Origin of the sequence: Sulfuricurvum sp., assembly GCF_028681615.1 — a bacterium.
Classification (GTDB): Bacteria; Campylobacterota; Campylobacteria; order Campylobacterales; family Sulfurimonadaceae; genus Sulfuricurvum.
The window spans coordinates 401198-455814 of sequence record NZ_JAQUHV010000001.1; the positions used below are offsets into that span (position 1 = coordinate 401198).

The following is a 54617-nucleotide window of genomic DNA, read 5'->3' on the forward strand; positions in this document are numbered from 1 at the left end:
CTCCGACCTCTTCTCCGATCCGGTTGGCTGCGATTACTGGGATGATATTTGCCGCAGAGTGCCCCATCTGTACCCGCTGCCAGTGTGATGCCGAATCCACACCGATCTCAGGCTCGCTTCCGATCGCCGTAGGGTAGAAAATCATATCGGCACCCATCAGGGTAAGACAACGCGCCGTTTCAGGGAACCACTGATCCCAGCAGATGCCGACACCGACGTTGCCGTAGCGGGTTTGCCATACTTTAAATCCGGTATCTCCCGGCTCGAAATAAAATTTCTCTTCGTATCCGGGACCGTCAGGGATATGGGTTTTACGGTAGTTTTCCATCACGGTACCGTCCGCATCGATCATGACAAGAGAGTTAAAATAGCGTTCACCGTCTCGCTCGAAATAGCTGATCGGCAGCACGACACCGAGTTCTTGCGCCAAAGTGCTAAAGTGTCCGACGAGTGGATTATTGAGAAGCGGTTGAGCCCATTCAAAATATTTTTTATCCATATCTTTGCAAAAATAGTACCCTTCGAACAGTTCGGGGATCAATATAATATTGGCTCCCTTTCCTGCCGCTTCACGCACCATTGTTTCCGCTTTGAGGATATTGGAAGCTTTATCCCCGCTCATTTGCATCTGTATCGCCGCAACTTTAACCATTCCCTACTCCTGTAGCATTTCACATTTCGCAATTATAGCATTGCTGCGTTACGCCTCGTGCACTATCTACTCATGAGATGTTATTCTGTTTTAATCTATTCAGTGATATTCTAATAAAATTAGAGATGAAAAAGGAGGAAACTATGAAATTAGAACCCCAATTCAATCCGTTACCGCAGATTAATTCTGAAGTAAGCAAACGTGATAAAACGCTTGAAAAAGTGGCTGCTGCCCAGCAATTGAGCATGGAAGACAGTGCTTCGCGCTTGCTTGCGTCCATGCTGCAAAGTGACATGTCCGGCATGTCCGAAGGGCTTTCAAATGCGACGAGCGGAATTGCGATGTTGCAAATAGCCGACGGTACTCTCAGCTCTCTCAGCGATCAAACACAAACACTGAATGACCTCAGTGTCCGTTACAACAGTGCTGCTTTGAACGACTCTCAAAAGCAGGCTCTTCAAAGCGAATTTAGCCGTACTGTCGCATCTATGCAGCAAAGTATCGACAGCACCAGTTTTAACGGGAAAGCGTTGTTTGGCAGCAACTCAACTTTTTCGTTGGGCAATTCAACTGTGTCGGCTTCTATTCCGAATCTATCACCGTCATCTCTTTCTATCGATAATCAGGACTCTATTCAGGCATATCGGGATTCTTTGGCTCAAGCCGGATCGGATATCGGTTCGACTACCAATACTTTCATCAGTGCATCCAATAATCTTTTAGATCAAATCGGTGCAACCTCGGCGGCTAAAAGTCAAATTTCCGATACCGATATCGCTAAAGCGATCAGTGATTTTCAAGAAAGCAATGCCAAACTCACCATTGCACAAATTGCAATCGTCCATCAAAACGATACGCTGCGTCAAACAATAGGCAGATTGTTAGGATAAGAGAGAGTGGAGCCTAAAACCGGATTTTTTACATCCGGTCTTTGGCTTGGATTCCGAGCAGTGAGAGTCCGGTTTTAATAGAGAGTGCCACAACAAGAAGAAGTTTAAGCAATTTCGCTTCGTCTTCCGTACCGATAATACGGGTGTCGTAATAAAATTTATGCAGTCTTCCAGCCAATACTTTCAAATAATCCGGTACTTTTTGCGCTTGACGTGATTCGAATGCATCTTCGATAATTTCCGGCAATAACAATGCTTCAAACAATAATCCGTCCGCATCCGCACTCAAATCGTGTAAATGAGAGAGCATAATCTCATCCATACTCTTTTCACTTTTAGAAATCAGTGTTTGAATACGGGCATGAGCATACTGGATGTAATAGATCGGATTCGAGCTGTCTTGACGCTTTAGTTCTTCGATATCAAATTCCAATGCTGTATCGCATTTTTTACTTGCAAACATAAAGCGCAATGCTTCCGCACCGATCTCTTCGACGACATCACTCATCAAAATAACCGTTCCGGCACGTTTGGACATTTTAAACGGTTCACCGTCTTTGAGAAGACTCACCATCTGAGAAAGGAGAACTTCCAGCTTGGATGAATCGTAGCCCAAAAAGCTAATTGCCGCTTTCACACGGGCAATATAACCGTGGTGATCCGCACCCCAGATATTGATGTAATCATCATATCCTCGTTCAAACTTTTGGTTATGATAGATAATATCACCTGCTAGGTAAGTCGGACGGCCGTCTTCACGAACTACGACGCGGTCATGATCATCGCCGAGATCGGATGAACGGATAAAGGTTTTACCTTCATTCACATAGACACCCTCACCCATTTTTGCCATGACGCGATCCCACTCGCTGTACAGCGATGCTTCACCCACAAAAGTATCGAAATGGACATTGATCGCAGCCAGATCATCCACGATAAGGGCTAAAATTTTGTCTTTTGCCCACAATGCAAGCTCTTTTTGACGGCTCTCGTCACGAAGTGCTTCTTCACCGAAAAGCTCTACGACTTCTTTGGCCAAATCACTGAGGTATTCGCCGCGGTAGTATTTTTCAGGCCATTCAACACTCTCGCCCAATAGCGAACTGCGCCCTTCTAGCTGCAACGAAACTCCGAGCAAATCGATTTGATTTCCCGCATCATTGACATAATATTCTGCCGTAATATCGTAGCCCAAATGGCGTCCGAGACGCAGCATCGTATCCCCATACACCGCACCGCGTGCATGTCCGATATGCAAAGGTCCTGTTGGATTGGCACTGACGAATTCGAGAAGGATAGAGCCTTTTTTATCACTGCTGCCGAATTGCTCACCGTGGCTCAATGCCCAAGAAGCATACTCATCCAAAAATGATTCGGAAAGACGGAAATTGATATACCCTTTGACCGATTCGACGGCAGAGAACATTTCACTCTCATTGAACGATGTTGCAATCTCTTCGGCAATTGCCATTGGAGACTTACGGAGTTCTTTAGCTAATGAAAAAGCGATGGGAGTAGCAAAGTGTCCGAAAGAACGATCTTTCGGCTTTTCGAGGATAACATCACAATTAAATTTATCGCGCAACAGCGCATTGACTCGCTGTTTCAATGGTTACGCTTGTTTTACGTGATCGTGAGGGGTTTCTACGATAGTTGCCGTAGAAGAAGACTCTACCTGTTTTGGTGCATCGACCGTTTCAGTAGTTTTTGCCTGTGTCGGCGGCGGTGCTTCATCGTCTTTCATCTCTTTTTTAAAACTGCGGATCCCTTGACCCAAACCTTTTGCGAGATCAGGAATTTTTTTCGCACCGAAAAGTAATACGACTATCCCGAAAATTAATAATAATTCAGATCCACTTGGCATTGCCATTGAGGTAGTTCCTTTACTGGAAGATTAAGCAAACATTATAACGCCGCTTTGCTGTAACCGTCCTTATGAGATTTGTGTGGATTTCTACGCGTTAGCTTCCCACAATTGAACGAATTCATTGATCTGCAGAGTCGGGATTTTCATCCGTGCCGCTTTGGCAATCGAAATCAGAACATCCGCAGCTTCATCCAGATTATCATTCACAACTAAAAAATCGTATTCGCTGATACGCTGAACTTCCCGTTTTGCCATCTCAATACGCTTGTTTATCACCTCTTCGCTGTCGGTTGAACGGCTATGTAAACGGCGCTTTAGCTCTTCGAGGGTTGGGGTTGTAATAAATACCGATGTCGTGATATCGCTCAGACGGTTTTGAACCGCATCGTGTCCTTGGACATCAATATCAAAAATCACCAGTTTTCCCTCTTTAAGAGCATTTTTTACCGCCCCTAACGAGGTCCCGTAATAATTCCCGTGAACAACTGCATATTCTAGGAACATCTCTTCTTCAATCTCTCGCTTAAATTCCTCAACACTGACAAAGTGATAGTGCACACCGTCTATCTCACCCTCTCGCATAGGACGAGTCGTTGTCGATATTGAAAAATAGGTAGGGCCGATATGGTCGATGATTTTTGCTACCAACGAACTTTTACCTGCACCGCTTGGACCGGATAATACCAATATAGCTCCGCTTTGCTGATTCACTTTTCATTCCCGAAATTGATGTTGATACTGATATTAAGCCCTTTAAGCGACTTTGCGACCTCTTCATTGGAAAGGGCTTTTAAAAGTGCCTGTAATGCTTCGACCCCTTCGGCATGGGTCACTTCACCGCTATCCATCACTTCATCGGATACCGCTTCTAAAGCCTCAGCAGTTGTTTCTTCTTCGGAACTTGTCTCTTCAGGTACAAATAGCTCCTCATCTGTATCTTCCTCGGCTTCGGGTAAATCTTCTACCTCTTCACCGATAGCCAGTTTAAGTTCGCGTTCATCGAGCATATCCAACTCATCCAATCCGCCCAACTTATCATCCTCGTCAAGATCCGGAAGTTTCAACTCCTCAAGGATGCTCTCATCCAGCGACATATCAAAATCTTCAGCATCCACTTCTTCATCCAATGCATCACTTTCCATGCTATCCACTGCACTTTGAATCTGTGCTTCCAGATCATCCAATCCATCATCGTCCAACAGCATAAGATCCTCTTCATCCATCTGTGGAACATCGACCTCTTCTTCAGCCGCAACTGCCGATTCAGGAGTAGGAACCAGTTCATCTGCAAAATCAAAATCTTCATCATCCGCAAGAGACTCTATGTCACCGAATCCATCGTTTAACCCAAGATCATCTTCTGACAAACTCATCTCATCAAGCTCATCCATCGCGTCATCGGCAGGCACTAACGTACCTAAGTCATCCATACTTTCAAGATCATCTTCTTCGAAATTCATCTCATCGAGTTCATCCATCGTGCTCTTAACCGGCTCTAATTCACCTAATTCGTCTGCAATACTAAGATTATCTCCTGTCAGATTAATCTCATTCGATTCATCTATCCCGCTTAGGGTTATCTCATCCTCTAAATCCCAATTATCGCTTTCAGTATCTTCCAATAAGCCCTGAACTTCTTGAACCTCTTCTTTGTCTAAAATTGCTGTTCCCAAATTGTCTTCGTCTAACGTATCCAACTCAATTCCGTCATTGAACTCCAACTCTTCTCCAAGATCATCCAGTTCATTTAAATCAAAAGAGTCAAAAGTATCTTCTTCCTCGGCCAAATCAGGGAGGGTTTCTTCTAGATTGATCGCATGTACAGGAGATTGTTCTTCGATCGGAGTTTCTGCAAAAACAACTTCCGGTCTCTTCGCTGAACTTTCCGAAAACTTCTTCTCAATTTGAATGAACATATCGACCAAATCCGTTGGAAGAAACGGTTTGTTGATCACGTTGTCAAATCCGGCCGGAATCGCTTTCCCGCGTGTTGCCATAAGCAAAGCACTTCTAAAAGTAATATGCTCTTTCAACGATTCAAACATCTCATCGCTGTAGAGTGCATCATCAATAATGACTAAATCATATCCGCTCTCTTCGACTTCATCCACCGACCAAATAACACTCAAATCATCTTTCGTTTTTTGTGCACTGAGAGCCACCAGCTTTCGGACAACCGGATTATCGTTAAAAAGCAAAATTTTCATGATCGTTTCGACCCCTTTTAACCCGCTCTTGTTCTGTCAAAAGCTTCATGGTATCATTGTAACTAAAAAAAAATTAAATGATAAAACTTCTTGGGCTTCTTTTTACTATCACTCTCCTTTATAGCAAGGAGAGTGTTTATCTTTTCCCTGACCAACACAGCTATTGTGTCTATCAGTTGAATAAAGCAATGAAAAATGCTTCGGAACGCATTATTGTGATTTCGCACTCATTTAATCACCCTGAACTGAAAAAAGGAATTTTGCAAGCAGCCAAACACGGGAAAAACGTCACGTTAGTCCTAAACGATCTCCATAGAGACCCTCTTTCCATGGTACAGTATGATCATATCGAACTCTACAGCACACCGCATCCTTTTGATACGAGTACCTTAATCATCGATCATTCGCTCGTCTGCACGTTTCCAGGTGCGATTGAAGAAGAAGATTTTTCTTTTATCCGCTCCAGTATTCGATGCAGCGATAATCCCAAGACAATTAAACAGATCCGACGCTCTCTCAATCCGCTCATCAGCAGTGCAAAACTCTATTTAGAATAGCTTTTCCAGGAAATTGTATGCATCCTGAGTTTGTGAAGTTACAATCATAAGGGTAGCCCCCAGCGTCGCCATCAGTACAAGAAATGAAATCGCTATTTTGATCGGCATCCCAATGACGAGAAGATTAAATTGCGGCATTGTTTTCATCAACATTCCGAAAATAACATCGGCAAGCATTGAAAGTGCGGTAATCGGAAATGCAATCATAAATCCCACGACAAACATATTTGCCGCTGCATGTATGATGTATTTAAATAATGAGGGAGTGACCATAAATCCTCCCAAAGGGACAGCACTGATCGATGCGGATGCATATAAAAGTATCCAGTGATGCAAATCAAAAACCAACAGAATCATCAAAGCCATCAAAGACAGAAACTGATTAATGATCGGCATCGAAACCCCAGATTGCGGGTCAATGGCTGATGCCAGAGAGAATCCCATCATAAACGATATCTGCCCACCGGCAAACGTAATGACGTTATATGCCAACTGTAATACCGTACCGATGGCAAGGCCAAAGAGCATCTCTCCTAAAATAGCGACAGTCAAGCTCAAAGCATCGGTAGGTATGTTTAGCGGAGGGACGGCACCGAAAAAAACGATAGTAAAGAAAAACGCCATAGCCGCTTTGATTGTAATAGGAATATTGGCATGCGAAAATATCGGTACGGCCATAAATAAAGAGCTAAAACGGGTAAACAATAATATAAAAGCGATGGTTCGGCCTTCGCTAAATATTTGTGCCCATTCCATCCGATCAAACCTCTTTCAAGTGTCCGTTTTGCATACGGAAAATATGAGTACATCGTGCAGCCAAAGCTTCATCATGGGTTACCAAAACCATTCCTGCTTGATGCTCTTTGAGATAATCTTCAAAAATTTCCATGACTTCCACTGCCGTAGCATGATCAAGATTTCCGGTAGGCTCATCCGCAAAAATCAAACGGGGCTTTTTTGACATAACGCGTGCTATCGATACACGCTGCTGTTGACCACCGGAGAGCTCCGTCACTTTCTGGTTAATCACTTGATCGATACCAAGACGCTTTAACAATGCGGGGTCGATTGTCTCACCGGAGAGAAGTGCGGCGACTTCGAGGTTTTCATATGCACTGAACCCTTTAAAGAGATAATGGCTTTGGTAGATCATCCCTAGATCATTTCTGCGTAACTTTACCAATGATTTATCATCCAAACGATAAATATCATGTCCAAAAAGCTCCACATTGCCTTTTAAAGGGTGCAAAAGTGAAGAGAGAATATGCATCAATGTCGATTTTCCGCTTCCGCTGACACCGACAATTGCAATCGATTCTCCCGCATCCAAATGCAACGAAATGTCATCAAAAAGCGGATAATCAAAGGCATGCGTTAATGAGGTTGCTTTTAAAAGTGTCATAGAGGAATTATAAAGGAAATTAGATTAATAAAGAGGAAGAAAAAAAGGTTCCCGCCGAAGCGGGAATGAATAGTGAAATTCTCTCTGGCTTACGCCATTTGAGCAGCGACTTCTTCTGCGAAGTTATCGACTTTTTTCTCCAAACCTTCACCGACTTCGTATTTAACGAATTCGACGATTTCAGCAGTTCCACCGTGTTTGGCTGCTTCTTTTGTGATCGCTTCAGCTACGGTCATAGAATCATCCATTACATAGTTTTGATCCAAAAGTGCAAGCTCTTTATCCAAAGTAGTATTGTCCGCTACGAAACGAGCCAATTTACCAGGGATGATGTTAGCCCAAATTTTTTCCGGTTTACCTTCTGCTGCCAATTCCGCTTTGATCGCTTCTTCAGCCGCAGCCATAACTTCCGGAGTCAATTGTGAAGCTGAAATATATTGAGGAACGTTTTTCAACGGTTTTTTCAAACGTGCCAATTCTTCGTTCTCAGTTTTGATCGCTTCGATACGACCGATAGTTTCCGCTTCTACGAATGCAGGATCGAAATCTTTAGAGGTCAAAGTTGTCGGTTTCATTGCTGCAGCGTGCATTGCAACGTTTTTAAGCATTGGTGCAAGTGCTTCAGCTACTTTTGCATCTGAACATTTTGCCGCGACCAAAACACCGACACGTCCGTTTGAGTGAACGTAACCGTTTACACATCCGTTTTCACCCGCATTGAGGGTTACGAAACGGCGAGTTACGATTTTTTCACCGATACGAGCGACTTGAGCCGTGAAATACTCAGAAAAAGTCCCTGTTTCATACGATGTTTCGTTCAATTCTTCAACCGTACTGACACCCGTAGTAAATACGTGCGCCGCAGTGTTTCCGACAAGAGCGATGAAGCCGTCATTTTTTGCAACGAAGTCCGTTTCAGAGTTAACTTCAACAAGTGAAGCAGATGCAAATGTTTCAGATACTTTAAGACCCAAAAGTCCCTCAGCCGCTACACGATCCGCTTTTTTAGCCGTTTGAGCCATACCGCGGTCACGTAACCAATCTTTTGCTTTTTCCATGTCGCCATCACATTCAGTGAGGGCTTTTTTACAATCCATCATAGGCGCATCAGTCGCCGTACGAAGGTCTTTTACCATCGCTGCTGTAACTTCTGCCATGATTATGCTTCCTCTGCTACTACTGCTGCTTCTTCGCTAGCCGCTTCAACTGCAGCTTCTTCAGATGCAACTTCTTCTTCCGCTACCGCTTCGTCGTTTCCGCCGTTGCGAAGTGCTTTACCTTCATTGATCGCTTCAGCCATTTCTTTACAGAAAAGTTGAATAGAACGAATTGCATCGTCATTTCCAGGGATTGGAATATCGATAACGTCAGGATCACAGTTGGTATCAAGTGGAGCAACAACTTGGATTCCAAGGTTACGCGCTTCTTGAACCGCGATGTGTTCTTTTACCGCATCGATTACGAACATCAAATCAGGCAATGTTTTCATATGACGGATACCGCCGAGGTATGCAATCAATTTTTCTTTTTGACGATCCATCATCAACGCTTCTTTTTTAGTCAAAAGGTTGATTTGTCCGTTTGCTTGCATCTCTTCGATGATATCAAGTTTACGAATTGATTTTTGGATTGTAGGGAAGTTTGTCAACATTCCACCCAACCAACGGTTGTCAACGTATGGCATACCGCATTTTTCAGCTGCATCGCGGATCGCAACACGTGCTTGTTTTTTAGTTCCGACGAAAAGAACTGTTTTGCCTTCAGCTGCAGCATCAACTACTTGTTGATACGCATTGCGGAAATAACGCAATGTTTTTTGAAGATCGATGATATAAATGTTTTTACGAACACCGAAAATGTATTTTTTCATTTTCGGATTCCAACGACGTGTTTGGTGACCGAAGTGTACACCACATTCGAGAAGGTCTTTCATTGTGACCATAAGGGACTCCTGATAGAGAAATATTGTGTTCTTCGTTTACTTGGGCGAGCGCAAACAGAGCCGATGAGACATCGGGTGCACGAGAACTGCGACAAACGCTTGCGATTTTTTTCTCACGTCAAAACGTTTAGAAGAGAGAAAATCGGGCGGATTATACTGAAATGGCACTTAATTTTAGCTGTGTTTAATATTGGCATCTTCGTCACGTTTTTATCACACAAAAATTCCCTATTCAAATTACTTTTATATAATTTTTGTTAATATCAGTACCAGCAATGCATGGGCATTTAAATAAGGAGAAATAATGACACAACGAATCCTAGGTTCTGTTGTCGCTGCCGCGCTGCTTACTACGAGCGCATTTGCAGACGACACACTAATGCAACGGTTTGAAAAAATGGAAAAAGAGATGGCGGCACTCAAAGCTGAACTCAATGCCATTAAAACAGAAAAAGCGCAATCAGCGGCGAGTACTCCGACAGTTGAAAAAAGCGGTGCAAAAATAGAAACTGCTTCTGCCGATGAGCCGAAAGATCTTGCCAAAACCGTTGAAGATCTCCAAGATGAAATCAGTGAAATCAACAAAAAAACAAACGGTAATAATTTGAAATTCGGAGTTGACTTCCGAACCAGTATCGATAATCTCAACTACAAAATGGCCGATGGAAGCACAGAAAAAAACAATGCGGTTCTCAGCAACCGTTTGTGGCTTAATATGAGTTATGCCGCGACCAAGAATCTCAGTTTTGTCGGCCAGCTCGCCTACAACAAAATTTTTGGACAGCGTTCATTGAGTCCGGATAACACACATAATACCGACGGTTTCGACTGGGTAAGCGGAGAAAGCGCTTATGATGATACTCTACGCGTCCGTTCCGCTTACTTTTTCTACACAGATGATGAACTCGCAGGACTCGATATCCCATGGACATTCAGTATCGGACGTCGCCCATCTACTGAGGGGCACCTCATCAATTTCCGTGATGATATGAAAGCATCCTCTCCCCTTGCCCATACAATCAATGTCGAATTTGACGGTGCAAGCGCAAAATTCGGAACCGAAGAGCTTACCGGTCTCTCCGGATCGTACTTTAAACTTTGTGCCGGACGAGGTATGAGCAATGCAGAACCGCGCTTCAACCCAGCTCCTTATGCAACAAGCAAAGATGCTACAAACACTATCGATATGGGCGGAATTATCGTCGTCCCTTATGATGACAAACAATACAGCACCGGTTTTCAATATTCCTATGCCAACAATCTCATCGACATAAAAGACTCAGGCTTTAATACGAACAATGTTCCTGCTACATCTACTGGATATGACCCTACTATGGAAGCAGTAGGAGGACTCCACACAGCGACTGCATTTGCTATGGTAAACGGTATCGGAGACGGATGGAGCGAGTTTTTGGATGATTCCATCATCTTTGTAAGTGGTGCAATGTCCAAAACCGATCCGTATGGCGCTAAAACAATGCTCGGCTCAACCGAGAGTAAAACCGGATACAGCTACTGGATTGGTACACAATTTCCGTCTCTTATCAGCGACGAGGGACGATGGGGAGTCGAATTTAATCACGGCAGCCAATACTGGCGTCCGATCACCTATGGTGAAGACACTCTGATCGGTTCTAAAATCGCCGCTCGCGGTGATGCGTATGAAGTCTATTTTACGGAACCTCTGGTCAATGATATCCTCACTTTCCAGCTTCGCTATACCTATATCAACTATGACTATAGCGGCAGCAACGGTTTCTTCGGAAGTACGAGCGGTACTCCTATGGCTATTGGCGACGTACCTGCGCCGATGCAAAGCAGTATTGTCGACAAAGCCCAAGACATTCGTGCCTATATCCGCTATAAATTCTAACCCACAATTATCTTCCCGCTTTTGCGGGAAAATTATGCTTGTAACTTCGCAAGTTCTTCTTTTACTTTTGCCACATGGTCTTTTACTTTTACATTCGCCCATGCCGCTTTTACGATCCCTTTCGGATCGATGATATAGGTTGTGCGGACGATCCCCATGTACTCTTTGCCGTAATTTTTCTTCATTGCCCATACGCTGTAATCTTGCATCATCTGCGTGGTCGGGTCGCTGAGCAATGTAATTCCAAGTGATTTTTTCTCGATAAAGTTACGATGTGATTTGGTACTGTCGGCACTCACACCCAAAATGATCGCACCCATATCATCATACTCATCCATTGCATCGCTGAACTCGCACGCTTCGGTCGTACATCCGGGTGTCGAATCTTTCGGATAAAAATAGAGGACGATCCATTTTCCGCGCAAATCGCGTGAACAGATCTCTACATCGTCTTGGTTGCTTAGACAAAAATCGGGGGCTGTGGTTCCTACTTCTAACATTGTTTATTCCTTCTTTTAATTTTATGTACTTTTCTTTTTAGTAAGAAAAGTACCAAAAGAACATACCATGATCCAAGAACGCTCGCTCCTCTCGGCACTACTGCCTTCGGAGCGGCTCTTGGTGTTGGATCATGGAATTTTTATAGAATGACGATCGATTTTATCTCCGTAAACTCTTCGATAGCGAATCGCGGTCCCTCACGTCCGACACCGCTGAGCTTGACACCGCCGTAGGGCTGAATGTCAAACCGGAGCGTCGGCATATCGTTAATCACTACGCCGCCCGCATCGAGCTCATCAATCGCCTTCGTTGCATGGGCGAGATTATTGGTAAAGATCGAAAACTGCAATCCGTACGGCGAATTGTTCATCCGCTCTATTGCATCATCGATTCCATTTACCCGTACCAGACTCACGATCGGGGCAAATACCTCTTCACATACAATTTTCATCGACTCAGTTACATCCGCCATGACGCACGGATAAAAGATTCGTCCTTCCCGATGCGGAGGTGTCAATGCACGAGCACCCTCTTCGATAGCACTTTCGATCCAATTCATCGCACGTTCTGCGGCTTCATCATTGATCAACGGTCCTAAAAAAGTGTTCTCCTCGTACGGCGAACCGACCACAAGTCTAGACGTTGCTTCCGCCATTTTAAGAGCAAATTCGTCGTATATGGAGCTGTCTACATAGATACGCTGTAACGAAATACACACTTGCCCGGAGTTGACAAATGCACCGATGGCACAACGCCCTGCGGCATATTCCAAATCGGCACTTGTATCGATGTACGTTGCCGCATTACCGCCGAGTTCCAAGGAGATCTTTTTAATCCCCGCACTTTTTGTAATGATATTTCCGACCCCAACCGATCCCGTAAAACTGATGACTCTCGGGATATCACTGCCGACTAAAGCACTTCCAACCTCCGCATCGCCGTAGACGACGCTCAATGCGTCAGGTGTAGCGTACGGACTTTCAATAAAAAGTTGTGCCAGTTTATACGCACAAAGCGGCGCTTCCGGAGTCGGTTTCAAGACTACCGTATTTCCGGCTACAAGTGCGGGGGCAAGTTTATGAGCAACGAGATTAAGCGGAAAGTTAAACGGGGTAATCGCCACGACTACCCCTACAGGCTCACGCCGCCAATACGCATGTGCTTTACGACCGCTCTCCATCGCATCGGTATTGATCGTCTCACCGTGCATCGTACGCATTGTTTCCGCTGAGAGGGTCATCGTCTCGACACACCGATCCACTTCGATCCGTGCATAGGTGATCGGCTTACCTACCTCATCACACAACACCTTTGCAAACTCTTCGCGCTGTTCTTTGAGTTTTGCCGCAACATCCAAAAGCCATGTACATCGCTGATGCAAAGGGACTTTTTTAGCGATTTTGGAAGCGTTTTGCGCAGTAACAAGTGCCTGACGAGCATCTTCGGCACTGCATTCTGCCGCACGGGAAACAACTCTTCCATCATACGGGCTGATGCGTTCACTGTACTCTTGTGCAACAACTTGTCGTGATCCCATCCAAATATGTGCATCCATACCATCAACTCCGTTGTTAATTATGTTTCAATTATACAAATCATCACCTAAAAAGAGGAAGAAGAGGATCTTTTAAGGAGTTTCTTTTCATCTTCCTTTTAGAATGTGTCTCAAAAATACGCAGAGGATATACTTATGAATTTTACGATCACCGATGGAGTTCTCGGAGTTAGACCTCCCGTTACCAAACCGCATCCAGGATTTTTCTTTCAAGTGGGAGAAGAACGTTTTCGAAAATTGGTGGACGACCATTATGAGATGATCCGAAACAGTGACATCGCATTTTTGTTCCCTGTCAATGACGAAGATGATTTCAGTGCCGCTAAAAAGCATGCCGCCGATTTTTTTATCCAAATCTGCGGAGGGCCGGACTATTTTGCCCAAACACGAGGTGAGCCGCGAATGGTAGGACGACATGCACCGTTTCGTATCGATGAAGCTGCACGCCGCCGTTGGTTGGAATTTTATGCTGAACTGCTCCCTCCACTCGAAGCAGAAGGAATTAATCCAGAATACATTCAATCGTTTTGGAACTACATCGATATTTTTTCGATTTGGATGATCAATACACCTTCACATTAATGTTCCCGCGCAGCGGGAATTTTCTCTTAATAAACCTTAAATCGCAACTGCGCTAAAATCTCCCAATTTTTCTTTTGGAGATCTTCCCTATGAATGAAGCCAAATATATTTGGATGAATGGCAAACTGCTCCCGTGGAGTGAAGCAAAAATTCACGTCCTTTCCCACACACTGCACTACGGAAACGGTGCTATCGAAGGGACTAAAGCGTATAAAACCCCTAAAGGGTATGCAATTTTTCGCTTGAACGATCACACAAAGCGTCTGATCGAATCGGCAAAAATGACCCTTATTACCGTCCCGTACACGGTAGAAGAGCTTAATAAAGCGCAAATCGAGCTGTTGAAAGCGAACGAATTTACCGGAGAAAATGTCTATCTCCGTCCGATCGTTTATCTGGGATACGGGGTTATGGGCGTTTATCATAAAGAAGCACCGGTAGAAGTATCTGTTGCCGCATGGGAATGGGGTGCATACCTCGGCGAAGAAGGGATGAAACGGGGTATCCGTCTCAAAATCTCATCGTTCAGCCGCCCGAACAACAAATCCAATATGGGTAAAGCTAAAGCGGTTGGTAACTACCTCAACAGCCAAATGGCAAAATTCGAAGCGGTTGAAGCGGGGTATGATGAAGCGTTGCTTCTTGATGATGAAGGATACGTAGCCGAGGCAAGCGGAGCATCTTTCTTTTTAATCAAAGACGGCGAGCTTATCACCCCACCGAATGACAACTCCCTTGTTTCGATTACCCAAAAAACTGTCATTGAAATGGCAGAAAACATGGGAATCAAAGTAACCCGCAGAAAAATCACACGTGAAGAGATTTACGTTGCCGATGAAGCGTTCCTTACCGGAACCGCTGCCGAAATCACCCCTATCCGCGAAGTGGATGCCCGCGTATTGGGCGCAGGCGGACGCGGACCGTTGACGGAAAAAATTCAAACCGGATACTTTGACATTGTTTGCGGTCGTAATCCTGATTACGATCACTACTTAACGTACATTAATTAAAAAATGGGTTTTTGCCGAAGCAAAATCGGCACTAACCCGTTTACATGAATCATTATGAAGGATTGACCCTATGGCTAGTGATATGAACGACTATTTCAACAAAAAGAAAAAAGAAGAGCAACGAGGGGGCGGATTTCAAGCTCCTAAACCACCCAAAATCGATTTCAATATGAACGGCAATAAAGTGGGTGCGTTGTGGTTTATCGCAGGGGTTGTCTTGTTGCTCCTTCTGGCCAAACCGTTTATCATCATCACAGAGGGAGAGCGGGGAATTTTATCCACCAACGGAAAATACGAATCTCAAGCGCTCCTGCCCGGACTTCATTTTATGATTCCGCTCATCCAGCAAATTTACATTGTTGATACTAAAATGCATGTTATTAACTACAGTGCCAAAGTCGACAGTGCCGCTGCCGCAGGAGACGGTATTTTGCTCAAACCGGCAATCACCGTCCTCGATAAACGGGGGCTTCCAGTTGCTATCGATATTACCGTCCAATACCGTATGAATGCACAACTTGCGTCACAAACCGTTTCCAACTGGGGCTTTAACTGGGAAGATAAAATCATTGACCCGGTTGCCCGCGATGTCGTTCGAAACGTTGTCGGTCAATACGAAGCGGAATCCCTTCCGATCATGCGTAATACGATCGCCCTGAAAATTGAATCCGGAATTCGAAGTGCCATTGAACACGGTAAAAATTCCCCTGCCGCACTCGAGTCGGTTCAACTGCGTGAAATAACCCTTCCTCAAAAAGTAAAAGACCAGATCGAACGGGTACAGGTTGCAAAACAAGAGGTAGAGCGTGCCCAGCAAGATGTTGAGCGGGCCAAACAAGAGGCATTCAAAAAAGAGACGGAAGCTCAAGGTACCGCTAACGCTATTACCATTCAGGCAGAAGCTCAGGCAAAAGCAAACCGTCTTATCGGTGCTTCTTTGACTCCAGGCTTGCTCAAATTAGAGCAAATCCAGGTACAAGGGAAATTTAACGAGGCGTTGAAAGAGAATAAAGATGCCAAAATTTTCCTCACGCCTGGAGGCTCTACACCGAATATTTGGCTCGATACGAAAAACATCGATAATGAAAAATTAAGTTCAACAGGGAAGTAATCGATGAATCTGGATCAAATCGACTGGGCGAAATCCGATCTTCTCCCCGTAATCGTACAGGACTCCACCACTTTGGAGGTCTTGATGATGGCCTATATGAACCGTGAGGCTCTCGAACTTTCTCTCGCCACAAAAACAGCGCACTATTTCTCCCGTTCCAAACAACGTCTCTGGAAAAAAGGGGAAAGTAGCGGACATATCCAACATATCGAACGCTTTTTGCTTGATTGCGACAACGATACGTTATTGATCATGGTACGCCAAGAAGGGGTAGCCTGTCATACGGGGCGTAAATCGTGTTTCTTCACTGATATCGAATCCGGAGAGAGTATCAGCGAGCCTCAAATCGATACCGCTGCCGCATACGGAATTATCGACGAACTGTACCACACCATTCTTTCACGAAAAAACAGCGATCCTTCCAGTTCTTGGACTGCCAAACTTCTCAGCAGCGGTGACAATGCTATACTCAAAAAAGTCGTTGAAGAGGCAGGAGAGTTCAGTTTTGCGGTCAAAGACGGCAATGAAGATGAAATTATTTACGAATGTGCCGATTTAGTGTATCACGTACTGGTGGCTCTAGGGCATAAGAATATCTCGCCGGATCGAATTAAACAGGAACTCGCTCGCCGTAGTGGAATAAGCGGCATTGCGGAGAAAAACTCTAGGAACAAATGAAAAACCGAATCATCGATTTTATTCACCATCTTTTGATTTACGATTACCTCCTGTTCGGAGGTATTTTCATTCTTTTTCTTTTACTGCTCATTTTGGCAATCGTTTTACGAAAAAAAATGGGACTTGCTATTTTTTTGGTCTTTACCGCTTTTGGAGTGCTAACTGTAGGCCCGGTCGCCGGATACCTTGCACTGCATCAATACCTATTTAAACACACTCTTATTATTCATGAAGTCAAACCCCTCCAATTCACGGAAGCGATCCTCATCAAAGGGGATATCAATAATACTTCCAAACGCACGTTTAACGAATGTACGATTCATGCCGGTGTCTACAAAGTGACCCATTACAAATATATCGATAAAATCTACCCCTACATACCGTTCAAGAAAAGCTCAATGACCATCACAAAAACGATAGAACCCGGAAAATCGGCTCCGTTTAAAATGTTTGTTGAGCCGTTTAGGTATGATAAAGACTATAATCTAACCTACAAAGTGGAGTGCCGATGAATATCTATCTAACAGTCTGGCACTATTTGGTGCTTGTTATCGCCCTGCTGTTAATTGTACTCTCAATCTTTTCAGCCCTTCAGGCTAAACGTCTGATACAGCAGCTCGCAATCTTATTCGTCTCATTGATTTTAATCAGTGCCGGTACCTTTATCGTGCTGGCAGGGTTGGAAAGTTACACGAAAAAAGCCAAGATTTTTAACCTCAAGCATGATCGTCTACTCCAGAGTGAACAAATCGTTTTTACCGGAGTCGTTAAAAACATGGGAGAATATCCCCTTGCAAGAGTACAGTTGGAACTTACGCTTCAAAATACCCAGAAACAGCAATCCGGTATATTCGGAGGGGCTCCGCATGCCTTCAATGAAGCTTTTGATTCCAAGTATCAACCCCAAACAATCAATTACGACTATACAATCGCTACCGATCTGCCTCCGGGTTATTCCAAAGCCTTTACGATTATGATCGATTATCCGCCGTATTTTAACGATACCTCTTATCGTACTAAAGCCATTGCGCACTAAAGATAGGGTTTAATACTTTAATCCTACGGTTGCAAGTGCCTCATTGACGGCACGGAATTGCTCGTTTTTATCTCTACACCACTGCGGTGCGATCAATGAATCATCGTCAATCCCTGCAGTAATCCTCTGTACGCTGACTCCTGAGGGTTTTAATCGCAATGCCTCGATGAGGACTTCCAAATAAAGTTCTTGTGAAATGGGCTCAAACTCTCCTCTGGCATACTCATTGGCCAGAGCTGTCCGTTTTACGACATACAGTGGATGGTATTTGACCGAATCAATCCCTAATGCATAGGCTGCTTTTGCCGTCTCCAACATCATCTCTTTTGTCTCTCCGGGGAGACCGAATATCAAATGTCCGCATACGTTCAAACCATGCGATTTGGCTTTTAAAATCGCCTCTTTTACATTAGCGCTGTCATGTCCGCGATTAATTCGTACCAGTGTTTCATCATAAATCGATTGAATCCCAAACTCAACCCAAATTTCGGTTTTTTTGGAAAGTTCTGCCAGATATTCAAATGTCTCATCGCTGATACTGTCCGAACGTGTTCCGATACTGAGTCCAACGACATTCTCAAACGACAATGCTTTTTCATAAAGCGCTTTAAGTGTTTCAAAAGGGGCATAGGTATTGGTAAAGCTTTGAAAGTAGACCATATACTTTTTGGTACCGTTCTCATTATGAAGACGTTTTGAGAGTGCTTCAAATTGCCATTGTACTTGCTGAAGCTGTTTTTCCAAATGGGGGTTCGTTGTGGATTGAAGATTGAGAAAAAAACCTTTTAGTTCACGCGCACGATCTAAACTCGGACTAAATGAATCATTTTCGCAAAAGGTACAGCCGCCCTTTGCAACCGTACCGTCGATATTCGGGCAGGTAAATCCCGAAATAGAAACAGGAACTTTGGAGACTTTTGTCCCAAATTTACGATGCAGATACTGCCCGAACGTAAAAATCTGTTCCCGCATCGATTATGCTTAAATAATGTATTTGCCGGTAAAGCAGGCAGTACAATAATTCTCTTCTTTGCCGTTGACACTCTGCAACAGTGCTTCATTGCTCAAATACCCGAGAGAATCTGCTTCGATAAATGCACAAATCTCATCATTGGCCATATTGGCTGCAATCAGTTTTTCTTTATCCGGAGTGTCAACACCATAGTAGCAAGGATCGGTTGTCGGAGGGCTCGAAATACGCATATGGACTTCTGCCGCCCCTGCAGCTTTAAGCATACGAACGATCTGTCGACTGGTTGTACCGCGGACGATCGAGTCATCGATGACAATAATGCGTTTTCCTTTGATCAAACGCTCGATAGGAGAAAGTTTCATTTTAACTTTCAAATCGCGCATCTCTTGAGTCGGCTCGATAAACGTACGTCCGATGTAGTGATTTCGCATAATCGCCATTTCAAACGGAATACCGCTCTCTTGAGCATAACCGATGGCAGCGGGAACGCCTCCGTCAGGGACAGGAACAACCATATCGGCGACGACCGGCTGTTCACGTGCCAATGCTTTCCCCATCGCCTTACGCATCTCATAGACGTTTTGAGTATAGACATTCGAATCAGGACGGGCAAAATAGACATATTCGAAAATACAGTGTTTTGGAGTTGGTTCGAACACTTTGATCGATTTAGGGGCTTTCCCTTTTTCGAAAATCAACAATTCGCCCGGCTCAACGTCACGGATATACTCCGCACCGATCAGATCAAATGCACACGTCTCCGATGCAACAACGTATCCATCCCCCACACGTCCGAGACTGAGAGGTCGGAATCCGTGTGGATCACGCATTGCGAACATTTTAGAACGGCTTAGGAAGACAAGCGAATACGCTCCCTCGATCTTTTTGACCGCATCGATAATACGATCCGTAAGATGATGCTGATCACTCTTTGCGATCAAATGGATCAGATTTTCGGTATCCATAAAGGTTTGGAAAATCGCCCCTTTTTTAATCAGGGCATCACGCACCTCTTTGGCATTGGTGAGATTTCCGTTGTGAACAATCGACATCTCTCCCAAATCATATCGGGCAAATACCGGCTGAGCGTCCAAAATCGAATCGTCTCCTGCCGTTGAATAGCGGGTATGACCGATCGCCATATGTCCTTTGAGGGTGTTGAGTTTTTGGGTATCGAACACTTGTGTTACCAACCCGCGGTCTTTGATCGTATACAGTTTTTCACCGTTGCTGGTACTGATACCTGCGGCTTCTTGTCCGCGATGTTGAAGAGCATGGAGAGAGAAATAAGCCAGTTTGGACGCCTCGGGATGGTCGAAAATACCGACTACCGCACATTTTTCATTTAAACTACGCACTGTGTGTTTCCTTATGCAAGTTCTAAACAGTCTTGAATACTGTATAAACCGTTTGGTTTTCCGGCAAGCCATTTTGCGGCACGAATAGCACCTTTAGAAAAGGTATTACGGGTCGTTGCGGTATGGTGAAGCTCAATGAATTCACCGTCATTATAAAACCCGACGGTATGGCGTCCGACGATATCGCCGCCGCGCAATGCCATCACTGCGATTTCATCTTTGGAACGTTCTCCGATATTTCCGTTGCGTCCGCTGACACGCACCGCATCCAAATCAAGATTTCGTCCGGCAGCTGCAGAGTGAGCCAACGTCAATGCCGTTCCGCTTGGAGCATCTTTTTTATGACGGTGATGCTGTTCAACGATCTCGATATCGAATCCGTCAAGCGTTTTAGATGCAAGATGTACAAGCTGATTCAGCAATGCAACCCCTAAAGACATATTCGTCGCATACAAAATCGGCATCGACTCACTTGCTGTTTTAAGCAGGTTCATTTGATGGGTGTCCAATCCTGTTGTTCCGATAACCAAAGGTTTTGGATGTTCAATCGCTTTTTCCAGCAAAACCTGTGTCGCTTCAGGCAATGAGAAATCGATGACAACATCGCTTCCTTTGAGTAACGTCACCATATCATTCGTTACCAAGACAGAAGGATCGATTGAAAAATTGAGTTCATTACGGACATATACCGCCCCTAATGAAATCTCACTCTCATGGCGCAAATCTTCAATCAACAGCTTTCCGACACGCCCGCCAGCGCCAAATACACCTGCTCTTATCATTTTAGACAATCCCTATACTGCATTATTCTTCGGCATTTTACCCTCTTCGTCTTTAAAAAGGGCGTAAACGCTTTCATTAAAAAATGTTAATGGTGTCCATCCACATATGCGATTGCCTGCAATGCGGCTACTGCGCCGTCACCTGCGGCACAGACCACTTGTTTGGGAGCTTCGGCACGCATATCTCCGGCTGCGTAAAGACCCGGAACCGATGTTTTCATACTCAAATCGACTTTCACTTCTCCCCATGGAGTCATTTCACATAAGAAGCTGCCGTCTTCTTGAATCAATACCTGATTATTGACATTATTTCCGACAAAAACAAAGACACCGGGAACATCAATTTGACGCAAAGTTCCATCTTGTAACTTCACATGAATTCCATTAACACCCATTTTATCCCCGAAAACCTCTTGAGGAATTGCATTTAATACCAGCTCAATATTCGCCGTCTCTTTGACTCTCGCTATCGTATTCGGCGCGGAACGAAAGGTATCACGACGATGGATAAGATAGACTTTGGAACAAATTTTTGCCAAATACAGTGCTTCTTCAAGAGCCGTATCCCCTCCGCCGATAACTGCTACTTCTTTACCTTTATAGAAAAATCCGTCGCATGTTGCGCAGGTACTGACACCCCGTCCAAAAAAAGTATCTTCACCGCTAAATCCTGCCCGTTTCGGCGTTGAACCGGTACATACGATAACACTTTTAGCTTCATCAATGCTGCCGTCGGATTTTTGAACCAAAAAAATACCGTCTTCGCGGCGTGAAACACGGTTTACTTCCGACATTTCATGCTTAAGCCCGAAACGTTGGCACTGCTCCGGCCACGGAATCATCAAATCCATTCCCGTAATATGACCTGTAACGCCCGGATAGTTTTCGATTTCAGAACTCATCGTAATCTGTCCGCCCGGCATCCCTTTTTCAAACATCGTAACGTTTTCCAAGCCGCCGCGTGTCGTATACAAACCGGCAGTCAATCCTGCAGGTCCTCCTCCGATAATCGCACAATCCAACATTCGTAATCTCCTGTTTTCGAAAACATTAATATAAATATATGATACAGTTTAATAAATAAAGAGGCACTTTTAAGGGATCAAATGGGGAAAAGTTAAGATTTTATTTATAATTAAAATAAATTCATGAAATATATATGAGTGGGGTTTAGAAGAGGAGCGTTCCCCTTCTTAGATAAAGACAAAGTTACAGTAAAGCGTTTAGTTTGTCAGCGAACGCTTGTTTTGATGCAGCACCAACCATTTGTTCAACAACTTCACCGTTTTTGAAGAAAAGGATTGTTGGGATAGAGCGAATACCGTATTTTACAGCGATATCTTGTTCTTCATCTGTATTTACTTTACAGATTTTTGCTTTACCTTCAAATTCACCCGCCAACTCTTCGATAACCGGAGCGATCATACGGCAAGGCCCACACCATGGAGCCCAAAAATCTACCAAAGAGACACCCTCTTTAGTTACTTCGTCAAAATTAGATACTGTCAATTCAGTGTATTTAGCCATGTGACTTCCTTGAGTTCAATGTTTATATGGGGTCATTATAACGCCACAATCTTTAAAATGACTTATTACATAACTCTCACATTTTTTCTCAGGGAAAAGGGGTTAAAGGGTAATGTTTTCAATCCACTCTATCTCGTTATCCGTGATAATAAGGGCATCAATACAATACTCAAGATTGAGCCGCTTTTGCTGAAGATAGGTTTGGATGGCACGGTTTAATTTTTGCAGTTTTGCACAGGTGATATTGTTCACGGCCTGTTCATAGGTCATCGCACTTTTCACTTCAACAAAATGGAGCACATTATTGTGCATCGCAATAATATCGATCTCTCCGAAACGGTTATAGACGTTCCGGTCAATGATTCGAAGGCCATTGTTTCGTAAATACTCGCATCCGCGTTCTTCGGCGATATTGCCACGAGCGCGCGTGTGCACAACTACTCCAGATAGTCGGGTTTGATTACCTCGACTTTGATCGATTTGAATCGTGCCGTTTTGATCAACTCGTCCGCTTCATCCCCAAACAGAAAGTTAATATTACTCTTCGCATGATGGAATGTGGTAAAAAGGGTCCCTTTTTTAACGGTCGAACTCACTTTTACACGAAGCGGAGCACTTTGCCCGTACTCGCTTTTGAGAACCACGAAATCCTTGTACTCGAAGAAGTCTTCATCTTCTACACTCACAAGCAGTGTATCTTCACTGTGAGAACGGCTTAATTTGTCACACGAGTTGGTCTGGGCACTATTGTTATAATGTACGAGCACACGTCCGGTTGTAAGGTAATATCCCTCATGAGCCTTTGCATTTATGAGTTCTGCAACCTGACCTCTCGGCTCATATTGTTTATAGCGGAATGATCCGAAACCGTCTTTGGTTCGGAACGTGTCGATATGCAATACCGGCATATCCTCTTCCTGTACCGGCCATTGCAGCCCGCGCAGACGGTTGGTTTCAAGTTTTTCATAGCTCGCCCCGCCAAAACGCATCGGAGCATCAACCCTCACTCGTTCCCAGACATCGCGGGAATTTTTAAATCCGAAATCTGTTCCGTATCGTTTAGAAATTTCGGCGATTACTTCCCAGTCATCGGGCATCATCACATGAATAAGAGGTTGGGAGAGATGCAGACGTCTCTCGGCATTCACATACACCCCTGTTTTCTCATAGGCACTTTTAACCCCGAAGATGATATCCGCAAATTTAGTAATTTCGTTATCAAAAAGTTCATTCACGACTAATAAATCGAGATTTCCGAGGGCTGCATGAATTTTATTCTGATTCGGATGGATATGGGCAATGTCTTCGCTGATATTATAGAGGGCTTTAATCTTTCCATCGACCATCGCATCGATCAAATCAGGAGTCATCATCCCTACCTCTTTGGGCGGTTGATAATCGGGAGCATAGTATGGAAGCATCCCTACATCACACGTTCCCTGCACGTTATTTTGTCCCCGAAGCGGCATGAGTCCGGCACCGCGCTTGCCGATATTTCCGGTTAGCATTGCCAAATGGGTAATCGCCATCACGGCGTACGAACCGTCCAGATGTTCCGTAATCCCGAGCCCCCAGAAAAAGAGACTTTTACGCGTCGCGTATTTACGGGCGACAATACGAATCTCATCCGCGAGGGATTCATAGCCCGGAATTTGGAGGAGATAGTCAGGATTTGCATACGGATCGTTTAAAATAGAGCGTTTATACTCCTCATATCCTTTGGTACGACTGTTCACAAATTCGGTATTCACCAAATTCTCGCTGATGATGACATAGGCCAGCATATTCAGAACCATCAGATTGGCTTCGTAAGGGATACTCAAATGATTGGTAGCGGATTTGGAGAGCTGGATACGGCGCACATCCAACACGGCTAATTCAATATTTTTTTGTTTGATCACATCGAGCATACGGTTAGCAACGATCGGATGCCCTTCGGTCGTGTTCGACCCCATCACGACCATATATTCCGTCTCATAAATATCATCGAACGGATTGGTCATAGCCCCCTCTCCGATCGTTGTACGCATCCCTTTGAGTGAGGGAGAGTGACAAACACGGGCACAGTTGTCAACATGCGGAGATCCGACTACATGGCGGGTAAAGTGCTGGAATAGATAGGAACTCTCACAACTGGTACGTGCTCCACCGATAGCGGCAAAACTGTGTGAACCGAACTCATCGGTAATTGATCGGAGTTTACGGGCAACAAGCTCATAGGCACTCTCATAACTGATCTCGTAAAAATCGTGATCAACCGGTTCCAGATAATCCATATCCAAATCAGCAAACAATATCGCATTTTTGGCTAAAAACGATTTACGGACCCGTGCATTACGAAGGCGTTTTGGGTGGGTAACAAAATCCCATCCCTGCTTTCCTTTAATACATAATCGCCCCTGAGAGACGACCCCTTCTTCTTTGGCAAAGATTTTTTGGATTTTATTATCCTCAACCTCAGCGGAAATATCACATCCTACACCGCAATAGGTACAAACGCTGTCGATAACCATCGGATATTTCCTTGATAGTACGGGTTATGCACCCTTTTTAAAATTAGTGAAGTTTACAATTTTGTCTCTTAAGGACTGCGGAAATAGTGAGACAATTCGAATCATTAAGTAAAACCTAAAAGGAAAAGCGTACCGTATTTTTTTCCGTTTAATCGCATGGGTGATCCGCGCGACACCGTCTTCCGTATTCATTAAAAACGGCATTTTAAAGCGATTCTTTTGCGTCATCTCCGAATCGATAAATCCGGGCATGATCGTCATAACTGTAATGCCATGCGGTTTTAGCTGAAAATAAAGCCCTTCGGCATACGCGTTAATAGCCCGTTTGGAACTGCTGTAGGCGATCGATGTCGGCATCGTCAAGTGCGATGCGAGTGAAGAGATAAATACAATCTCTCCCGACTTTTGTTCTATCAGTTTCGGGATGATCGGTTCTAATAATGCGTGAACACTCAGAAAATTGGTTTGAAACAAACGGTAAAAATCCTCAAACGGAGTTACTCCGCCCGAATGCCCTACCGATACCCCCGCATTGAGGATGATACGATCGATCGGCTTTGCACACAAATCTGTTCCGATCTCCCGCATTCGCTCGAAATCATTGACATCGGCGACAATCATTTCGACTTCTGAGCCTTTGTCTCGGCATCGAATCACCACATCCGCCAATCGATCTTCTCTGCGTGCAATTAATACCAACTGATTCTCTTGAGTCGCGTAATGAAGCGCCAACGCTTCACCTAAACCGCTGCTTGCACCTGTTATTACAATTCTCACCCTTTTTCTCCTGCAAGCAAATAGTCGATATAATTATACCCATGAATGAAACACTAAAAATCGGGGAAATCAATATCCTCGTTATCGACCGGGATACGACACCCGGACTTTTTTTACGCGCATTGGATGGGAGCGATATTTTATTGCCCAACCAGTATGTAACAGACACCATGCACATCGGCGATACGATTGATGTATTCATCTACACCGACAGCGAAGACCGCCCCGTTGCGACAACCGTAATGCCTAAAGCGATGTTGGGTGAAATCGCATTTGTCGAAGTTGTCGATACAACCCCTATCGGTGCGTTTGTTAATTGGGGATTGCCCAAAGATCTTTTTGTTCCCCGAACTCTCCAAAAACGACCGTTTGCCGTCGGTGAAAAACGGCTTGTCCGTGTCATCCTCGATGAACAGACCAACCGTCTTGTCGGAACCGAAAAGATCAGCGGGGCACTAGAGACCCCTCCAAAAAGTTTTTATCCTAACACACCCGTAGAATTTATGATTATTGCAAAAACCCCTATGGGATATAAAGTAATCGTTGACCATAAATACGAAGGGATGATCTACGCTAATGAAATTTTTGAAGATGTCCGAGTCGGGCAGATCAAAAAAGGATTTGTAAAAGTACTACGCCCGGACGGCAAACTCGACCTTTCACTCCAAATGATCGGGAAAGCAAAAGCTTCAAGCGCTGCAGATAAGATCCTCTCAATGATCCAATCCAACGGCGGAATGCTTCCATACAACTATAAAAGTGATCCGGATTTAATTCAAAAAACGTTTGGACTCAGTAAAAAGAATTTCAAAGCTGCACTGACCCAGCTCGTCGATAGCAAAAAAATAACAGCTCAGGAGAACGGAATTTATGGGATATAGACCACGCAAAAGCCCTTTCACCCATCTCAAATCGCGTAATCTCGTCTATACAGAGAACGATCAAACCTTTACTCTGATCAGTTTTAACCGCGATACAATGCTTTTAGAAGTACATATTACTGATGGTAAAGAAAAAAAAATCGTCACCGATTTCCCGTTTGCCCATTTGCCTAAAAAGATCAAGCAAGAACTCAATCCGCTATAATTGCGCCATTAATTTAAAAAGGACCACTATGTCTCAATTTGAAAATGTCACCATTATCAAAAAAGCCAATCTCTATTTTGACGGAAAAGTTTCCAGCCGTACCATCCAATTTGCCGATGGAAGTGTTAAAACCCTCGGAATTATGGCACCGGGAGAATATACTTTCGGTACCGGCGATAAAGAGATCATGGAAATCATGAGCGGAGAGATGGATATTCAGCTTCCGAGTTCTGAAGAATGGATCACGATCAAAGGACCGCAAAGTTTTGAAGTCCCTGCCAACAGTTCATTTAATCTCAAAGTCAAAACGATTAGTGATTACTGCTGCAGCTACATCAAAGAATAGTTTGGTTCAGCGTTGAATTTCAACGCTGGCTTCCTCTATCCAACCCTCTTTTTCATACGGTTCCCACCCGTTTTTTCCGCCGACTCCGCTAACTTTATAGTATTTGCCGTTTTTTATCTTTGACGTTACCGTTATGTGAGCTTTAATCGGAGTACATTCTCCTGCGCTATCGCAAATCATGGTATCTTTAAGTGTTTTCATACGAAGTGCGGTGATGGAAATGCCCTTGTCCAATTTGGGTTTGACAAATTTATCGTACTTGCCGTCGATTACTTCCAACAAAAGTTTTCGTGATTCTTTGTCTCCCTGCTTTGCTGCATTGGCAAGCCACATCATCCCCTTAGAGGTATTTTGATCAACTCCCCGTCCAGCAACGTACATTATCGCTATATTATACTGTGCATCCACATGCCCCTGCTCAGCTGCTTTTTCATACCATTGTACGGCCATCGATTGGTTTTGTTCTACTCCAATCCCACGTTCATATATGACACCCACATTAAACTGCGATACTTTATCACCGCGCAATGCTGCTGTATAGGTTTCCCAAAAGGACTTTTGAGCTTCTTTGCTTTTCGGCTCAGCCGCCAACATTGCGGTAAGCTCTCCAACGCTTATAAGAAACAGTATCCAGCGCATCATTTTCGTCATTTCAAAGGGTATTAAATGCCCGATCACCTGCATCACCCAATCCCGGAATAATAAATTTATTCTCATCCAGCCTCTCATCGATTTGTGCAATAAATATTTTGACATTCGGATACATATCCTCTATCACGCTGAGTCCCTCCGGTGATGCAATAATATTAAGGGAAAGTATTTCATCCGCCCCTTTTTTTTCTAAAACTTCAATCGCATCACACAATGATCCGCCTGTCGCAACCATAGGATCGACCAAAATGACGGTTTTACCCTTGCAATCACCGACACGGTCGTAGTACAGATGACTTTTATGCGTCACTTCATCCCGTTTGATTCCTAAAAATCCCGATACCGAATGAGTCAGAGTATTAATAACGGCATCATGCATCGGTAATGCCGCCCTCAAAACGGATACGACCATAATTTCTGATTCATCGATTCGCTGTATAGTTTGTTCTCCTCGCCATGACATTACCGTATACGGTTTCATGGGAAACGTTCTCATGGCTTCGTAGAGCAATATTTTTGTTATTTCATGGATCGTATGACGAAAGGTTAAAGGGGAAATGGTTATGTCTCGCAGCGTATTGACGAGTGATTGTAGAAGGGGGTGTTCTGGATGAGTGTGCATAATTTCACTTTCAAAAAGATGCACTATTATAGTATATAAGTATGTCGACTGCCTAAGCAGTGACACTTATTTGTAGCGATAGGTAATTCGCCCTTTGTCCAAACTGTATGGGGTAAGTTCGATTTTCACCGTATCCCCAGGAAGGATTTTAATGTAGTGCATTCGCATTTTTCCTGCGATATGACACAAAATAACATGACCGTTAGGCAACTCAACACGAAACGTTGCGTTTGGTAGTGCCTCAATAATCTTTCCGTCTACTTCAATGACATCATCTTTTGCCATATATATTCCTTTACGCGATTGATAATATTTCAGCTCTACCGTTGATAATTGCAACCGTATGCTCGTAATGAGAGCCTCTCAGCCCGTCCGTACTCACCACATCCCAGCCATTTGCCAAAATTTTGGAAGTTCCTTCTTTGTGGCAAATCATAGGTTCCAGACAAAATACCATTCCGTTTTTAATTTTCGGACCCGCTTTTGCATTGGTTCCGTCCAAATAATTCGGGATTTCAGGTTCTTCATGCGGCTTTTTCCCGATACCGTGGCCACAGAATCCTCGTAGGGGTACGAATCCCCGTCCGAGAATAAACTGCTCTATCTCGTAAGAAAGCTCTTTAAAGCGCATTCCGTCACGGATAATGTCAATTGCAAAATAAAGGGCGTCTTTCGAACATGCAATCAATGCTTCGTCTTCGGAACTGATTGTCCCGACTCCGAGCGAAATCGCTGCATCTCCAAAATATCCCCCTTTTTTGGTTCCAACGTCAAATCCGACAATATCACCCTCGCACAGAGCGTAATCGGTCGGAATGCCATGAATAATGACTTCATTGACAGAGGTACAAACAGCACTTGGAAAACCGTAGAGCCCTTTAAAAGAGGGAGTAGCACCTTGGCTTCGGATATAATCCTCACCTATGGCATCAAGTTCTTTCAGGGTGATTCCCGGTTTCGTATGGGAAGCTAATAATTCCAACGTCGCACCGACGATTTGATTCGCGGCGCGAAGTTTTGCTATTTCATCATTTTTGCGTAGCGCAATCGACATTGTTAAAGGCCAACCGCGCTAAGAGTTTGATATTTGCTCATATAAACCTGTGCTTCGATGCGGCGCATCGTATCAAGGGCAACTTGAACAACGATCAGTACTGCCGTTCCTCCGAAAAAGAACGGTACACCCATCGCTTTTACAATGACCCACGGCAATGTGGCGATCAAACCGAGATAGATCGCACCGGTAACAGTAAGACGTCCAGCCGTATCATTCAAAAACTCTTTGGTTGATTCGCCCGGACGAACACCCGGTATAAATCCGCCTTGACGTTTTAAATTGTCTGCAATATCTTTTGCATTAAATACGATTGACGCATAAAAGAATGCAAAGAAGACAATAAAGAGAAATTGTAAAATGTTAAAGAAATAGTGACTCGGATTCAATACATCCGCTACAGCTTGAACATAATGATTTGTACTTGATGACATTACGGTCATCGGAAACATTAAAATTGCTGAAGCAAAGATAACGGGAATAACACCCGAAAGGTTTACTTTAACCGGGATATAGTTCATAACCCGTTTATTTTGATTTTGAAGCATCGTCTTTTTCGCATAGGTAACCGGTATACGGCGTTCACCCAATTCAACATAGATAATGACCAATACGGTAGCTACAATAAGAGCTATAATCGCTAACAGGGCGAAAATACTCATAGCACCTGTATTGACCATCGTAATGGCATGTGACAATCCGCTTGGAATTGCCGAAACGATACCGGCGAAAATAATCAAAGAGACACCGTTTCCGATACCGCTTTGGGTAATCTGCTCACCAATCCACATCAAAAGCATAGTCCCTGCCAACATTGATACCGTTGCTAAAAGAATAAAGGTAGAATGATCAACCAAAATGGCACTTCCACCGTCTTTCCCGGTCATACTTTGCAAACCGATACTTACACCGATTGCTTGTACAATGGTAATAACAATCGTTGCATAACGGATAATCTGCATGTATTTCACCATACCGTCGCGCTCTTTTTTCATTTGTCCTAAATTTGGAAATGTAGCGGCCAAAAGTTCCATGATAATTGAAGCGGTGATGTAGGGCATGATACCGAGAGAGATGATGGAGAGACGTTCTACGGCTTTACCGCTAAACATATTAAACAGACCTAACGCGTCAGCTTGATGAGAGTCAAAAAAAGAAGCTAGGACGGCTGTGTCAACACCCGGTACCGGCACGTATGCCAGCAGTCGGTAGATAAAAAGAAAACCGATCGTTATTAAGATCTTGTTTACAATTTGTTGGTTCATTAGTTACCAGTTGTTGTAACGTTTTCATCTTTGATTTTAGATGCTAAATCTTTAGCGCTAGCGCCGACAAGTTTAACACTTGTAACCGATTTAGCCAATCGGTGTACGCTACGGATAGTTTCCATAGTGATTTCCGAAAGTGCTGCAATCTCTTTTACTTTTTCAACATTGATCGTTGTCGGTTTTACAACACGTGATGTAAATCCGATTTTCGGCAAACGACGTGCAAGTGGCTGTTGTCCACCCTCGAAGTTACGTTTTTCATTGTAACCTTTACGTGCTTTTTGCCCTTTGTGACCTTTACCGGCAGTTTTACCTTGGCCACTTCCTTGGCCACGGCCAAGACGTTTTGTACTGTGGGTTGAACCCTCAGCAGGAGTAAGGTTTTCTAATGCCATAACTTATCCTTTGATACGTGATAGTGCATCGATTGTCGCACGTACCACAGTGTTTGGATTGTTAGAACCCAAAGACTTCGTAAGAATGTCTTGGATTCCCGCAAGCTCAAGTACAGGACGAGTTGCGCCACCGGCGATAACCCCTGTACCTTCAGATGCAGGTTTTAGCAAGATACGGCTTGCGTTGTATTTAACTTCGATATCGTGAGCGATGGTAGTCCCTTTGATCTTCACGTTAGTCAAGTTTTTAAACGCTTCGTCGACCGCTTTGCGGATTGCATCGGGAACCTCTTTGGCTTTACCGACACCGTATCCAACGGTTCCTTTTTTATTTCCTACAACTACAAGAGCGGTAAAACGGAAACGTCGACCACCCTTTACAACTTTGGTTACACGACCGATGTTTACAATCGCTTCTGCAAATTCTTCTCTATTAATCGGATTCATCGATCAGCCCTTAAAACTTGATTTCATTTGCACGAAGTGCTTCGGCAAACGCTTTAACGACACCGTGATACAAAAACCCGTTACGATCGAACGTGATTTCGTTAATTCCGGCATCTTTGAGGGTTTGAGCAAATGCAGCACCGGCTTTTTCGGCACCTTCGATATTTGCTCTAAGACCCAAAGTTTTTGAGTGTACTGCCGCCAACGTTACCGCTGCTTCATCATTGATTGCTTGCGCGCTGATGTAGCGGTTTGAACGGAAGATAGAGACACGTGGCAATGTCGCGCATCCAGAAATTTTAGAGCGAATACGGCGTTTACGTTGAGTACGCTTAGCCGTTTTAATTTTAAGTGTTTTACCTGTCATATCATCGCTCCTTATTTCTTAGATGTCTTACCGGCTTTACGCAGGATAGTCTCATCGGCATATTTAACACCTTTACCTTTATACGGTTCAGGTGGACGGAATGATCGGATTACAGCAGCAACTTGACCAACTTGTTGTTTGTCAGCGCCTTTGATACTGATAACGTTTTTCTCTACAGCAATTGCGATTCCAGCAGGGATATCAAAGTTGATATCATGGCTGTAACCTAGTTGAAGATTAAGAACGTTCCCTTGAACAGCAGCACGGTAACCGACCCCGTTGATCTCAAGTTTTTTCTCAAAACCTGTTGTCAAACCGGTAACGATGTTCGCTGCCAATGCACGGTATGTACCCCAGAACGCACGATCTGTACGTTGATCAGAGTTTGTACTAAACGTTAATGTGTTATCTTCAAGTACAACACCACAATTTCCAAGAGTATCCAAGGTTTGTGTTGTAGCACCTTTAGTAAACGTGATTACCGTTCCATCAAGTGTTGCTTTTACATCAGCAGGGATAGAAATAGGAAGTTTTCCAATACGTGACATCTTATCTCCTTACCAAATTGTACAAAGGACTTCGCCGCCAACGCCAAGCTCGAATGCTTTATCGTTAGGAAGAACCCCTTTTGAACTGCTGACGATGATGGTACCGTAACCGTTTTTAAAACGTTTAAGCTCATCTTTGCCTTTGTAAATACGACGTCCCGGTTTAGAAACACGTTTTACTTCATTGATAACCGTACGACCTTTTTCGTCGTATTTTAGAACTACATTGATTGTTTTTTTAACGCCGTCTTCAACCACGTTAAAACTTTCGATGTAGCCTTTATCAGCCAAAATTGCAACAACTGCTTCTACTACTTTAGAGTGAACCAAAGTTGTTACATCCAATCTGCGCATTGCAGCATTACGGATACGAGTCAACGAATCCGCGATCAAATCATTAATCATTTTTTTTCCTTATCTAATCATTAGGAGTTTCTTGCCAGGTAAAAGGCCGAGGGAGTCATAAACACCCTCTCCGTGTTTTTACCAAGAAGACTTTCTAACGCCTGGGATTAACCCTTCGTTTGCCATTTTACGGAAGCAAACGCGACAAATTCCGAAATCGCTGATAACAGAGTGCGGACGACCGCAGATCTGACAACGAGTGTATGCGCGAACTGCAAATTTTGGTGTGCGAGCCGCTTTAGCGATCATTGACTTTTTAGCCATTATTCTCTCCCTTTAGCAAAAGGCATACCGAGCATTTCAAGAAGCTTGAAAGCATCCTTGTCAGCTGTTGCAGATGTAACCACAGTGATGTTCATCCCGTGGATTTGCATAATTGAATCATAATCAACTTCCGGGAAAATCAACTGCTCGGTCAAACCGAAGTTGTAGTTCCCGCGACCGTCAAAACCGTTACGTGGAATACCACGGAAGTCTTTAACACGTGGAAGTGATACAGAGATCAATTTATCCATGAAATCGTACATTTGAGTACCGCGAAGTGTTACTTTAACACCAACCGGCATCCCTTCACGTACTTTAAAACCCGCAACCGATTTTTTTGCAACAACAACTGAAGCACGTTGGCCTGCGATGTTGCTGATCGTATCTTGGATGCTTTGGATCAATTTGTTGTCTTTCATGGCAAAACCACAACCGACAGAAATCACTACTTTTTCCAACATCGGGATTTGCATTGCATTGCTGATCCCAAGTGCTGTTTGAAGTTCTGGTTTAAGAGCCAAATATTTATCTTTTAGTCGTGCCATGATTACGCCTCTACTTTGCGGACATTCGATGCATCGATCGGCATCTCTTTGCTCATAAATCCGCCTTGTGGATTTTGTTCGCTAGGTTTGATCGCTTTTTTAGCAACACGGCAACCTTTAACGATTACTTTGTTTTTCTTAGGCATAACTTGAAGCAATTCTGCTTTAGTACCTTTGTCATCACCGGCGATCACTTCAACAATGTCGCCTTTTTTGAAATTAAATTTTGCCATCATACAACCTCTGGAGCAAGTGATACGATTTTCATGAAACCTGCGTAACGAACTTCACGGCTTACAGGTCCGAAAATACGCGTACCGATCGGCTCACGTTTTTTATCAAGGATAACTGCTGCATTTTCGTCGAAACGGATAAGTGAACCGTTTTCACGGTGTACTTCTTTTTTCGTACGAACAACAACCGCTGTTACGACTTGACCTTTTTTGATCTTACCGGTTGGAGCCGCTTTTTTAACAGAAGCGATGATAACATCTCCTACTGTTGCATAACGACGTTTTGAACCGCCAAGAACCTTAATACACATGATCTCTTTTGCACCTGTGTTATCGGCTACCGCTAAACGAGTAAAACTTTGAATCATACGTTCGCTCCTTTAACAAGAGTTTTAAGGCGGAACGATTTACTTTTTGAAAGTGGACGACATTCGATCGCGATCACTTCATCACCAATGTTTAGTTGGTTGTTTTCGTCATGAATCATGTATTTTTTGAAACGTTTTACCGTTTTGTGGTAACGTGGGTGCATAACACGGCGTTCAACAACGATAGTTGCTGTTTTTTCGCCTGCTTTTGTAACTACGATACCTTGAATTTCACGTTTATGTGTCATAGCTCTGCCCTTACTTCACTGCGTTCATAGCAGTGTTAATGCGTGCAATGTCTTTTTTAGCCGTGCGAAGTTCGCTCGTGTTAGTCAATTGCATCATTTTTTGCTTAATTTTCAAAGTGAAAAGCTCAATTTTTTTCTCTTTGAGCATCCCTTGAAGTTCAGCAGCTGTTTTGTCGTTCAAATCAGTATATTTCATTGCTCATCTCCGCAGTTACAATTTTGGTTTTGAACGGAAGTTTTTGCATCGCAAGCGCTAATGCTTCACGTGCAAGAGTCTCTTCAACACCACCCATTTCAAAAATGATACGGCCTGGTTTGATGTTCATTACCCATTGGTCAACAGAACCTTTACCTTTACCCATACGCACTTCAAGTGGTTTGGCAGTCAATGGTTTAGCCGGGAACACGCGGATCCAGATTTTACCTTGACGTTTGATATGACGGTTTGCTGCAATACGAGCCGCTTCGATTTGACGAGAGTTAATACGTCCCGCTTCCGTTGCTTTGAATCCGATAGAACCGAAATCAAGTTTGTTAGCATTTGTAGCGTAACCACGGTTACGCCCTTTCATCATTTTACGATATTTCGTACGTTTAGGCATCAACATGATTAGTTAGCCTTTCGTCGTGGACGACGTTGTTGATCTTCGCCACGCTCTTCTTTAGATTCTTTTGCTTCTGGTTGGATACCTTTAGTGAGAACTTCACCTTTGAAAATCCAAACTTTGATACCGATTACACCGTAAGTAGTGTGCGCTTCAGCAAAACCGTAATCGATTTTTGCACGAAGCGTATGCAACGGTACGCGACCTTCAAGGTACCACTCAGTACGAGCGATCTCAGCACCGCCAAGACGTCCTGCTACTGAAACTTTAATACCTTTAGCGCCTGCACGTTGTGCATTTTGCATAACTTTTTTCATCGCGCGGCGGAACGCTACACGTTTTTCAAGTTGAGTCGCAACGTTTTCTGCAACGAGTTGTGCAGAAGCTTGTGCTTTTTTCTCTTCTTTGATGTTAACTGCTACCGGTTTACCGATAAGGTTTTGAAGAGATTCTTTAATTTTTTCAATGTCAGAACCTTTCTTACCGATGATGATACCAGGACGAGCTGCAATGATTGTAACGCGAAGACGTTTCGCAGTACGCTCGATTACGATGTTGCTCACACCAGCGTAGTAGAGTTCTTTTTTCAAATAGGTACGGATTTTATGATCTTCGCCCAATGAAACCGCAGCTGTTTTAAAGTTAGGGAACCAACGAGATTCCCAGTTGCGGTTGATACCGAGACGAAGTCCGATAGGATTAACTTTATGACCCATAATTATTTACCCTCTACTTCTACCAAAATGTGTGCTGTCGGCTTGCGGATTCCAGAAGCGGTACCACGTGCACGTTGAGTGAAACGTTTAAGTACCGGACCGTTATCAACGCGGCATGATTTGATAATACAATCTTCCGCATCGATACCGCTGTTAGCTACTGCTGACGCAACCACTTTAGCGATGATTCTAGCCGCTTTGTTCGGAGTAAACTCCAACGCAGCCATAGCTTGCTCTGCATTCATTCCTTGAACTTCGCGAGCGATCAAACGAGATTTAGTCGGAGATACGCGAACGAATTTTAATAGTGCTCTTGCCATATCTCTTCCTTATTTCCCGATTTTCTTTTGTACAGAACCTTTATGGCCCTTAAACGTACGTGTTGGTGCAAATTCACCAAGTTTGTAACCGATATGGTTTTCCGTTACGAAAACCGGTACAAACTGACGGCCATTGTGAACGGTAAAAGTCAAACCGATCATATCTGGCAAGATCACACTACGGCGTGACCAAGTTTTGATAGGTTTGTTGCTTTTCGTCTCTTTGGCAGCAATCACTTTTTTCATAAGGTGTCCATCAACAAATGGTCCTTTTTTTACTGATCTAGCCATTATCTACCTCTTCGGATTGGATTTACGGCGAGTAATAATCAATTTATCACTTGCTTTCTTCTTACGTGTTTTAGCACCTTTAGTCGGTTTACCCCACGGAGTAACCGGGTGACGTCCTGAATTCGTTTTACCTTCACCACCACCGTGCGGGTGATCGATAGGGTTCATCGCAGAACCACGCGTTTGAGGACGGATACCCATGTGACGTGTACGTCCAGCTTTACCAAGAACGATGTTGATGTACTCTTCGTTACCGACAGTACCGACAGTCGCCATACATTCACCCAAAACATAACGCATTTCACTAGATGGAAGACGTACAGATACATACTTGCCTTCACGACCCATGATTTGTGCAGATGTTCCGGCTGAACGAACGATTTGTCCGCCTTTACCCGGTTTAAGCTCGATATTGTGAACCGTTGTCCCGACAGGGATGTTCATCAATTTCATCGCGTTACCCGCTTTAATATCCAATCCGCTTTCAGCAGAAGCGATAACATCACCTACTACCAAACCTTTAGGTTGGAGGATGTAACGTTTGTCACCGTCTACGTAGTTGATAAGAGCGATACGGCAGTTACGGTATGGATCGTATTCAATTGCAGCAACAGTTCCGGTAACACCGAATTTGTTACGTTTGAAATCGATGATACGGTAAAGCTTTTTAGCTCCCGCTTCTTTATGACGAGATGTGATACGACCGTTGTTGTTACGTCCGGCAGCTGCAGGAAGTTTGATCAACAAAGAACGAACAGACGCTTTTGCCGTGATGTCCGAGTTGTCAACGTTTGTATAGAAACGTCGGCTCGGGGTGGTTGGTTTATACGTTTTGATCGCCATATTACACCGCCAAACTATCGATTTGTGCGCCTTCTGGCAATTTCACATAAAACTTTTTAAAGTCGTTTTGTTTGCCAGCAAGACCGCGGAAACGTTTAACTTTTCCGCTTTGGTTTAATGAGTTTACACGAGCCGGAACGATTCCGAAATACTCTCTAAACACCTCTTTAAGAGCGTTCTTTGTCATACGTGGAGACGTTTGAACAACGATTACACCCTCTTCTTGAAGACCAAGGGTCTTCTCTGTATACAGGATTGATTTGATATCAGTAATATCTGCCATCTTAGCTCTCTTTAGTCAGATTTTCCCATACCGCTTTTTCGATAACCACCGAACGGTATGTCGCAGCCAAAAAGGCGTTGAGTTCATTCTCTTCTACAACATATGTAGAAGCAATGTTACGGAATGCAAGATAGGTATTCTCATCGAGAATCTTTTTCACCAACAACGCATCACGAACATTCAATGCATTGAACAACGCCAATGCGTCTTTTGTTTTACCAGTCGGAACTTCGATCGAATCAACGATGAATAACTTTCCAGCTGTAGCCAAAGCATCCAAAGCACATTTAAGTGCAAGTTTCTTTTGCTTTTTATTGATCTTTTGATCGTAGTTACGACCCGTGTTTGGACCATGTGCAATCGCACCGCCAACAAAGATCGGTGAACGACGTGAACCGGCACGTGCGCCACCTTTACCTTTTTGAGCCCATGGTTTCTTACCACCACCGCTAATAGTCGAACGGCTTTTTACAGACGCTGTATTAGAACGGATACTCGCTTGATACGATTTAACGTACAAATAGAGGTTATGTGGGTTGATACCGTTAAAGCTCTCAGGCAATGCCAATTCAGAGGCTTTTTCGAATTTTTCGTTCAGTACAATCGCGCTCATTATTTCACTACCTTTACTCGACCTAGTGCACCGTTAGCGCCTGGGATTGAACCCACAACAACCAACACACCGTTTTCTGCGTCGTATGACATTACTTCATTTTTAACAGTAACTTGTTCGTTACCGTATTGACCTGACATTTTACGTCCTTTTTGGACTTTACCAGGCCATTCGCGGTTACCGATAGATCCACCGGTACGGTGGAAACGGTGACCGTGTGCACCAGGTCCGCCGGCAAAATTCCAACGTTTCATAACGCCGGTAAAACCGCGACCTTTAGTATTGAAAGACGATTTAACCGTTTTTGCATCTGCCAAAGGAGCCATATCCAAATCACCTGCTTCGGTGTTTGCAACTTCTAAAGTAGCGAATTTGTTGAATTCAGCAGAAAGATTATATTTCTTTTGTTGACCTTCAACCGGTTTGTTCGTCGATTTGCCTTGGCTGTATGCTACAAGAGCAACGCCGTCATTCACTTCACAAACTTTGATCTCTTTTACTTTTAAAAGAGTTACAACTTTGCTCGGAACGCTGATAGTTCGGCTCATGCCGATTTTTTCTACAATGTATTCCACACCCTACTCCTTACTTGTCCATAGAGCGAACTTCTACGTCCACTTCCGGAGCCAAGTCAAGCTTCATCAAAGAATCAACTGTATCTGGCGTAGCCGACACGATGTCGATCAAACGTGCGTGCATACGAATCTCAAATTGCTCACGTGAGTCTTTATTGACGTGCGGAGATTTAAGAACCGTATATTTACGAATCTTGGTTGGCAAAGGGATCGGTCCGCGGATTTCCGCACCCGTTCGCTTTACAGCTTCAACAATAGAGGCAACTGAACGATCAAGTACACGATGATCGTATGCTCTAAGTTTCAAACGAATTTTTTCCATAATTTTTCCTTAGATAAAAGAACTCGTCAGTCAATGCTGACTATATAAGGCGGCGAAATTATACCGACATACCCAGCCAGGGTCAAGGATTTTAGGGGTAAAAACGGTGTATTAATGTAAATTTACTTCCTTTTAATAAGGAAGCTATATTTTTTAGGGTATCATTTTGGGTATGAATACCTTACTTGATGAGTATTATCGATACGATTTGCATAATGCTGGATTTATTGAACGTAAACATTCAATCGGCGAAGAAAACACACTGATATACGGAATAGCACAATCGGGAAAGACGTCTCTGATTAAAAGCTATCTACTGTCACATAAAAAATCAACCTATCTCTATTTTGATTGCCGCGACTGCCGTCTCGATATCAATGAGCTGAATGGCTCATTAAAAACATTTTGCCGCGATAATAAGATTTCCATCCTTGCTCTGGACAATTATAATGAATCGATTGAACTCTTTGAACTTGATCAAATTATCCTGTCAAGCGAAGAAGCACTTGAATTGCCCTTTCATACTATCCGTCTTGAGCTGCTCGATTATGAGGAGTTTTTGGCATTCGAAAGCAAATTCGACAGTACCGCCCTCAACCACTTTTTCCAATTGGGCGGATTTCCGGCCATGCACAAAATTGCCAGTGAAGACCGAGTCCTCTATCTACAAAATATTTTGAACCGTGCATTAGAGCCGATCGAATTTTCTATTCTCTCACAAGCTTCAAAAATGGTAACGCAGAAAGTCTCTGCTTTCAACCTCTATGAACGGCTCAAAGGGGAACGCAAAATTTCCAAAGACAAACTGTATCTGCATTTGCAATCACTTTTTGATCGCGGCTATCTCAAATCACTGGGTAAATTCAACCATCCCAGTGCTGTCAAAAAACTCTATCTATGTGATATTGCCATCAAACACGCCCTTGTCCTACAAAAACATTTCGGGCGTATTTTTGAAAATCTCGTTTTCTCCGAGCTTGATAAACGTCATGTCGAATGTTATTATGATGAAGGGATCGATTTTTATCTCCCGCAGAGGGGACAAATTATTATCGCGTCCCCTTTTGCCAATGAACATGCTCTTTTTAAGAAAGTAGAAGCATTGGAGGCATTTATCGTATCCAATCGTGTTAGAGAAGTGATCGTAGTAACGATGAATTTGGAGAGTACCCTCTCGCATCCCGTCTCTCGGATCGAGATGATTCCGTTTGAACGGTGGGCACTGGGAGATGATACTTAGAAGCGATAATTCAGCCCTACGAACGGTCCTTTGAACGTTGCATCGGCATTTATATTGAAATGGTCGCTGATGCGCAGAGATTCATAGCGATACCCTGCCTGAGCACTCAACCCTTGCACAATTTTCCAACTGGCTTTGATCCGAGCGTCGGTTAATGAATCCCCGCTGTATTCAATGTATTTCAGACTCCCCTCCACTGAAAGCGGAGAGAGCGGAGGGGTAATGCCGATTCCCAAATAACCCATCGGGATCACCTCTTTGAACGATTGATTATCCACCCCTTCAATTTTCCCCTCAAGAACTTTAAACGTCATACCGATATCCAAATCGATGACATTATCCATAATCTCATAATAGGGTGTGATATCAACTTGATCCAATGAAACTTTACTGACGGTTGCTCCGTCCAAACCGCTATAAGAAATTTCAGGTGTCAAATCGACCCGCACATTCGGTATCAACGGAGCGGGATGTTCAAAATAAAGTCCTACTTGGTACCCTGATTCGTGATCGCTTCCAAAATGGGTTTGTGTCGTTTTGTAGTTAAAGTCTCCGCTGGCGGTAGAAGTGTAGTAGTCAACCTCCGCACCGAAGCCCAAAATAGTGGCGGCAGATGCCGTGACTGATGTTAAACACAATGCTAAAATTATTGATCTCATGTTAAAAATCCTTTTTTTAGGAATGATACCTTATTTAATGTGAACGCATTCGATACAATATCAATATTTTTACAGATGGACCGATTATGAATCTTTGCGGAATAGATGAGGCAGGACGGGGACCGCTGGCAGGGCCGCTTACCATTGCCGGAGTCATTTTAAATCGTCCGATAGACGGGCTTAACGACTCTAAAAAACTGACTGAGAAAAGACGGGAAGCCCTCTTTGATCGCATTTGTGAACACTCCACCTATCATATTGTACGGTTTGATGCGGAACAAATCGACGAACTGGGAATATCCGCATGTCTGGCAGCCGGACTGCGTGAGATCATGTCGGTAATCGGAGAAGCCGATTATTTATATGATGGCAATTCGACGTTTGGCGTCAGTGGTCTTACAACACTCGTGAAAGCCGATGCGACAATACCCGAAGTTAGTGCCGCATCGATTTTGGCGAAAGTGACACGAGACCGTGAAATGGTAGAACTAAGTGCCCTCTATCCGCAATACGGATTTGAAGGACATAAAGGATACGGCACTGCTTCCCACGTTGAAGCGATCCGTCAATACGGCTATTGTGACATCCATCGTAAAACATTTAAATTAAAAGCGTTACAACCCTCGTTGTTTTAGAACCTCATCGCTATAATTGTCTAAAAAAGAGAATAGTATGGTTTCCCTCACTCATATCGAAGCGGCACTTGCAGCTGTAGACGCCGAAATAAAAGCGCTCTTGTACAATCAGTCGTTGTCACTCTCTGAGAAAGATGAAAAGATGCTGCCGTTATTACGGGAGAGTAAAGTGCTGAAACAGACCCATGAAGACTTGTGTTATTTACGGGATAATCCGCCGAGCAGCCCAAACGGCTGCAAAGCGGGAAGCTATAGAAAAGAGTGATTTTTACGCAGCAGCAAGAATTTTTTCAACGGCTTCGTCAAAGAGGTTTTGATTCATGCCGTACTCTTCGATCAGTTCACGTGCATTTTTTAGGGTTGAATCTGTGATCGTTCCATCCAGATTGATTGCTTCTTTTGCTACTTTGAGAAATTTTGCCATCTCTTGTGTTTCAGGGTCTGATGCATCTTCAGGTTCATTGGCAAAACGGATCAAATGGACCAAATCAGGATCAAAATTCCATCGGAAAAAGAGTGTTGCAGTCACATCTTCCGATTTACTGCCGCAAGCAGCAATTTCGGACTGCTTAATAGATGAGCCCTTTTGTAAATTGTCACTCAAGAGTGCTGTTTGTTTCGACTCAATCAAATAACGGCTGATCACCACTTTGCCCAATTCCAATAAAAAAGACGCCAACGAAAGATGGCCCAACATGGAACGGTCAACTTTGGATACCCATCGGCTTACCAATGCATTTTGAAGTTGAGAGCGAGCCAAATAGGTCTCTTTGGTCATACCGTACGGTGAAAGATCGATATCCATACACGAATTGGCTGCCGAAGCGATTGTAAACGTACGTACGGCTTCTTTACCTAAAAGAGAAATCGCATGGGCGACATCCGTGACGGTTCGGCTGAGGCCGTACATCGGTGAATTGGCTGTTTTCAAAATATACGCAGTAATAATCGGATCATCTTTAATCGCATCGGCCATATCGCTAATCCCCTTATCGGGATTGTTGAATACCGCTTCAACTTTTTGGACCGTTTCAGGGAGCATCGGGACATGCTCTATTTGTTCCATTAATTCTGGTTTCATTTACTTCTCCACACAAAAATTTGCAATAGTGTTGAAATGATTATAGGCTAATGTATGTTAAATTTATTCTTTAAGATGTAATTTTAAAAATGATTTTGATAAAAGTGTGAGAAAAAGGGGTAATAAGGGACTCCCCACCAGATACCTGCGGCACAAAACATGAACGGGTGTGCTGCTGTATTCCTACCCTGACACGGTGTCCGCTCATGCCCTTGCACAGGTCTAGAGGAGAGAGGCGGAATTATACCAAACTGTTGGGCTAAATGCAAGATGGCATCTTTTTTGCTTTTTTAAATTTTGCAGTTTCACTAAACATTTAGAGTGTTTCAGTCGATATAGTCTGTACGTAATATAAAGTAAAAGGATTTACTATGTCAGTCAGTTCACTGGGAGCAGGAGCAGGGGTACTCACACAGACTGTTATTGATCAGCTCAAAGCGGCTGATACAAAAGCCATTATTACCCCGCTTGATGACAAGATAACTTTACAAAAACAAAAAGACAGTGCTTTAAGCCTTTTAGGTAGTCTACTTACAACATTCCAAGCCAGTGCAAATGCGTTGGATGATGACGCGCTATACCAAAAACGAACTGTTTCCGGTGCAACAAGTTCTGTAAGTGTTACTGCAAATGCAGGTGTTGCCATACAATCATTTTCTATTTCTAATACTGTTTTGGCAAAAAAAGATGTACAAGAATCCGGTAGTTTTGCTGATACAACGTCCACAATATCCAGTGGCAGTGGGACAATGAAATTGACTGTAAATGGAACCAACTATGATATCGCGTATACTTCATCAACAACGTTAGACGATCTCAAAACTGCTATCAATAATGTAGCTGGAGACAGTGTAACGGCCAGTACGCTCCAAGTTGGTACAGGTGATTATCGTCTTATTCTTACTTCTAATGCAACTGGGGCCAATCAAGCTATCAGTATCACAGATTCGAGCGGAGGAACTTTAAATAACCAATTGTTAGCGTATGATGCATCTACTAATACAAACGGCATGCAGACAATTCAAGCAGCATCCGATGCGTCATTTAAATACAACGGTATTACTCTCACCCGAAGCAGCAATACAGTTAGTGATGTTGTAACAGGAATGACAATCAACTTGCTCCAAGATAGCGGGAGTGCCAATATATCGATTACTCAAGATACGGCATCTATCAGCGATGCAATGAGCTCATTTGTAACCAATTATAATAGTCTTACTTCTCAAATAACCAATATGACTACAACCGATACGACTGCTGGTAAGGTTGGAATTTTTAACGGTGATAGCACGATTTATGGTATTACACGTGCAATTAATCAAATTGTTACTTCAGTCAACAGTGATGGATTGTCACTTCCCCAGTTCGGAATAGATATGGCACAAGATGGTACAATGAGTTTTAATAGTTCTACATTTATCTCCAAATTCAATGAGAATAATGCCCTTTCTGAAAAATTTTTCAGCGGTTTAACAACAACGGATACCTCCGGAAACACGACATCTGTCGACGGTGTCTTTACCTCGATGAATCTATTAATGAAACGATATACAGCTTCAAGCGGTATTATGGAGACTTTAACGACCGGTTCAGCAACTGATCTTAAAGCTTTGAATGACAATAGAACAAAATCACAAGCACTTCTTGACGCACGATATGCAGCTATGGCGGCGCGCTTTAGCCAATATGATACGATTATGAACAAATTAACTAATAGTTTTTCTTCTCTTTTAACGCAAATCAATGCCTATTCAAATGGTAGTAACTAAGCAGCAAAAAAATTGGTATCAATTTTGCTTAATTCTATCATCTAGAGTTGATAGGATGTGTAATGCTGAATGGAAAGAATATCCTCATTACCGGCGGAACCGGGAGTTTTGGCAAACAATTTGTTAAAACTATTTTAAAACACTTTAAACCTAATAAAATTATTATTTATTCCCGTGATGAACTCAAACAATATGAGATGGCACAACGATTCAACGACCCTTGTATGCGCTATTTTATTGGAGATGTACGTGATCTGCCTCGATTAGAAAGTGCTATGAACGGTGTCAATTATGTGGTTCATGCCGCAGCACTCAAGCATGTTCCTATCGCTGAGTACAATCCTATGGAATGTATTAAAACCAATATCAATGGTGCTCAAAATGTTATCGACGCGTCATTACGCTCTGGAGTAAGTAAGGTTATCGCCCTCTCAACCGATAAAGCCGCCAGTCCGATCAATCTCTATGGAGCTACGAAACTTGCCAGTGATAAGCTCTTCGTTGCTGCCAACAACATCCGCGGAGGAAAAGATATCCGTTTTGCCGTTGTCCGATACGGCAATGTTTTAGGATCACGCGGTTCTGTCGTCCCTTTCTTCCAAAAATTGATTGCTGAGGGTGCAACCGAACTCCCGATCACAGATGACCGAATGACCCGGTTTTGGATTACCCTCCAAGAAGGGGTTGATTTTGTCCTTAAAAACTTCCAACGGATGCACGGAGGAGAGATCTTTATTCCGAAAATCCCTTCAATGAAGGTAATCGACGTAGCCAGCGCTATAGCGCCGAATCTTCCCCATAAAATCGTCGGTATCCGTCCGGGAGAAAAGATGCATGAAGTGATGTGCCCACGGGATGATTCGCATCTCACTCTCGAATTTCACGATCATTATGTCATTAAACCTTCTATTCAATTTACTGAAAATGCCGACTTTTCCAAAAACAATTGCGGCGAAATCGGAACTCCTGTGGAGTACGGGTTCAAATACAGTTCTGAGACAAATACCCAATGGCTCAGCCCTGAAGCGTTAATGGAAAAGATTGCCCTCTCACAGGATGAGGAAAAATAAGTATGATCCCCTACTCTACCCAGCTGATCGAAGAGGATGATATTGCCGCCGTTACAGAAGTCCTTAAAAGTTCCCATCTAACCCAAGGCGCCAAGGTCGAAGAGTTTGAAGAAGCGATTGCAGGCTATGTCGGAGCACGCTACTGCATCGTTTTTAATTCGGCCACTTCAGCCCTCCATGCGGCATATGATGCATGCGGAATCGGTCACGGCGACGAGATTATCACGACACCGATCAGTTTTGTAGCCACCTCCAATATGGCAATCGCACTCGGAGCCAAACCGATATTTTGTGACATAAAAAATGACGGTAATATTGATGAAAACTTTATTGAGGCTCTCATAACACCCCGAACCAAGGCAATCGTCCCTGTCGACTTCGCCGGAAAACCGGTCGCGATCAAAGTACTCAACAGCATCGCTAAAAAACACGGCCTGAAAGTCATCGAAGATGCATCACATGCGCTAGGCAGTAGCATTAATGGAGAAAAAATCGGTTCGTTTGCGGATATGACCGTATTCAGTTTCCATGCCATCAAACCGATCACAACCGGTGAAGGGGGAGCCGTTGTAACCGATAACGAAGAATTTGCCCGGGCTCTTCGGTTATTCCGCTCTCACGGGATCATCAAAAAGCAGCTGTGGAATTCGGATATGGTGAGTCTGGGATATAATTTTCGGATGACCGAATTTGCCGCGGCACTGGGACTCTCCCAACTGAAAAAACTGAACCGTTTTATCGATATACGAGAAAGTATCGGCCACTATTACGATGAACGTTTTCAAGGGCATAATCTCTTTTCGACTATCCCTATCGATTCAAGCGAGCAAAGTGCACGCCATCTTTATCCTCTTTTACTCTCTCCTGCACTGCACTGCGTTAAAGAGGATATTTTTTCTGAGCTGCAAACCAGGGGTCTTGGAGTGCAAGTTCACTATAAGCCGATCTATCAAAACAGCTTTTATAAAGAACTTTACGGAGAGATGAGGCTGAGCAATACCGAATATTTTTACCGATCGGAACTCTCTATCCCATGCCATCAAAAGATGACGATGGAAAATGCCGCTCATGTCGCAGATACGCTCTTGGAAGTTATTGAAAAATACGCTTATCGCGGATGCAGTTTTTAAAGGAGTTTTATGAACGTTGCAATCATCCCTGCCCGCGGCGGCAGCAAACGGATTCCGCGTAAAAACATCAAATCCTTTTGCGGGAAACCGATCATCGCCTACAGTATCCAAGCGGCACAAGCTTCCGGACTCTTTGATCGCATTATTGTTACGACCGACGATGAGGAGATTGCCGATGTCGCCCGCAGTTACGGCGCAGAGGTCCCTTTTATGCGCCCTTATGAGCTCAGCGACGATCATACGGCAACGATCCCTGTCATTGCCCATGCGATTCAAATTCTGCAGGAGCAAGGAGACAGTATTGATGCTGCATGCTGTATTTATGCGACGGCACCGTTTGTCCGGAGCGAAGATATCCAAGCGGCATACAATGCACTCATAACACATCGTAAAGAGTATGCTTTTCCCGTAACCACCTTTCCGTTTCCGATTTTTCGGGGAGTAAACCGTGACGAGGAAGGAAACATCGAAATGTTTTGGCCGGAACACTTCGCTACAAGAAGTCAGGATTTGCCCGAAGCCTATCACGATGTAGGCCAATTTTACTGGGGTAAACCCGATACATGGCTAAATGGGACACCGATTTTTTCAAAAGCCGCTACTACCGTTGTATTACCCCGCCATCTGGTCCAAGACATCGATACCCCCGAGGACTGGCTGCAAGCCGAATTGATGTTTAAAGCTGTATTCCCCTCATGAATCTCCTGATCCGTGCCGACTCTTCCAGTCAAATCGGGTTAGGCCATATTATGCGCGATCTCGTTTTAGTACAGCAATACCCAGAAGCGTCCGTCATCTTCGCCTGTCGTGATTTAAACGGAAATATCATCGATACCATCCCCTATCCCGTCCATGTTCTCGCTTCCGACACATCGGAAGAACTCGTCGAGTGCATTATCTCACACGAGATTGATGTTGTCGTATTCGATCATTACGGTATCGATGCCGCATATGAAAAACGGATCAAAGAGCAAACCGGCGTAACGATTCTAAGTATGGATGATACCTATCAGCCCCATTACTGCGATATCATCTATAATCCGAATGTTTATGCTCAAAATCAACGCTATAGAGATCTTGTACCCAAATTTTGTGAAGTCCAGTGTGCCAAACCGCTGATACGGGAAGAATTCAGCCTCGCCAAACAACATCCTAAACCTTTGAACGATGCCGTATTTATTTCGATGGGGGGAAGCGATCCGATGAATCTCTCGATGCAAATCGTACAATCACTTCCCTCAGATACCTATGCCAATCTTGTAACTACCACCTCGAATCCTCATCTTAACGAGCTCCGGCACTATGCCGCAGAACATCCGAATATCCGCCTGCACATCAATGCTTCAAATATCGCAGAGCTCATGCATGAGTGCTCGTCTGCCATCATAACCCCAAGCTCGATCGCACACGAAGTGATGTTTATGGAACTCCCTTTTATCGCGATCCAAAGTGCCGATAACCAAAGTGAGTTCGTTGCCTATATGAAACGCCAAGGGCTTCTTGTAATGGAACATTTTGATCAGGGTCAGTTTCAAACGCTATTAGGGCGATTAACGCTTCGTCTGATTCCGTTTACGGAATTGAACGATACAGAAAAAGAGATGATCCTCGCATGGCGGAATCATCCTGATATCCGAATGTGGATGCTCACTTCACATGAAATCTCTCTCGATGAACATCTCCGTTTTATAGAGTCACTCAAAAACCGGTCCGATAAACGCTATTTTTTAGTCCGCCAGGCTAATGATTACCTCGGCGTTGTCGATTTAACTGATATTACATTAACCTCAGCAGAGATAGGGATCTATACAAATCCCGATAAACGAGGTGCCGGAACCCTCTTAATGGATGCATTGATCCGATACGCGTTTAACACGCTGAAACTGACCGAGCTTATCGCCAATGTATTCATCAATAACGAAAAAGCTAAACGTTTGTATCAAAAATTCGATTTTACAGAAACCGATCGAGCCATCCATAACGGCAAAGAAATGATCACATTGGAGCGTACCCTATGACTATCGGAAACCATAATCTGAATGAAAAAGTTTTTATCATCGCCGAACTTTCTGCTAATCATAACGGCTCGCTTGATACCGCACTGCGTACCATCGATGCCATGAAAGAATCCGGTGCCGATGCGATCAAACTCCAAACCTATACGCCCGATACGATCACCCTCGATTGTGACAGCGATATGTTTACTATTTCACAGGGGACCCTGTGGGACAAACGAAAGTTCCACGATCTCTATGCCGAAGCGATGACACCGTGGGAGTGGCATAAAATTCTCTTCGAGCATGCACACAATCTGGGGATGGAAGCGTTCTCTTCCCCTTTTGATCCGAGTGCCGTCGATTTTCTCTCCGGTCTCAATGTTCCGGCCTATAAAATCGCCAGTTTTGAAATCACCGATATCCCCCTCATCGAATATACTGCTGCCAAAGGAAAACCGATTATCATCTCCACCGGCATCGCCACTCTCAATGACATAGAAGATGCATTGGATGCCTGTAAACGGGTTGGAAACGATCAGATCACCCTTCTCAAATGCACCTCCGCCTATCCGGCCGCACTCGAAGAGATGAATTTGCTGACCATCCCCGATATGATATCCCGCTTCGGCATCACCGTGGGCCTCTCTGATCATACAATGAGTCTGAGTGCCCCTGTAGCCGCCGTTACCCTCGGAGCACGCGTCATCGAAAAGCATTTTATTCTGGATCGGGGAATGGGGGGTGCGGACAGTGCATTTAGTTTGGAACCTCACGAGTTTAGAGCGATGGTAGATGCCGTACGTGATACCGAAAAACTAATGGGTAAAGCAACCTATGAATTGAGCCCGAAAAGTTTGAAATCACGCGAATTCTCCCGAAGTCTTTTCATCGCAGAAGATGTAAAAGCCGGAGAACCGATCACTATGACAAATGTACGCTCAGTTCGCCCGGGATTTGGCCTCTCACCCAAATATCTTTCTGAGATTTTAGGGAAACACTTTAGTGCAGATTTTTCCAAAGGAACACCGCTTAGTTTAGATTTAATTCAGGAAAACGGCTAAGAACGTGGTAATAAAAGCATTCTCATAAAATATTTCACTATAATCCTAATACTTAGTGAATGAACAAATCATAATCAAGGAAACAGTGTGGAAGAAACGATATATGAAAAAAATTTATCCGCCCTTTTGGGGGTAAATCCTTCTCTTGCCGCTAATTTATTTTCTGTAAGTGCCAACGCAAAGTTTTCAGTTTATCAGGGCCAAGAACTTATTGACATCAATATTATTGAAAATGATTCACACCGCTATCTCTATGATGCACCCATCGCCGATTTGGAAAAATCTGTTCAGGACGCTGAAGCAGAGTATTCCCGCTATCCCGTTCTCTTTTATTACGGAATAGGTAACGGAATTTTTTATAAGCTCATTTCAGCAAACCCGGCACATAAACACATCATTATTATCGAACCGGAAATAGAGTTACTCTATATCGCGTTAAATTTTATCGATATTGCAGAAGATATCCAAAGTGAGAGAATCATTCTTCAGCTATCATCTCACATGACCTTTGGCGAAGGGATTAGACTCGTCTACAAAGGGGATATCAAACCCTATGTTAAACTCTATAACTTGCAGATTCACGCTCCTTTTTATGACCACTACCAACGAGATATTCAAGAGATGAACAACCTTTTAATCCGAAGTTTTAAACAAATGGTTCTTAACCACGGAAATGACACCAATGATGCCCTTATCGGTATAGAACAGCATATTTACAATCTCCCTACTATGATTGAAAACTATAAAGTTGTAGAGCTTATTAAACAAAATAAAAACAAAAATGCCGTCATTATCTCTACCGGTCCTTCATTGGCGAAACAACTTCCATTACTGAAAGCCTATGCTCCCTATATGACATTGGTTTGTATCGATGCATCTTTACCGATCTTACAAGAACATGGGATTATTCCTGATATCGTTGTTTCGATGGAACGGGTAGAGCTAACCTCTAAATTTTTTGAGAATCTCGATCCAGCCGTTAAAGAGAACACCTATTTTGTTGTCTCTTCTCTAACACATAGAAAAAGCGTCACAAATCTTACGGGCTGCAAACTAGCGTTGGCTATGCGTCCACTGAGCTATATGCGATTCTTTGAAATGCCGGAATTTGGCTATATCGGTTCCGGAATGAGCGCAGCGAATCTTGGATACCAACTAGCCTACTATATGCAACATCAGAATATACTTCTTATCGGTCAGGATCTCGCCTATGCTGATGATGGCAGAAGCCATTCAAAAGGGCACATTTTCAGTGAAAACGAGGTTCAGCATAGACAAAATGACTTGATCGTAACCCGATACGGCGGAGAAGGCTTTATTAAAACAACTATCATTTGGGATATGTTCCGAAACTTTTTTGAAAAAGATATTGAAGCCACGTCAAATGAAGGAATTTCTACCTATAACTGCACAGAGGGGGGAGCACGCATCCACGGATCAATCGAAAAACCCTTTTCAGACGTACTTCGTGATACAGTGGGAATGGATACCCCTAAAATACCTATCCATATAGATCGTACTCCTCCTGAGGAGATTCCTACACTTCTCAAACATGCTTATGACAAAACACAGGAGATGGTTGATTACGGTTTAGAGTTTAAACTCGAAGTCGAAACTCTTTTTCTGGATATAGTTGAAGAGATTGAAATCTTAGAAGAACACAATAAAAACAATTCTCTCGAAAAAATTAACTATGAAAATCTCATCCTTCTTTCGGAAAAAATTGATGTCATTAAAGAAAAAGTTGAAAGTCTCGAGTTCTCAAAGATGTTTATCGATACTGTTCAGTCTTATATTTTTCATCAGGAGCTTGATTTGGCTAAAATCGTTGTCCAAAATGCAGAAAGCGAATTAGAAAAAAAAGCAAAGCTTATCGAGTGGATCATTGCTCACCGATATTGGCTATTTTCTCTTGCTGGAGGAATAGAAGCAGAATTGACAGCGATCACAAGAGGTCGTCCACCATTGATCGAAATCTGTCACCATATGAAATTAATTTAAAATGAAAATAAGATTGTGAGAAGAATGGAATTTTACATTCCATGTTTACTAAAGCGTTTTCACGATAATGCGTTACGCAGTCATAAGACTGCTATATGAAATTGTTACTATTGTAACAATTTCAATACGTTCTGCTGTACAGCATTTGCCTGACTCATAGCATAACTTCCTGATTGGGCAAGAATGTTATATTTAGAGAAGTTCGCAGATTCTGCCGCAAAGTCAACATCACGGATGTTTGATTCTGCCGCTTTAACGTTAACTTGAGTAACCGAAATATTATTAACGGTTGAAACCAGCTGATTTTGTACCGAACCGAGGTCTGAACGAACGCGGTCAAGCATTTTTTGTGCTGTTTCTGCAATACTCATTACCGCCATCGCACCTTTAAGTGTTGTTACACCTGCTGTTTTATCTGCTGTAATGTTCTCTGCATTCGAGTTGGCATTGAAGCCCATAGCACTCGCGATATCGGCACTGATTGCACCGCGGATATCACGGAGATTGACTGTTTTTTCAGCCAAACCGGAAGACATACCGACACCGGCTGTTGAAATACCGCGGATGTCTTTTCCGTCCAAACGGGTCAAGCTCAAACGGCCATAGTTCTCAACCGCAGCTGCAGATAGACCTGCAATGGCATCAACGCCGGTACCGGAGACTTTGATCCCCCGTCCATCCGCACTGTTAAGAACCAAACGCCCGCGGCTGTCTACGGATGCGACAACACCGGTAGTATCTTTAACCGCATTGATCGCTGCTACCAACGCACCGTTTTTATCATTCGCTTTTACATCGACAAGTCCGATAGTAACACCGTTGATGGTCAATCCGCTGATAGTACCGGATGCAATCACTGCACCTCCCGTTGCTTGAACGCTAAAAGACGCTTTTACCCCCGTTTTATCCGATGATTTGTTAATGATCTCTGACAATACACCAAGACCGGTACCGGCACCTGTAGAAATAACAACCGATTCAAGAGTGATATCGTTTTTACCGTCTACTGCCGAGAAAGTAAGTGTTGCAGCTGAAACACCGGCCACAATCGTGCCACCTGTCTCAAAACGTGTTTGACCGATTTTATCAGAACTGGTTGCTCCGATAGACGCTTTAACACTTTGATTTGAGTATGCACCGATTTGGAACTCTTTATTGGTAAATTGACCGGAAAGAAGTTGTTGACCATTGAATGAAGTGGTACCCGCAATGTTGTCAAGCTCTTCCATCAAACGGGTAATATCCGCTTGAAGCGCTTTACGAGAATCGGTTGTTTGACCGTCTTGTGCCGCTTGAGTCGCTTTCGTTTTAATCGTATCGAGAATTTTGAGCTGTTCATCCATCGCTTTATCAGCCGTTTGGATAATACTGATACCGTCATTTGCATTGGAAATTGCTTGTCCGAGTGCACTTGATTGTGAACGAAGTGAATCCGCAATCGCCATCCCTGAAGCATCGTCCGCCGCACTGTTAATACGAAGACCTGAAGAAAGTTTTGACAATGAACTGTCCAAATTACGGTTGTTCATTGACGCAGATGTATGCGCATTTAACGCTGCAATATTGGTGTTAATTCTGAAACCCATGATAAATCCTTAGGAAGTTTTTTGCATCCGTGCAATTCTAAAAATTTATAAAAGCAAAAAATATTCCAAAAATGATTATTAACTAATAGTATAAAGAAAGAAGATTGAATAAAAAGGAGGGAGATGCCTCCCCATCGGGAGACATCTAAAAGAAAGCGATACTTTAAGCTTGTTACTATTGTAACAAACGAAGTACGTTTTGTTGTACTGCATTCGCTTGAGTCATAGCATAACTTCCTGATTGGGCAAGAATGTTATATTTAGAGAAGTTCGCAGATTCTGCCGCAAAGTCAACATCACGGATATTTGATTCTGCCGCTTTAACGTTAACTTGAGTAACCGAAATATTATTAACGGTTGAAACCAGCTGATTTTGTACCGAACCGAGGTCTGAACGAACGCGGTCAAGCATTTTTTGTGCTGTTTCTGCAATACTCATTACCGCCATCGCACCTTTAAGTGTTGTTACACCTGCTGTTTTATCTGCTGTAATGTTCTCTGCATTCGAGTTGGCATTGAAGCCCATAGCACTCGCGATATCGGCACTGATTGCACCGCGGATATCACGGAGATTGACTGTTTTTTCAGCCAAACCGGAAGACATACCGACACCGGCTGTTGAAATACCGCGGATGTCTTTTCCGTCCAAACGGGTCAAGCTCAAACGGCCATAGTTCTCAACCGCAGCTGCAGATAGACCTGCAATGGCATCAACGCCGGTACCGGAGACTTTGATCCCCCGTCCATCCGCACTGTTAAGAACCAAACGCCCGCGGCTGTCTACGGATGCGACAACACCGGTAGTATCTTTAACCGCATTGATCGCTGCTACCAACGCACCGTTTTTATCATTCGCTTTTACATCGACAAGTCCGATAGTAACACCGTTGATGGTCAATCCGCTGATAGTACCGGATGCAATCACTGCACCTCCCGTTGCTTGAACGCTAAAAGACGCTTTTACCCCCGTTTTATCCGATGATTTGTTAATGATCTCTGACAATACACCAAGACCGGTACCGGCACCTGTAGAAATAACAACCGATTCAAGAGTGATATCGTTTTTACCGTCTACTGCCGAGAAAGTAAGTGTTGCAGCTGAAACACCGGCCACAATCGTGCCACCTGTCTCAAAACGTGTTTGACCGATTTTATCAGAACTGGTTGCTCCGATAGACGC

The 54617-nt window shown here is 43.6% G+C and carries 70 protein-coding genes and 1 other RNA gene (2 of these 71 running past the window's edge); 22 read left to right on the plus strand and 49 right to left on the minus strand.

Translation table 11 applies throughout. The features are described 5' to 3' along the window. Positions 1 to 652, minus strand: the 5' portion of a protein-coding gene (gene aguB, locus PHE37_RS02050) for an N-carbamoylputrescine amidase (protein ID WP_299995737.1). 197 nt of this gene lie to the left of the window's left edge; only the first 652 of its 849 coding nucleotides appear in the window; it begins with the start codon at positions 650 to 652; its stop codon lies beyond the left edge, outside the window. 143 nt (positions 653 to 795) lie between these two features. Between aguB and PHE37_RS02055 the strand changes: the two genes are divergently transcribed. Beyond that, positions 796 to 1542 (plus strand): flagellin, encoded by a 747-nt coding sequence (locus PHE37_RS02055; RefSeq protein WP_299995740.1) that lies wholly within the window; start codon positions 796 to 798, stop codon positions 1540 to 1542. Between the two features lie 28 nt (positions 1543 to 1570). Here the strand turns inward: PHE37_RS02055 and argS are convergent, their stop codons facing one another. From argS to PHE37_RS02075, 4 genes are all read right to left on the minus strand, one after another. Then, a complete protein-coding gene (argS, locus tag PHE37_RS02060; protein ID WP_299995742.1) occupies positions 1571 to 3151 on the minus strand; it encodes an arginine--tRNA ligase in 1581 nt (526 codons plus the stop codon). A 3-nt stretch (positions 3152 to 3154) separates the two neighbouring features. Next, entirely contained in the window at positions 3155 to 3412 is a 258-nt protein-coding gene (locus PHE37_RS02065; protein ID WP_299995744.1) for a twin-arginine translocase TatA/TatE family subunit, read from the minus strand. An 84-nt stretch (positions 3413 to 3496) separates the two neighbouring features. Beyond that, entirely contained in the window at positions 3497 to 4120 is a 624-nt protein-coding gene (gene gmk, locus PHE37_RS02070) for a guanylate kinase (protein ID WP_299995746.1), read from the minus strand. After that, on the minus strand, positions 4117 to 5616 hold the full coding sequence (locus PHE37_RS02075; RefSeq protein WP_299995748.1) for a hypothetical protein: 1500 nt from the start codon (positions 5614 to 5616) through the stop codon (positions 4117 to 4119). The genes gmk and PHE37_RS02075 overlap by 4 nt, the downstream gene beginning before the upstream one ends. Before the next feature lie 77 nt (positions 5617 to 5693). On the opposite strand from PHE37_RS02075, the gene PHE37_RS02080 reads away from it, so the two are divergent. Next, positions 5694 to 6173, plus strand: coding sequence for a hypothetical protein (locus PHE37_RS02080; protein ID WP_299995749.1), 480 nt, complete (start codon positions 5694 to 5696; stop codon positions 6171 to 6173). Here PHE37_RS02080 and fliR read toward each other — a convergent pair. From fliR to rpsB, 4 genes are all read right to left on the minus strand, one after another. Continuing rightward, a complete protein-coding gene (gene fliR / locus PHE37_RS02085) occupies positions 6165 to 6929 on the minus strand; it encodes a flagellar biosynthetic protein FliR (RefSeq protein WP_299995751.1) in 765 nt (254 codons plus the stop codon). The genes PHE37_RS02080 and fliR overlap by 9 nt on opposite strands. 4 nt (positions 6930 to 6933) lie before the next feature. After that, positions 6934 to 7575: an ABC transporter ATP-binding protein gene (locus PHE37_RS02090; RefSeq protein ID WP_299995752.1), complete on the minus strand. Its 642-nt coding sequence runs from the start codon at positions 7573 to 7575 to the stop codon at positions 6934 to 6936. A gap of 89 nt (positions 7576 to 7664) precedes the next feature. Further along, on the minus strand, positions 7665 to 8732 hold the full coding sequence (tsf, locus tag PHE37_RS02095; RefSeq protein ID WP_299995754.1) for a translation elongation factor Ts: 1068 nt from the start codon (positions 8730 to 8732) through the stop codon (positions 7665 to 7667). Positions 8733 to 8734: 2 nt separating this feature from the next. Further along, positions 8735 to 9517: a 30S ribosomal protein S2 gene (gene rpsB, locus PHE37_RS02100; protein ID WP_299995756.1), complete on the minus strand. Its 783-nt coding sequence runs from the start codon at positions 9515 to 9517 to the stop codon at positions 8735 to 8737. A 304-nt stretch (positions 9518 to 9821) separates the two neighbouring features. On the opposite strand from rpsB, the gene PHE37_RS02105 reads away from it, so the two are divergent. Next, a complete protein-coding gene (locus tag PHE37_RS02105) occupies positions 9822 to 11390 on the plus strand; it encodes a DUF3373 family protein (protein ID WP_300008136.1) in 1569 nt (522 codons plus the stop codon). A gap of 32 nt (positions 11391 to 11422) precedes the next feature. On the opposite strand, the gene bcp is transcribed toward PHE37_RS02105, so the two are convergent. Both bcp and PHE37_RS02115 read right to left on the minus strand, forming a co-directional pair. Then, on the minus strand, positions 11423 to 11890 hold the full coding sequence (gene bcp / locus PHE37_RS02110) for a thioredoxin-dependent thiol peroxidase (protein WP_299995760.1): 468 nt from the start codon (positions 11888 to 11890) through the stop codon (positions 11423 to 11425). A 140-nt stretch (positions 11891 to 12030) separates the two neighbouring features. After that, the gene (locus PHE37_RS02115) at positions 12031 to 13446 is read right to left on the minus strand and encodes an aldehyde dehydrogenase family protein (protein WP_299995761.1); all 1416 of its coding nucleotides are present in this window, start codon (positions 13444 to 13446) and stop codon (positions 12031 to 12033) included. A gap of 135 nt (positions 13447 to 13581) precedes the next feature. On the opposite strand from PHE37_RS02115, the gene PHE37_RS02120 reads away from it, so the two are divergent. From PHE37_RS02120 to PHE37_RS02145, 6 genes are all read left to right on the plus strand, one after another. Continuing rightward, a complete protein-coding gene (locus tag PHE37_RS02120) occupies positions 13582 to 14028 on the plus strand; it encodes a globin (RefSeq protein ID WP_300008138.1) in 447 nt (148 codons plus the stop codon). Positions 14029 to 14117: 89 nt separating this feature from the next. Then, positions 14118 to 15038, plus strand: coding sequence for a branched-chain amino acid transaminase (locus PHE37_RS02125; RefSeq protein ID WP_300008140.1), 921 nt, complete (start codon positions 14118 to 14120; stop codon positions 15036 to 15038). Between the two features lie 70 nt (positions 15039 to 15108). Next, positions 15109 to 16149: a prohibitin family protein gene (locus PHE37_RS02130; RefSeq protein WP_299995515.1), complete on the plus strand. Its 1041-nt coding sequence runs from the start codon at positions 15109 to 15111 to the stop codon at positions 16147 to 16149. A gap of 3 nt (positions 16150 to 16152) precedes the next feature. Further along, positions 16153 to 16827, plus strand: a complete 675-nt coding sequence (gene hisIE / locus PHE37_RS02135; protein WP_299995517.1) for a bifunctional phosphoribosyl-AMP cyclohydrolase/phosphoribosyl-ATP diphosphatase HisIE — start codon at positions 16153 to 16155, stop codon at positions 16825 to 16827. Continuing rightward, positions 16824 to 17339 (plus strand): DUF2393 domain-containing protein, encoded by a 516-nt coding sequence (locus PHE37_RS02140; RefSeq protein ID WP_299995519.1) that lies wholly within the window; start codon positions 16824 to 16826, stop codon positions 17337 to 17339. Before hisIE ends, PHE37_RS02140 begins: the two co-directional genes overlap by 4 nt. After that, a complete protein-coding gene (locus PHE37_RS02145; protein WP_299995521.1) occupies positions 17336 to 17863 on the plus strand; it encodes a DUF2393 family protein in 528 nt (175 codons plus the stop codon). Before PHE37_RS02140 ends, PHE37_RS02145 begins: the two co-directional genes overlap by 4 nt. 9 nt (positions 17864 to 17872) lie before the next feature. Here the strand turns inward: PHE37_RS02145 and PHE37_RS02150 are convergent, their stop codons facing one another. The 8 genes from PHE37_RS02150 to PHE37_RS02185 all read right to left on the minus strand — a co-directional run bounded on the left by PHE37_RS02150 (position 17873) and on the right by PHE37_RS02185 (position 25793). Further along, a complete protein-coding gene (locus tag PHE37_RS02150) occupies positions 17873 to 18835 on the minus strand; it encodes a TIGR01212 family radical SAM protein (RefSeq protein WP_299995523.1) in 963 nt (320 codons plus the stop codon). A gap of 9 nt (positions 18836 to 18844) precedes the next feature. Continuing rightward, the gene (gene purF / locus PHE37_RS02155) at positions 18845 to 20194 is read right to left on the minus strand and encodes an amidophosphoribosyltransferase (RefSeq protein ID WP_299995525.1); all 1350 of its coding nucleotides are present in this window, start codon (positions 20192 to 20194) and stop codon (positions 18845 to 18847) included. An 11-nt stretch (positions 20195 to 20205) separates the two neighbouring features. Beyond that, positions 20206 to 20976 (minus strand): 4-hydroxy-tetrahydrodipicolinate reductase, encoded by a 771-nt coding sequence (gene dapB / locus PHE37_RS02160; RefSeq protein ID WP_299995527.1) that lies wholly within the window; start codon positions 20974 to 20976, stop codon positions 20206 to 20208. Positions 20977 to 21062: 86 nt separating this feature from the next. Next, entirely contained in the window at positions 21063 to 22001 is a 939-nt protein-coding gene (locus PHE37_RS02165) for an FAD-dependent oxidoreductase (protein WP_299995529.1), read from the minus strand. Positions 22002 to 22185: 184 nt separating this feature from the next. Continuing rightward, on the minus strand, positions 22186 to 22503 hold the full coding sequence (gene trxA / locus PHE37_RS02170) for a thioredoxin (RefSeq protein ID WP_299925558.1): 318 nt from the start codon (positions 22501 to 22503) through the stop codon (positions 22186 to 22188). A gap of 102 nt (positions 22504 to 22605) precedes the next feature. Continuing rightward, the gene (locus PHE37_RS02175; RefSeq protein WP_299995531.1) at positions 22606 to 22938 is read right to left on the minus strand and encodes a YraN family protein; all 333 of its coding nucleotides are present in this window, start codon (positions 22936 to 22938) and stop codon (positions 22606 to 22608) included. Between the two features lie 2 nt (positions 22939 to 22940). After that, positions 22941 to 25016 carry a molybdopterin-dependent oxidoreductase gene (locus PHE37_RS02180; protein WP_299995533.1) on the minus strand — a complete coding sequence of 692 codons (2076 nt, stop codon included), beginning with the start codon at positions 25014 to 25016 and terminating at the stop codon, positions 22941 to 22943. 24 nt (positions 25017 to 25040) lie between these two features. Further along, on the minus strand, positions 25041 to 25793 hold the full coding sequence (locus tag PHE37_RS02185; RefSeq protein ID WP_299995535.1) for an SDR family NAD(P)-dependent oxidoreductase: 753 nt from the start codon (positions 25791 to 25793) through the stop codon (positions 25041 to 25043). Between the two features lie 41 nt (positions 25794 to 25834). Here PHE37_RS02185 and PHE37_RS02190 point away from each other — a divergent pair, with 41 nt between their 5' ends. Genes PHE37_RS02190 through PHE37_RS02200 form a run of 3 tightly spaced genes read left to right on the plus strand, consistent with a single transcriptional unit; the run spans position 25835 to position 27225 of the window. Next, a complete protein-coding gene (locus PHE37_RS02190; protein ID WP_299995537.1) occupies positions 25835 to 26674 on the plus strand; it encodes a S1-like domain-containing RNA-binding protein in 840 nt (279 codons plus the stop codon). Continuing rightward, entirely contained in the window at positions 26664 to 26879 is a 216-nt protein-coding gene (locus PHE37_RS02195) for a malate dehydrogenase (protein ID WP_299995539.1), read from the plus strand. Before PHE37_RS02190 ends, PHE37_RS02195 begins: the two co-directional genes overlap by 11 nt. 28 nt (positions 26880 to 26907) lie before the next feature. After that, entirely contained in the window at positions 26908 to 27225 is a 318-nt protein-coding gene (locus PHE37_RS02200; protein WP_299995541.1) for a pyrimidine/purine nucleoside phosphorylase, read from the plus strand. A gap of 6 nt (positions 27226 to 27231) precedes the next feature. Here the strand turns inward: PHE37_RS02200 and PHE37_RS02205 are convergent, their stop codons facing one another. The 25 genes from PHE37_RS02205 to rpsJ all read right to left on the minus strand — a co-directional run bounded on the left by PHE37_RS02205 (position 27232) and on the right by rpsJ (position 39208). Beyond that, positions 27232 to 27867 carry a tetratricopeptide repeat protein gene (locus PHE37_RS02205; protein ID WP_299995543.1) on the minus strand — a complete coding sequence of 212 codons (636 nt, stop codon included), beginning with the start codon at positions 27865 to 27867 and terminating at the stop codon, positions 27232 to 27234. A gap of 10 nt (positions 27868 to 27877) precedes the next feature. Continuing rightward, positions 27878 to 28498 carry a uracil phosphoribosyltransferase gene (gene upp / locus PHE37_RS02210; RefSeq protein ID WP_299995545.1) on the minus strand — a complete coding sequence of 207 codons (621 nt, stop codon included), beginning with the start codon at positions 28496 to 28498 and terminating at the stop codon, positions 27878 to 27880. A gap of 66 nt (positions 28499 to 28564) precedes the next feature. Next, a complete protein-coding gene (gene infA, locus PHE37_RS02215) occupies positions 28565 to 28783 on the minus strand; it encodes a translation initiation factor IF-1 (RefSeq protein ID WP_013459075.1) in 219 nt (72 codons plus the stop codon). 10 nt (positions 28784 to 28793) lie between these two features. After that, a complete protein-coding gene (gene map / locus PHE37_RS02220) occupies positions 28794 to 29552 on the minus strand; it encodes a type I methionyl aminopeptidase (protein ID WP_299995547.1) in 759 nt (252 codons plus the stop codon). Positions 29553 to 29554: 2 nt separating this feature from the next. Continuing rightward, the gene (secY, locus tag PHE37_RS02225) at positions 29555 to 30817 is read right to left on the minus strand and encodes a preprotein translocase subunit SecY (RefSeq protein WP_299995549.1); all 1263 of its coding nucleotides are present in this window, start codon (positions 30815 to 30817) and stop codon (positions 29555 to 29557) included. Then, positions 30817 to 31215 carry a 50S ribosomal protein L15 gene (gene rplO, locus PHE37_RS02230; RefSeq protein ID WP_299995551.1) on the minus strand — a complete coding sequence of 133 codons (399 nt, stop codon included), beginning with the start codon at positions 31213 to 31215 and terminating at the stop codon, positions 30817 to 30819. The genes secY and rplO overlap by 1 nt, the downstream gene beginning before the upstream one ends. A gap of 3 nt (positions 31216 to 31218) precedes the next feature. Next, entirely contained in the window at positions 31219 to 31662 is a 444-nt protein-coding gene (gene rpsE / locus PHE37_RS02235) for a 30S ribosomal protein S5 (RefSeq protein WP_299995553.1), read from the minus strand. A gap of 10 nt (positions 31663 to 31672) precedes the next feature. Further along, positions 31673 to 32029, minus strand: coding sequence for a 50S ribosomal protein L18 (gene rplR / locus PHE37_RS02240; protein WP_299995555.1), 357 nt, complete (start codon positions 32027 to 32029; stop codon positions 31673 to 31675). A gap of 11 nt (positions 32030 to 32040) precedes the next feature. After that, a complete protein-coding gene (gene rplF, locus PHE37_RS02245) occupies positions 32041 to 32577 on the minus strand; it encodes a 50S ribosomal protein L6 (protein ID WP_299995558.1) in 537 nt (178 codons plus the stop codon). Between the two features lie 9 nt (positions 32578 to 32586). Next, positions 32587 to 32982 carry a 30S ribosomal protein S8 gene (gene rpsH, locus PHE37_RS02250; RefSeq protein WP_015652606.1) on the minus strand — a complete coding sequence of 132 codons (396 nt, stop codon included), beginning with the start codon at positions 32980 to 32982 and terminating at the stop codon, positions 32587 to 32589. 78 nt (positions 32983 to 33060) lie between these two features. Next, positions 33061 to 33246, minus strand: coding sequence for a type Z 30S ribosomal protein S14 (locus tag PHE37_RS02255; RefSeq protein ID WP_041666707.1), 186 nt, complete (start codon positions 33244 to 33246; stop codon positions 33061 to 33063). Further along, positions 33246 to 33791: a 50S ribosomal protein L5 gene (gene rplE / locus PHE37_RS02260; RefSeq protein ID WP_299995561.1), complete on the minus strand. Its 546-nt coding sequence runs from the start codon at positions 33789 to 33791 to the stop codon at positions 33246 to 33248. Before rplE ends, PHE37_RS02255 begins: the two co-directional genes overlap by 1 nt. 2 nt (positions 33792 to 33793) lie before the next feature. Further along, the gene (gene rplX, locus PHE37_RS02265; protein ID WP_299995565.1) at positions 33794 to 34024 is read right to left on the minus strand and encodes a 50S ribosomal protein L24; all 231 of its coding nucleotides are present in this window, start codon (positions 34022 to 34024) and stop codon (positions 33794 to 33796) included. Next, on the minus strand, positions 34024 to 34392 hold the full coding sequence (gene rplN, locus PHE37_RS02270; RefSeq protein WP_299925500.1) for a 50S ribosomal protein L14: 369 nt from the start codon (positions 34390 to 34392) through the stop codon (positions 34024 to 34026). Before rplN ends, rplX begins: the two co-directional genes overlap by 1 nt. Further along, a complete protein-coding gene (gene rpsQ / locus PHE37_RS02275) occupies positions 34389 to 34640 on the minus strand; it encodes a 30S ribosomal protein S17 (RefSeq protein WP_299938473.1) in 252 nt (83 codons plus the stop codon). Before rpsQ ends, rplN begins: the two co-directional genes overlap by 4 nt. A 10-nt stretch (positions 34641 to 34650) precedes the next feature. Further along, the gene (gene rpmC / locus PHE37_RS02280; RefSeq protein WP_015652601.1) at positions 34651 to 34836 is read right to left on the minus strand and encodes a 50S ribosomal protein L29; all 186 of its coding nucleotides are present in this window, start codon (positions 34834 to 34836) and stop codon (positions 34651 to 34653) included. Then, positions 34823 to 35248, minus strand: coding sequence for a 50S ribosomal protein L16 (gene rplP / locus PHE37_RS02285; RefSeq protein ID WP_015652600.1), 426 nt, complete (start codon positions 35246 to 35248; stop codon positions 34823 to 34825). Before rplP ends, rpmC begins: the two co-directional genes overlap by 14 nt. 2 nt (positions 35249 to 35250) lie before the next feature. Next, positions 35251 to 35961 carry a 30S ribosomal protein S3 gene (rpsC, locus tag PHE37_RS02290; RefSeq protein WP_013459060.1) on the minus strand — a complete coding sequence of 237 codons (711 nt, stop codon included), beginning with the start codon at positions 35959 to 35961 and terminating at the stop codon, positions 35251 to 35253. 2 nt (positions 35962 to 35963) lie between these two features. Beyond that, positions 35964 to 36281 carry a 50S ribosomal protein L22 gene (gene rplV / locus PHE37_RS02295; RefSeq protein WP_300008145.1) on the minus strand — a complete coding sequence of 106 codons (318 nt, stop codon included), beginning with the start codon at positions 36279 to 36281 and terminating at the stop codon, positions 35964 to 35966. A 9-nt stretch (positions 36282 to 36290) separates the two neighbouring features. Then, a complete protein-coding gene (gene rpsS / locus PHE37_RS02300; protein WP_295062901.1) occupies positions 36291 to 36572 on the minus strand; it encodes a 30S ribosomal protein S19 in 282 nt (93 codons plus the stop codon). A 3-nt stretch (positions 36573 to 36575) separates the two neighbouring features. Beyond that, positions 36576 to 37415: a 50S ribosomal protein L2 gene (gene rplB, locus PHE37_RS02305; RefSeq protein ID WP_300008147.1), complete on the minus strand. Its 840-nt coding sequence runs from the start codon at positions 37413 to 37415 to the stop codon at positions 36576 to 36578. Position 37416: 1 nt separating this feature from the next. Beyond that, entirely contained in the window at positions 37417 to 37698 is a 282-nt protein-coding gene (locus PHE37_RS02310) for a 50S ribosomal protein L23 (RefSeq protein ID WP_015652595.1), read from the minus strand. A 1-nt stretch (position 37699) separates the two neighbouring features. Next, on the minus strand, positions 37700 to 38314 hold the full coding sequence (gene rplD, locus PHE37_RS02315) for a 50S ribosomal protein L4 (protein WP_300008186.1): 615 nt from the start codon (positions 38312 to 38314) through the stop codon (positions 37700 to 37702). Continuing rightward, positions 38311 to 38886, minus strand: a complete 576-nt coding sequence (gene rplC, locus PHE37_RS02320; protein ID WP_300008149.1) for a 50S ribosomal protein L3 — start codon at positions 38884 to 38886, stop codon at positions 38311 to 38313. The genes rplD and rplC overlap by 4 nt, the downstream gene beginning before the upstream one ends. Before the next feature lie 10 nt (positions 38887 to 38896). Next, complete coding sequence (gene rpsJ / locus PHE37_RS02325; protein ID WP_013459053.1) at positions 38897 to 39208, minus strand: 30S ribosomal protein S10; 312 nt, start codon at positions 39206 to 39208, stop codon at positions 38897 to 38899. A 172-nt stretch (positions 39209 to 39380) separates the two neighbouring features. On the opposite strand from rpsJ, the gene PHE37_RS02330 reads away from it, so the two are divergent. Continuing rightward, positions 39381 to 40448, plus strand: coding sequence for an ATP-binding protein (locus PHE37_RS02330; RefSeq protein WP_299994589.1), 1068 nt, complete (start codon positions 39381 to 39383; stop codon positions 40446 to 40448). Here the strand turns inward: PHE37_RS02330 and PHE37_RS02335 are convergent. Continuing rightward, complete coding sequence (locus PHE37_RS02335; RefSeq protein WP_299994587.1) at positions 40445 to 41107, minus strand: TIGR04219 family outer membrane beta-barrel protein; 663 nt, start codon at positions 41105 to 41107, stop codon at positions 40445 to 40447. The two genes, PHE37_RS02330 and PHE37_RS02335, sit on opposite strands and share 4 nt — an antisense overlap. Positions 41108 to 41193: 86 nt before the next feature. Here PHE37_RS02335 and PHE37_RS02340 point away from each other — a divergent pair, with 86 nt between their 5' ends. Continuing rightward, positions 41194 to 41742, plus strand: coding sequence for a ribonuclease HII (locus PHE37_RS02340; RefSeq protein WP_299994585.1), 549 nt, complete (start codon positions 41194 to 41196; stop codon positions 41740 to 41742). Positions 41743 to 41779: 37 nt separating this feature from the next. Next, positions 41780 to 42007: a hypothetical protein gene (locus PHE37_RS02345; protein ID WP_299994583.1), complete on the plus strand. Its 228-nt coding sequence runs from the start codon at positions 41780 to 41782 to the stop codon at positions 42005 to 42007. Positions 42008 to 42010: 3 nt separating this feature from the next. Here PHE37_RS02345 and PHE37_RS02350 read toward each other — a convergent pair whose 3' ends face one another. Together PHE37_RS02350 and ffs are read right to left on the minus strand one after the other, a co-directional pair. After that, positions 42011 to 42823 carry an HDOD domain-containing protein gene (locus tag PHE37_RS02350; protein WP_299994581.1) on the minus strand — a complete coding sequence of 271 codons (813 nt, stop codon included), beginning with the start codon at positions 42821 to 42823 and terminating at the stop codon, positions 42011 to 42013. A 131-nt stretch (positions 42824 to 42954) separates the two neighbouring features. After that, positions 42955 to 43052, minus strand: an RNA gene (gene ffs, locus PHE37_RS02355) — signal recognition particle sRNA small type. Between the two features lie 142 nt (positions 43053 to 43194). Here ffs and fliD point away from each other — a divergent pair. The 7 genes from fliD to PHE37_RS02390 all read left to right on the plus strand — a co-directional run bounded on the left by fliD (position 43195) and on the right by PHE37_RS02390 (position 51851). Beyond that, positions 43195 to 44592 carry a flagellar filament capping protein FliD gene (gene fliD, locus PHE37_RS02360; protein ID WP_299994579.1) on the plus strand — a complete coding sequence of 466 codons (1398 nt, stop codon included), beginning with the start codon at positions 43195 to 43197 and terminating at the stop codon, positions 44590 to 44592. Positions 44593 to 44654: 62 nt separating this feature from the next. Continuing rightward, the gene (pseB, locus tag PHE37_RS02365) at positions 44655 to 45662 is read left to right on the plus strand and encodes a UDP-N-acetylglucosamine 4,6-dehydratase (inverting) (RefSeq protein WP_299994577.1); all 1008 of its coding nucleotides are present in this window, start codon (positions 44655 to 44657) and stop codon (positions 45660 to 45662) included. A 2-nt stretch (positions 45663 to 45664) separates the two neighbouring features. Continuing rightward, positions 45665 to 46792: a UDP-4-amino-4,6-dideoxy-N-acetyl-beta-L-altrosamine transaminase gene (pseC, locus tag PHE37_RS02370; RefSeq protein ID WP_299994575.1), complete on the plus strand. Its 1128-nt coding sequence runs from the start codon at positions 45665 to 45667 to the stop codon at positions 46790 to 46792. Positions 46793 to 46801: 9 nt separating this feature from the next. Next, complete coding sequence (pseF, locus tag PHE37_RS02375) at positions 46802 to 47491, plus strand: pseudaminic acid cytidylyltransferase (protein ID WP_300008152.1); 690 nt, start codon at positions 46802 to 46804, stop codon at positions 47489 to 47491. Then, positions 47488 to 48810, plus strand: coding sequence for a UDP-2,4-diacetamido-2,4,6-trideoxy-beta-L-altropyranose hydrolase (gene pseG, locus PHE37_RS02380; RefSeq protein WP_299994571.1), 1323 nt, complete (start codon positions 47488 to 47490; stop codon positions 48808 to 48810). Before pseF ends, pseG begins: the two co-directional genes overlap by 4 nt. Further along, entirely contained in the window at positions 48807 to 49850 is a 1044-nt protein-coding gene (gene pseI / locus PHE37_RS02385) for a pseudaminic acid synthase (protein ID WP_299994569.1), read from the plus strand. The genes pseG and pseI overlap by 4 nt, the downstream gene beginning before the upstream one ends. Positions 49851 to 49937: 87 nt before the next feature. Further along, positions 49938 to 51851 (plus strand): 6-hydroxymethylpterin diphosphokinase MptE-like protein, encoded by a 1914-nt coding sequence (locus PHE37_RS02390; RefSeq protein ID WP_299994567.1) that lies wholly within the window; start codon positions 49938 to 49940, stop codon positions 51849 to 51851. Positions 51852 to 51958: 107 nt separating this feature from the next. Here the strand turns inward: PHE37_RS02390 and PHE37_RS02395 are convergent, their stop codons facing one another. Continuing rightward, positions 51959 to 53437, minus strand: a complete 1479-nt coding sequence (locus PHE37_RS02395) for a flagellin B (protein ID WP_300008154.1) — start codon at positions 53435 to 53437, stop codon at positions 51959 to 51961. A gap of 175 nt (positions 53438 to 53612) precedes the next feature. After that, a protein-coding gene (locus PHE37_RS02400) for a flagellin B (protein ID WP_300008156.1) crosses the window boundary here: on the minus strand, positions 53613 to 54617 show its 3' portion. It continues 474 nt past the right edge of the window; only the last 1005 of its 1479 coding nucleotides appear in the window; its start codon lies beyond the right edge, outside the window — the gene reads right to left on this strand; the stop codon is at positions 53613 to 53615.

What these genes read in the sequence shown, in the direction of transcription:
- PHE37_RS02055 (WP_299995740.1), top strand. Translation starts at nt 796, where the DNA reads ATGAAATTAGAACCCCAATTCAATCCGTTACCGCAGATTAATTCTGAA.
- PHE37_RS02065 (WP_299995744.1), bottom strand. Translation starts at nt 3,412, where the DNA reads ATGGCAATGCCAAGTGGATCTGAATTATTATTAATTTTCGGGATAGTC.
- PHE37_RS02075 (WP_299995748.1), bottom strand. Translation starts at nt 5,616, where the DNA reads ATGAAAATTTTGCTTTTTAACGATAATCCGGTTGTCCGAAAGCTGGTG.
- PHE37_RS02080 (WP_299995749.1), top strand. Translation starts at nt 5,694, where the DNA reads ATGATAAAACTTCTTGGGCTTCTTTTTACTATCACTCTCCTTTATAGC.
- fliR (WP_299995751.1), bottom strand. Translation starts at nt 6,929, where the DNA reads ATGGAATGGGCACAAATATTTAGCGAAGGCCGAACCATCGCTTTTATA.
- PHE37_RS02090 (WP_299995752.1), bottom strand. Translation starts at nt 7,575, where the DNA reads ATGACACTTTTAAAAGCAACCTCATTAACGCATGCCTTTGATTATCCG.
- tsf (WP_299995754.1), bottom strand. Translation starts at nt 8,732, where the DNA reads ATGGCAGAAGTTACAGCAGCGATGGTAAAAGACCTTCGTACGGCGACT.
- rpsB (WP_299995756.1), bottom strand. Translation starts at nt 9,517, where the DNA reads ATGGTCACAATGAAAGACCTTCTCGAATGTGGTGTACACTTCGGTCAC.
- PHE37_RS02105 (WP_300008136.1), top strand. Translation starts at nt 9,822, where the DNA reads ATGACACAACGAATCCTAGGTTCTGTTGTCGCTGCCGCGCTGCTTACT.
- bcp (WP_299995760.1), bottom strand. Translation starts at nt 11,890, where the DNA reads ATGTTAGAAGTAGGAACCACAGCCCCCGATTTTTGTCTAAGCAACCAA.
- PHE37_RS02115 (WP_299995761.1), bottom strand. Translation starts at nt 13,446, where the DNA reads ATGGATGCACATATTTGGATGGGATCACGACAAGTTGTTGCACAAGAG.
- PHE37_RS02120 (WP_300008138.1), top strand. Translation starts at nt 13,582, where the DNA reads ATGAATTTTACGATCACCGATGGAGTTCTCGGAGTTAGACCTCCCGTT.
- PHE37_RS02125 (WP_300008140.1), top strand. Translation starts at nt 14,118, where the DNA reads ATGAATGAAGCCAAATATATTTGGATGAATGGCAAACTGCTCCCGTGG.
- PHE37_RS02130 (WP_299995515.1), top strand. Translation starts at nt 15,109, where the DNA reads ATGGCTAGTGATATGAACGACTATTTCAACAAAAAGAAAAAAGAAGAG.
- hisIE (WP_299995517.1), top strand. Translation starts at nt 16,153, where the DNA reads ATGAATCTGGATCAAATCGACTGGGCGAAATCCGATCTTCTCCCCGTA.
- PHE37_RS02140 (WP_299995519.1), top strand. Translation starts at nt 16,824, where the DNA reads ATGAAAAACCGAATCATCGATTTTATTCACCATCTTTTGATTTACGAT.
- PHE37_RS02145 (WP_299995521.1), top strand. Translation starts at nt 17,336, where the DNA reads ATGAATATCTATCTAACAGTCTGGCACTATTTGGTGCTTGTTATCGCC.
- PHE37_RS02150 (WP_299995523.1), bottom strand. Translation starts at nt 18,835, where the DNA reads ATGCGGGAACAGATTTTTACGTTCGGGCAGTATCTGCATCGTAAATTT.
- dapB (WP_299995527.1), bottom strand. Translation starts at nt 20,976, where the DNA reads ATGATAAGAGCAGGTGTATTTGGCGCTGGCGGGCGTGTCGGAAAGCTG.
- PHE37_RS02165 (WP_299995529.1), bottom strand. Translation starts at nt 22,001, where the DNA reads ATGTTGGATTGTGCGATTATCGGAGGAGGACCTGCAGGATTGACTGCC.
- trxA (WP_299925558.1), bottom strand. Translation starts at nt 22,503, where the DNA reads ATGGCTAAATACACTGAATTGACAGTATCTAATTTTGACGAAGTAACT.
- PHE37_RS02180 (WP_299995533.1), bottom strand. Translation starts at nt 25,016, where the DNA reads ATGGTTATCGACAGCGTTTGTACCTATTGCGGTGTAGGATGTGATATT.
- PHE37_RS02190 (WP_299995537.1), top strand. Translation starts at nt 25,835, where the DNA reads ATGAATGAAACACTAAAAATCGGGGAAATCAATATCCTCGTTATCGAC.
- PHE37_RS02195 (WP_299995539.1), top strand. Translation starts at nt 26,664, where the DNA reads ATGGGATATAGACCACGCAAAAGCCCTTTCACCCATCTCAAATCGCGT.
- PHE37_RS02200 (WP_299995541.1), top strand. Translation starts at nt 26,908, where the DNA reads ATGTCTCAATTTGAAAATGTCACCATTATCAAAAAAGCCAATCTCTAT.
- PHE37_RS02205 (WP_299995543.1), bottom strand. Translation starts at nt 27,867, where the DNA reads ATGATGCGCTGGATACTGTTTCTTATAAGCGTTGGAGAGCTTACCGCA.
- upp (WP_299995545.1), bottom strand. Translation starts at nt 28,498, where the DNA reads ATGCACACTCATCCAGAACACCCCCTTCTACAATCACTCGTCAATACG.
- infA (WP_013459075.1), bottom strand. Translation starts at nt 28,783, where the DNA reads ATGGCAAAAGATGATGTCATTGAAGTAGACGGAAAGATTATTGAGGCA.
- map (WP_299995547.1), bottom strand. Translation starts at nt 29,552, where the DNA reads ATGTCGATTGCGCTACGCAAAAATGATGAAATAGCAAAACTTCGCGCC.
- secY (WP_299995549.1), bottom strand. Translation starts at nt 30,817, where the DNA reads ATGAACCAACAAATTGTAAACAAGATCTTAATAACGATCGGTTTTCTT.
- rplO (WP_299995551.1), bottom strand. Translation starts at nt 31,215, where the DNA reads ATGGCATTAGAAAACCTTACTCCTGCTGAGGGTTCAACCCACAGTACA.
- rpsE (WP_299995553.1), bottom strand. Translation starts at nt 31,662, where the DNA reads ATGAATCCGATTAATAGAGAAGAATTTGCAGAAGCGATTGTAAACATC.
- rplR (WP_299995555.1), bottom strand. Translation starts at nt 32,029, where the DNA reads ATGACAGGTAAAACACTTAAAATTAAAACGGCTAAGCGTACTCAACGT.
- rplF (WP_299995558.1), bottom strand. Translation starts at nt 32,577, where the DNA reads ATGTCACGTATTGGAAAACTTCCTATTTCTATCCCTGCTGATGTAAAA.
- rpsH (WP_015652606.1), bottom strand. Translation starts at nt 32,982, where the DNA reads ATGATTAATGATTTGATCGCGGATTCGTTGACTCGTATCCGTAATGCT.
- PHE37_RS02255 (WP_041666707.1), bottom strand. Translation starts at nt 33,246, where the DNA reads ATGGCTAAAAAGTCAATGATCGCTAAAGCGGCTCGCACACCAAAATTT.
- rplE (WP_299995561.1), bottom strand. Translation starts at nt 33,791, where the DNA reads ATGGCACGACTAAAAGATAAATATTTGGCTCTTAAACCAGAACTTCAA.
- rplX (WP_299995565.1), bottom strand. Translation starts at nt 34,024, where the DNA reads ATGGCAAAATTTAATTTCAAAAAAGGCGACATTGTTGAAGTGATCGCC.
- rplN (WP_299925500.1), bottom strand. Translation starts at nt 34,392, where the DNA reads ATGATTCAAAGTTTTACTCGTTTAGCGGTAGCCGATAACACAGGTGCA.
- rpsQ (WP_299938473.1), bottom strand. Translation starts at nt 34,640, where the DNA reads ATGACACATAAACGTGAAATTCAAGGTATCGTAGTTACAAAAGCAGGC.
- rpmC (WP_015652601.1), bottom strand. Translation starts at nt 34,836, where the DNA reads ATGAAATATACTGATTTGAACGACAAAACAGCTGCTGAACTTCAAGGG.
- rplP (WP_015652600.1), bottom strand. Translation starts at nt 35,248, where the DNA reads ATGTTGATGCCTAAACGTACGAAATATCGTAAAATGATGAAAGGGCGT.
- rpsC (WP_013459060.1), bottom strand. Translation starts at nt 35,961, where the DNA reads ATGGGTCATAAAGTTAATCCTATCGGACTTCGTCTCGGTATCAACCGC.
- rplV (WP_300008145.1), bottom strand. Translation starts at nt 36,281, where the DNA reads ATGGCAAGAGCACTATTAAAATTCGTTCGCGTATCTCCGACTAAATCT.
- rpsS (WP_295062901.1), bottom strand. Translation starts at nt 36,572, where the DNA reads ATGGCTAGATCAGTAAAAAAAGGACCATTTGTTGATGGACACCTTATG.
- rplB (WP_300008147.1), bottom strand. Translation starts at nt 37,415, where the DNA reads ATGGCGATCAAAACGTATAAACCAACCACCCCGAGCCGACGTTTCTAT.
- PHE37_RS02310 (WP_015652595.1), bottom strand. Translation starts at nt 37,698, where the DNA reads ATGGCAGATATTACTGATATCAAATCAATCCTGTATACAGAGAAGACC.
- rpsJ (WP_013459053.1), bottom strand. Translation starts at nt 39,208, where the DNA reads ATGGAAAAAATTCGTTTGAAACTTAGAGCATACGATCATCGTGTACTT.
- PHE37_RS02330 (WP_299994589.1), top strand. Translation starts at nt 39,381, where the DNA reads ATGAATACCTTACTTGATGAGTATTATCGATACGATTTGCATAATGCT.
- PHE37_RS02335 (WP_299994587.1), bottom strand. Translation starts at nt 41,107, where the DNA reads ATGAGATCAATAATTTTAGCATTGTGTTTAACATCAGTCACGGCATCT.
- PHE37_RS02340 (WP_299994585.1), top strand. Translation starts at nt 41,194, where the DNA reads ATGAATCTTTGCGGAATAGATGAGGCAGGACGGGGACCGCTGGCAGGG.
- PHE37_RS02345 (WP_299994583.1), top strand. Translation starts at nt 41,780, where the DNA reads ATGGTTTCCCTCACTCATATCGAAGCGGCACTTGCAGCTGTAGACGCC.
- PHE37_RS02350 (WP_299994581.1), bottom strand. Translation starts at nt 42,823, where the DNA reads ATGAAACCAGAATTAATGGAACAAATAGAGCATGTCCCGATGCTCCCT.
- fliD (WP_299994579.1), top strand. Translation starts at nt 43,195, where the DNA reads ATGTCAGTCAGTTCACTGGGAGCAGGAGCAGGGGTACTCACACAGACT.
- pseB (WP_299994577.1), top strand. Translation starts at nt 44,655, where the DNA reads ATGCTGAATGGAAAGAATATCCTCATTACCGGCGGAACCGGGAGTTTT.
- pseC (WP_299994575.1), top strand. Translation starts at nt 45,665, where the DNA reads ATGATCCCCTACTCTACCCAGCTGATCGAAGAGGATGATATTGCCGCC.
- pseF (WP_300008152.1), top strand. Translation starts at nt 46,802, where the DNA reads ATGAACGTTGCAATCATCCCTGCCCGCGGCGGCAGCAAACGGATTCCG.
- pseG (WP_299994571.1), top strand. Translation starts at nt 47,488, where the DNA reads ATGAATCTCCTGATCCGTGCCGACTCTTCCAGTCAAATCGGGTTAGGC.
- pseI (WP_299994569.1), top strand. Translation starts at nt 48,807, where the DNA reads ATGACTATCGGAAACCATAATCTGAATGAAAAAGTTTTTATCATCGCC.
- PHE37_RS02395 (WP_300008154.1), bottom strand. Translation starts at nt 53,437, where the DNA reads ATGGGTTTCAGAATTAACACCAATATTGCAGCGTTAAATGCGCATACA.